Below are 54,089 nucleotides of genomic sequence, written 5' to 3'. Positions count from 1 at the left end.
CCGCGGGAAAGGGCAAGGCCGGCGCACGCATCCGGTCGAGGCGCGTCGCCAGCTGTGAGGCGATTGTAAGGCGACTGCCCGTCCCACGCAGAGCCGACGCGACGATGCCAATTGGTCTGGCGGCGCGTTTCAGTTTCGAAACGTTCGCGCTTTCTGACGGGGTGCGATGGCTACCCGCGGCCCGGCATGTGCCCGCGAGGCCTTGCGGCGTGAAGCATGGTGCGCTCCTTGCATGGTTGTATGGGCCGTGAGCGCGATCGCGGGTGTTGTCGACCCGGCAATCGCTTCAGTGGGTCGGATGTATCGGAGACGGGGACAAGAGAATGAAAAAAGACCGAAACGCAACGCAGCGTGTTGCAAACATGAATCGCCGACCTGCCCGGGTATTCGCTTCGCCATTGATTGCGGCGACGTGAGCGAGCGGCTTTCCGTTCCATCCGAGCAATCGGGTTCGTTCTGAACGACGACGTGCAGCCGTGACGCACGAGGCCGACCCGTGCCGGTCGGCCGTCGGGGATGCACCACGAACGCGGCGGATGGCCCCTGGCCTGGATCCCGGAATCGTCATGCCATGGCGCAACGCATGGCGCCGCGCGGCGAATGCGTTTGCATGCCGCGCATCGTGTCGGCGTGACGAGCCAGCGGCACAGGACCGGGCCGGGACAGCCGGTGACGCGCCGATGTGCGCGGCAGCGAGGAACACGTGGAGTCCGGGGAGCGTCCGTCGATCGCGGCATGACGGACGTCGCAACATTGTGCTGTCAGTTGATCCACTACCCCGATGGATCAATTGTTGAAGCGCCCGTCGCCGAGCGGCGACGGGCGTCTTTTTGCGTGCGACGGCTTGCCGTGGCGGCGGCCCGCCCGATCGCACGGCGTTCTGTATCATGTGCTGGCGTGCCTGGCTGCCCGTGCGGGCGCACGGCCTGCCGGCGCGACCGATCACGTTGCCAACATGAACGACAAAGCCTTGCCCGATCCCTCCCTCGCCGACGCCGATCCGGCCGCGCTCGATGCGCTGCAGACCTTCGTCGAGCGTCATCCGCGCCTGCTCGTGCTGACCGGCGCGGGCATCAGCACCGATTCCGGCATTCCCGGTTATCGCGACCGCAACGGCCAATGGATGCGCTCGCCGCCGATCCAGCTCCAGGAATTCCTCGGTTCCGATGCCGCGCGGCGCCGCTACTGGGCGCGCAGCATGATCGGCTGGCCGGTCGTCGGCCGCGCGCGGCCGAACGGGTCGCATGTCGCGCTGGCGCGGCTCGGCGACGCAGGGCGAATCGAGCGCCTCGTCACGCAGAACGTCGACGGCCTGCATCAGCGCGCGGGCAGCGACGACGTGATCGAACTGCACGGCGGCATCAACGGCGTGACCTGCCTCGAATGCGGCGCGCATCACGCGCGGGCGACGATTCAGACCGTGCTCGAAGCCGACAATCCCGAACTGCTGGGCGCGCAGGCCGAGCCCGCCGCGGACGGCGACGCGCATCTGGAATGGGCCGCGCTCGATACGTTCCGCGTTCCGGCGTGCCCCGCGTGCGGCGGCTTGCTGAAGCCTGCGGTGGTGTTCTTCGGCGAGAACGTGCCGCGCGAGCGCGTGGCGCTGGCGTCGCAGGCGCTCGATGCGGCCGACGCGCTGCTCGTCGTCGGCTCGTCGCTGATGGTGTATTCCGGCTACCGCTTCTGCGTGTGGGCGCAGGCGCAGCACAAGCCGGTTGCCGCACTCAATCTCGGCCATACGCGCGCCGACCCGATGCTGACGCTGAAGGTCGAGGCGCACTGCGCGCCCGCGCTCGACGCACTCGTGGCGCGGCTGGGGCTCGGGCGCAACAGCGCCAGCACCAGCGACACGACGGAGCATGCATCGTGACCGGCGCCGCTGCTTCGCCCGATCCGTCCGAGCGGCTGTCCGCGCCGGCGGCCGAACGCAATCGCGGGCCGATCCTCGACGTGCTGCGCCGTGTGCTGCCGGCGAGCGGCAGCGTGCTCGAAATCGCGAGCGGCACCGGGCAGCACGTCGTTCACTTCGCGCAAGCGTTGCCGGGCCTGCACTGGCAGCCGAGTGATCCCGATGCGCAGGCGCGGCGTTCGATCGCCGCGTGGGTCGCGCATGCGGGCCTCGCGAACGTCGCCGGGCCGCTGGCGTTCGACGTGCGCGACGCGCCGTGGCCGGTCGCGGCGCTCGACGCGATCGTCTGCATCAACATGATCCATATCTCGCCGTGGGCCTGTACCGACGCGCTGTTCGCGGGCGCGTCGCGCGTGCTGCGTCCGGGCGGCGTGCTGTTCCTGTACGGTCCGTACCGTCGCGAAGGCCGGCATACGGCGCCGTCGAACGAAGCGTTCGACCGGCAGTTGCGCAGCCGCGACCCGTCGTGGGGCGTGCGCGATCTCGAGACCGTGGTCGCGCTCGGGCTCGACCTCGGCCTCGACTGCAGCGAGGTCGTCGAGATGCCGGCGAACAACCTGAGCGTCGTGTTCCGGCGCCTGCCGCACGCGGAGCAATGACACGCAAGCGGGCAACGCGGCCGGGTTTCCTCTATCCTTTCGCCTGTGCGCGCGGCCCGGCTCGGGTCGCGCCCCGTTTTTTCCGGAGAATTGACTAATGGGCAAACAAGCAATCGGTGTGATCGGGCTCGCGGTGATGGGCCGCAATCTCGCACTCAATATCGAGAGCCGCGGTTACGCGGTGTCGGTGTTCAACCGCAGTCGCGAGAAAACCGACGAACTGATCGCCGAATTCCCCGGCCGCAATCTCGTGCCGACCTATACGCTCGAGGAATTCGTCGCGTCGCTCGAAACGCCGCGCCGGATCCTGATGATGGTGAAGGCCGGGGAAGCGACCGATGCGACGATCGCCTCGCTCAAGCCGCTGCTCGAGAAGGGCGACGTGCTGATCGACGGCGGCAACACGCATTTCACCGACACGATCCGCCGCAACCAGGAACTCGCGCAGTCGGGCCTGCATTTCATCGGCACCGGCGTGTCGGGCGGCGAAGAGGGCGCACTGCGTGGCCCGTCGATCATGCCTGGCGGCCAGCGCGACGCGTACGATCTCGTCGAGCCGATCCTCAAGCAGATCGCCGCGAAGGCGCCGTCGGACGGCGAGCCGTGCGTCGCGTACATGGGTCCGGACGGTGCGGGCCACTACGTGAAGATGGTCCACAACGGCATCGAATACGGCGACATGCAACTGATCGCCGAGAGCTATTCGGTGCTGAAGGACGTCGCGGGCCTGACCAACGACGAACTCGGCGCGGTGTACACCGAATGGAACCAGGGCGAGCTCGACAGCTACCTGATCGAGATCACGTCGAAGATCTTCGGCAAGAAGGACGAAGAAACCGGCAAGCACCTCGTCGACGTGATCCTCGATCGCGCCGCGCAGAAGGGCACCGGCAAGTGGACGAGCCAGAACGCGCTGGATCTCGGCGTGCCGCTGCCGCTGATCACCGAATCGGTGTTCGCCCGCGTGCTGTCGTCGCTGAAGACGGAGCGCGTCGCGGCCAGCAAGATCCTGTCGGGCCCGGCCGCCGCGCCGTTCGACGGCGATCGCGCCGCGTTCGTCGAAGCGGTGCGCCGCGCGCTGTACCTGAGCAAGGTGATCTCGTACGCGCAGGGCTTCGCGCAACTGCGCACGGCGTCGGAAGAATACGGCTGGAACCTCGATCTCGGGACGATCGCGAAGATCTTCCGCGCGGGCTGCATCATCCGCGCGCGCTTCCTGCAGAAGATCACCGACGCGTATGCGAAGGATCCGGCGCTCGCGAACCTGCTGCTCGACCCGTACTTCAAGGACATCGCCGCGAACTACCAGACGGCGCTGCGCGATGTGGTGGTGGCCGCGGTGAAGGCCGGCGTGCCGGTCCCGGCGTTCGCATCGGCGGTCGCGTACTTCGACAGCTACCGTTCCGAGCGGCTGCCGGCGAACCTCGTGCAGGCGCAGCGCGACTTCTTCGGCGCGCACACGTTCGAGCGCACCGACAAGCCGGGCAGCTTCCACGCGAACTGGTCGTAACCGGCTGGGCGAGGTGGCATTGTTGCGAAAATCTATTCTTTGAATAGGGTTTTTCTATCCCGGATGCCGACATTGTTGGCTCCGGGGAAACAGTGTTTTCGTTCTTTCATGGTTTTCCCTAGGTGCTGCCGGGACTAAACTCTGTTCCATCGCTGCAGACATGGTGTGTGCGGCGAAGCAAAAAAATCCCGGAGGTAATCATGAAATCGCTGATCGCAACGTTCGCTGCTGCTGCTGTCCTCGCCGTCCCCGCCGTCTCGTTCGCCCAACAGAACGCGCCCGTCACCCGTGCCCAGGTGAAGGCCGAACTGGTCCAACTGCAACAGGCTGGCTACAAGCTGGGCAGCGACCGGACCAACTACCCGGAAGGCATCCAGGCTGCTGAAGCCCGCGTGAATCCGCAACAGAACGTCGCCGCTGCCGATACGACCGGCTACGGTGCGCAACCGGCCGCCGGCCAGGAATCGGGCGCCCCGGCTGCAGCCAAGACCGGCTGGCAAGTCAAGCGCGTCTCGGACGGCGCACCGGTCTACAAGGGTCGTTAATGGTACGGCCGCGCTGGCGACCGCATCCGACCCCCTGTAGTACGAAGCCCGTCGTTCCGCTATGCGGAACGACGGGCTTTTTCATTGGCGGTGCGCCATGCGCCGGCGTTCAGTGCAGCGGGCGTCGGCCGCGCCCGATATCGCGGAACAGCGCTTCGGCCGGCTCCAGTACCTGCAGCCACGTTTCGTCGTAACCGCTCAGCGTGTCGAGCGCGTCGCGCAGCCGTTCGATCGCGAGGACCGGCAGCTCGACGCTGTGGCGCGTGGCGCCGGTCAGGTGCGTGACGCTCGCCAGCTGAACGAGCGCGTCGGCCGCTTCGGCGACGTCGGTCGCGAACAACAGGTGCCGGTTGAGCAATTCGACCAGACCGCTGGAACCGGCGAAATCGTCGGCGTCGAGCTGCACGGAGAGAAACGTCGCGTTATTCATTGTCATGCTCCTCGTTGTCGTTGGATCGCGCTGCGCATCACCGAGTATAGGCGGCGATCGAAGCGGACAATATGACGGGGCCGATACGGCAGGCGTGGCGGCCGCGCCCGCGAAAACCCCCAAGCGCCCGCCTGGCAGGGCTCGCCGGCGATTGGCGTGCCCAGGCGACGCCGCAAGATTGTTTCCGGCCCGGGCAACTGTCGGGGCCTTGACCGCGACAAATGGTATCTTTGCCGATCGGAGCGACGCGAAAAAGGGGCCGGTGAGCTCATTCGCGCCGACGTTCCGCTGTGGAAACTGACGGCCGCGCGAGCGGTCGGATACTGATTGATCCGGCCGTTGGGCCGGACATCGTGCGTCGCGCGCCGGGGGGCGGTGGGCGGCGCGACGACGCAAATCCGGGAGGACCCTTGAGAGAAACTATTCCCATCCACGACGCGCTCACGCGCTGGCTGCCGCAGGCGGCGCTCGTTGCCGCGGCCATCGCGCTGACGGGCTGCACGATGACGCCGTGGACCGACAGCTGGCAACCCGCGCGCCAGTCGGCACCCACGTCGGCCGCGACGCCGGGCGTGATTGCCGGCTATTACCGCGTGAACCCGGGCGATACGCTGGCGGGCATCGCGAACGCCTACGGGCAGCGCGTGCAGGACGTGGCCAGCTGGAACCACATGGCGCCCACGGACGCCGTGTCGCCGGGCCAGGTCCTGCGGGTCGCGCCGCCGCCGGCAGCGACCTCGTACGGGCAGCCGCCCGCGGCAGCCGCCCAGCCGGGTTCGCTCGCATGGCCGGCCACGGGCGTCGTGGCGACACCGTTTTCGGCCGGCAAGACGCGCGGCCTCGTGATCGCCGCATCCGGGCCCGACCATTCGGTGCGGGCCGCGGCAAACGGGCGGGTGGTGTACGCCGGCTCCGGCGTCAAGGCGTACGGTCCGCTCGTGATCCTGAAGCACGACAACGGGCTCATCACGGCCTACGGGCACAACGGCAAGCTGCTCGTCAACGAAGGCGACGCGGTGCGCCAGGGCCAGCCGGTCGCCGAAATGGGCACTGACGCGAGCGGTCGTTCGACGTTCGAGTTCGAAGTCCGCCAGAACGGCAAGGTCGTCGATCCGATGAACTTCCTGCCGCGCAACGGCGGCTGATCGTTGTCAGCGCCACGTGTGCGCCGGGCGGCGCACACGTTCCCGCTCACTTCATTTTTTCACCTTCATCCTTCCTTAAGCGTCGCGCTGCCAGACTGTCTCGCATGATTGCCGAGCCAGCGAATGCCCAGTGCGAGCGCCGCCGCGCCGAGCGCGATCAGCGAACACTGGATCGCGACGGGCAGGTAGCCGTGCGGACGCGGATCGACGAACGGGTAGGGATACCAGTCCTCCACCGCGCCGCGCACCAGCGTATAGCCGAGATAGACGACCGGAAAGCCGAGCCACGCGAACGCACTGCGGCGCGGAATCGGCGAGCGCGGTTCGACGTACAGCCAGTCGCACAGCATCACGAGCGGCACGATCCGGTGCAGTACCCAGTTGTTGAACGCCGGCGTGACGTGGCGCACCGCATCGAGCCGCGCGAGCAGGAGTTCGTAGACGATCGCGGTGATCAGCACGTACAGCACCGCCGCGCCGCGCATCGATTCGTAGCGCGGCGAGCCGGGGCGCGCGATGCGCCACAGCCCCGCGGCCAGCATCGCGGCCGCGTAGAGGCTGCTCAGTTGCGTGAAGTAGCTGAGGTAGTTGCCGAGATGGAAGGTCGGCAGGCGCCAGTAGTCGGCGACGCTGTGCAGCGTGGTGGACACCGCGAGCAATGCGGCGATCAGCCGATAGGCTGCAACGAAGAACGCTTTGCTCATGATGCCCGCGCGCCGTCGCACCAAAGCTTCATCGTGCCACAGCCGCCCGGGCGCGCGATGCGGATTTTCCATAGGCGGACCGCGTGCGGCGCGCGTCGACGATTCGTCGGATATTTGATCGCGCCGTGCAAAACCGGCCGCCCCTGCGGCTACAATCGTCACAGCCTTGCCGGGCGCGGCCGGTTGCAGCTGGCGCCCCCTCCCCGCATACAACACGAGACGAAGCATGAAAAACATCCTCGCGAAACAGACGCGCTACAGCTCGCCCGCGATCTTCTTCCACTGGGCCATCTTCCTGCTGGTCGCGCTGGCCTACCTGGCCATCGAGATTCGCGGACCGAAGGGTAGCGACAGCCGGGCGTTCTGGATGAACGTGCATCTGATGGCCGGGACGTTCGTCCTCGTGCTGTCGGTGCTGCGCGTGCTGTGGCGGGTCGTCAGCCGCGTGCCGGAAGCGATTCCGCAGGCCACGCTGCTGCGCTGGCTGTCGAAGCTCGCGCATGTCGCGCTCTACGTGTTCATCATCGCGCAGCCGCTGCTCGGCATCATGATGGTCAACATGGGCGGCAAGCCGGTGTCGCTCGACTGGCTCGGCGTGTCGTTCACGCTGTTCGGCCCCGACAAGGCGCTGCGGCCGACGATCAAGGAAGCGCACGAGCTGATCGGCAACGCGTTCTATTTCGTGATCGGCCTGCATGCGCTGGCCGCGCTCTACCATCACTTCATCCGGCGCGACGACGTGCTGCGGCGCATGGCGCCCTGATCGTCCGGCTCCGGACGCGCACGGAAGGCGAGGGCGCATGGTTGTGTTGACAACCATGCGCCCTCGCTTCGTTTACCGTCGCCCGCACTGGCCATCGCGTTGAACATTCTGTAACATCTCGGCTGCTTTTACATTCCGCTTACTCGTCGCCGCACATGCTGCACCGACATCGTCACCTGACTGCCTGGCTTGGCCTGCTCGCGATCTGGATCGCGATCGCGGCGCCGCTGGTGTCGCAGTGGCGTATCGCGCAGGCGGCCGTGCCCGAGGCGATCGTCTGTAGTACCGAGCATGGTGCGCATCGTTCGTCGGATATGGGCGGCATGCACGATCATGCGCTGCATCTCGACGCGTGCGGCTACTGCGGCTTCTTCGCTCATAGCCCGGCCATCGGCGCGCCTGCCGCCACGTCGGTCGCCTTCATTCCCGTCGTTTCCGTTTCCGCCGTCGCGTCGCCTGCCGTCGCGGCGCGCGGCGACCGCTATCCGCGCGCCTATCCGCGCGCACCGCCCGAGCGCGCCTGACGCGTTTCCCGCCGTTCCTATTTTCCGCCGATATCCGTGCGGCCCGTCGCGGCCGCGTGGAGAGCGTCACTCGGGCTTTCGATCATGACCAATTTCCTGTTGCGTGCGCCGCGGGCGCCACGCAATGCCGGTGCGCGGCCTCTGCCGCGCGTACTGAAACTCACCGTTCCTGCGCTGGCTGTCGGCGCGCTGGCCGCTAGCGCTGCCGCAGCCGAAACCACGCCGGCGGCCGGTGCGCCGTCGGGCGATGCGGCGATGCTGTTGCCGCCCGTCGAAGTCGTCGCGTCGCCGCTGTCGACGCCGCTCGTCGTCGTCACCGATCCGAAGGCGCCGCGCCAGCCGCTGCCCGCCAGCGACGGCGCCGATTACCTGAAGACGATTCCCGGCTTCACGTCGATTCGCAGCGGCGGCACGAACGGCGATCCCGTGCTGCGCGGGATGTTCGGTTCGCGGCTGAACATCCTGGCGAACGGAATGCCGACGCTCGGCGCGTGTCCGAACCGGATGGATGCGCCGACCTCGTACATCGCGCCGGAAAGCTATGACAAGGTCACCGTCGTGAAAGGGCCGCAGACCGTGCTGTACGGTTCGGGCGCGTCGGCCGGCACCGTGCTGTTCGAGCGCGTGACGCCGCGTTTCGAGCGCCCCGGCATGCGCTTCGACGGCAGTCTCGTCGGCGGGTCGTTCGGCCGCAACGACCAGAACATCGACCTGACCGCCGGCACGCCTGATGCCTATGGCCGCGTGACCGCGAACCACGCGCATTCGCAGGACTACAAGGACGGCAACGGCAACACCGTGCCGTCGCAGTGGGACAAATGGAACGCCGATGCGGCGCTCGGCTGGACGCCCGACGACCATACGCGACTCGAGCTGACCGCCGGCACCGGCGACGGCTATGCGCGCTACGCGGGCCGCGGGATGGACGGCGCGCATTTCCGCCGCGAGACGTTCGGCCTGTCGTTCGACAAGCGGCATCTCGGCGACGTGCTCGACCGGATCGAGGCGCGCGTGTACTACAACGAAGCCGATCACGTGATGGACAACACTACGTTGCGGCAGCCCGACCCGACGAGCAGCATGCCGATGCGCATGGCCGCGGACGTGCGGCGCCGCACGGTCGGTGCGCGTGCCGCCGCGACGTTCCGCTTCGGCGACGACTTCAAGCTCGTCACGGGCGTCGATGCGCAATCGAACCGGCTCGATTCGCGTGCGTCGATGGGGCAGCAGAACTACCGCGACCAGCCGTGGGATGCGCAGGCGGCCATGTGGAACGCGGGCGTGTTCAGCGAGCTGACGTGGTATGCGAGCGACGTCTCGCGTGTGATCGGCGGCGCGCGCATCGACTATGCGAGCGCACGCGACAAGCGCGCGATGAAGAGCGGGATGATGACGAGCAAGCCGAACCCGACTTTCGACGACGATCGGACGAAGGTGCTGCCGAGCGGCTTCGTGCGCTACGAGCGCGATCTCGCGTCGCTACCCGTCACGTGGTACGCGGGGATCGGCCACGCGGAGCGTTATCCGGACTACTGGGAACTGTTCTCCGCGACGCGCGGGCCGGCCGGTTCGGTCAATGCGTTCTCGGCGGTGCAGCCGGAGAAGACCACCCAGCTCGATATCGGCGCGCAATACAAGAGCGACCGGTTCGATGCATGGGTGTCGGCGTACGCGGGCTACGTCCAGGACTTCATCCTGTTCAACTATGCGGCCGGCATGATGGGCCCGACCACGCAGGCAACCAACGTCAACGCGCAGATCATGGGCGGCGAAGCCGGCGTGTCGTGGCGGCCGGTCGCGCCGCTGCGCGTCGAGATGTCGCTCGCGTATGCGTGGGGGCGCAACGTGGCGAGCGGCGATCCGCTGCCGCAGATGCCGCCGCTCGAAGCGCGCATCGGCCTCGAATACACGCGCGGCGCGTGGTCGGCGGGCGGCCTGTGGCGCATCGTTGCGCCGCAGCATCGCTACGCGCTGAACGAGGGCAACGTGGTCGGCAAGGACTTCGGCCCGAGCGCCGGATTCGGCGTGCTGTCGCTGCATACGCAATACAACGTCAGCAAGACCGTGCAGATCTCGGTCGGCGTCGACAACGTACTGAACAAGGCCTACACCGAGCATCTGAACCTCGCCGGCAACGCGGGTTTCGGCTATCCGGCGAACGCGCCGGTGATGGAGCCGGGGCGTACCGCGTGGGTGCGCGTGAGCGCGAAGCTGTAGCCTGCAGCGCGCGTGTGCATCGCAGCATGCGCGCGCTTGAGCGCCGCACCGCCCGAACGGGCGGCGCGCGTCAACCGATTAGAGAACCGTATCTAGTCGGGGCGCAAACGTTCACGAGTCGTGCTTCACTCCCGCTTCGACACCCGCCGTGCGGCGATGCGGCGTGCGTGTCGATCCGGTGTCATTCGCACCGGCAGCACAATAATCAGGAGAACATGCATGGCCAGATCGATGCGTTCCAGGGTAATGGCAGGGGCAGTGGCATGCGCGATGAGCGTCGCGCCGTTCGCGGGGACGACCGCGCTGATGACGCTCGCGACGACGCACACGGCGATGGCGGCAACCGCGCCCGCCGACAACTATGCGGCGACGCGCTATCCGATCATTCTCGTGCACGGGCTGACCGGCACCGACGAGTACGCGGGCGTACTCGAGTACTGGTACGGCATCCAGGAAAACCTGCAGCAGCATGGCGCGACCGTCTACGTCGCGAATCTGTCGGGCTTCCAGAGCGACGACGGCCCGAACGGGCGCGGCGAACAGCTGCTGGCCTACGTGAAGACGGTGCTCGCCGCGACCGGTGCGACCAAGGTCAATCTCGTCGGTCACAGCCAGGGCGGGCTGACGTCGCGCTATGTCGCGGCCGTCGCGCCCGATCTCGTCGCGTCGGTGACGACGATCGGCACGCCGCATCGCGGCTCCGAGTTCGCCGACTTCGTGCAGGGCGTGCTCGCATACGATCCGACCGGCTTGTCGTCGACGGTGATCGCCGCGTTCGTCAATGTGTTCGGTATCCTGACGAGCAGCAGCCACAACACGAACCAGGACGCCCTCGCCGCACTGAAGACGCTGACGACCGCGCAGGCCGCCACCTACAACCAGAACTATCCGAGCGCGGGCCTCGGCGCCCCCGGAAGCTGCCAGACCGGCGCGCCGACGGAAATCGTCGGCGGCAACACGCATCTGCTGTATTCATGGGCCGGCACGGCGATCCAGCCGACGTTTTCCGCGCTCGGCGTGACGGGCGCGACGGACACGAGCACGATTCCGCTCGTCGATCCGGCGAACGTGCTCGACCTGTCGACACTCGCGCTGCTTGGCACGGGCACGGTGATGATCAACCGCGCCTCGGGCCAGAACGACGGACTCGTGTCGAAGTGCAGCGCGCTGTACGGCAAGGTGCTGAGCACGAGCTACAAGTGGAACCACATCGACGAGATCAACCAGTTGCTCGGTGTGCGCGGCGCCTATGCGGAAGATCCGGTTGCGGTGATCCGCACGCATGCGAACCGCTTGAAGCTTGCGGGCGTGTGATCGATGGCGGCACGTGAAGGACATGCGCCGCTGGCGCGGCGCGCTGCGATCTATGGTGTCGTGGGGCTGGCGGCGATCGCCGGCGTCGCGATCTGGAGCGGCGCCGGACCGCATCGCGGCACGGGCGCCGCGGGTGACGCGCCGGATGCGGCCGCGGTGGGCAGTGTGGCGGCTGCCGCACCGCAGGCCGCCGTGCCGGCGGGCGCGGGCCTGCCGCCGTCGCTGGCCGGCTCCAGCGCACCGCGCTTGCCGCTCGATGCAGGCGGCCATCTGGCGAAGTCGCGTGCGGTACGCGATTTCTTCGACTATTGCCTGACCGCGCGGAGCGACCTGAGCGCGGCCGCGCTCGATGCGTTCGTCGTGCGCGAGATCGCCGCTCAGCTCGACGGCACGGTCGCGCAGGTGGAGGCGCTCGACGTGTGGCACCGCTATCGCGCGTATCTCGATGCGCTCGCGACATTGCGCGATGCGGGTGCGGTCGACAAGTCCGACCTCGCCGCGTTGCAGCTCGCGCTCGATCAGCGCGCGTCGATCGCGTACCGCACGCTCGGCGACTGGAGTCAGCCGTTCTTCGGCGTGGAGCAGTGGCGGCAGCGCTATGACCTCGCACGATTGAAGATCACTCAGGATCGCTCACTGACGGATGCGCAGAAGGCCGAGCGGCTCGCGGCGCTCGAACAACAGATGCCGGCCGACGAACGCGCTGCGCAGCAGCGGGTGGACCGGCAGCGTGCCGCGATCGACCAGATCGCGCAATTGCAGAAGAGCGGCGCGACGCCCGACGCGATGCGCGCGCAACTGACGCAGACGCTCGGCCCCGAGGCCGCCGCGCGCGTCGCGCAGATGCAGCAGGACGATGCGTCGTGGCAGAGCCGTTACGCGGATTATGCGACGCAGCGTGCGCAGATCGAATCGGCCGGCCTGTCGCCGCAGGATCGCGACGCACAGATTGCCGCATTGCGGCAGCGTGTGTTCACGAAGCCCGGCGAAGCCGTGCGCGCGGCATCGCTCGATCGCGGCGCGGGCAGCGCGCATTGACGAAGCGGGCGCCGCCGTGTGCGGCGCGCTTCACGCCGCGCGCGTGATGTTTCGCGGCAGATGTTGCTCGATGGTATCGGCGAGCGTGTCGAACGCGGGGCGGATGCCTTCGTGCGCGACGCAGGCATAGCCGAGCAGCAAACCCTGCCGCGCGGTGTCGAGGTTGCTGTAGTAGCTGGTGAGCGGGCGCACGATCACGCCGGCGTCGAATGCGCTCTGCGTGACCGCGCGGTCGTCGCACGCGTCGGGCAGGCCGAGCACCAGATGCAGGCCGGCCTCGTCGCCCATCACCGGCAGCGCGTCGCCGAAGCGCGCGCGGATCGCGTCGATCATCAGTTGCCGGCGCTCGCCGTACAGCGTGCGCATTCGTCTGACGTGCGAAGTGAGGTGGCCGTCCATGATGAATTCGGCGAGCACGGCCTGCTGCATCAGCTGGCCTTCGCGATACAGCTCCGACAGCCCGGTGCGGAACGTGTCGACCAGATGCTCGGGCACGACCATGTAGCCCATCCGCAACCCGGGGAACAGCATCTTGCCGAGACTGCCGACGTAGATCACGCGGCCGCCGTCGTCGAGCCCCTGCAGCGACGCCAGCGGGCGGCTGCCGTAGCGGAATTCGCTGTCGTAGTCGTCCTCGATGATCCAGCAGCGGTGCTGGCGCGCATATTCGAGCAGCATGCGGCGCCGCGCGAGGCTCATCACCATCCCGAGCGGGTACTGGTGCGACGGCGTGACGAGCACGAGCCGCGGCGGATGCTGCATGTCGCTCGCGCGCGGATCGAGCCCTTCCTGGTCGACCGGCACCGGCGCCAGCGTGAGGCCGGCTGCCTGCAGCACGCTGCGCACGCCCCAGTAGCACGGCTCCTCGACCCACGCGCGATCGCCGATGTCGGACAGCAGCCGCACCGCGAGATCGATCGACTGATGGATACCGGTCGTGATGATCACCTGGTCAGGCGAGCATTTGACCGAGCGCGCGACGCGCAGGTAATCGGCGAGTGCGCGCCGCAGCGGCCGGTAGCCGCCGCCCGGCGCATAGGTCAGCAGCTCCGGATTGGCCTCCTTCCACAGCCGTGCCTGCAGGCGGCTCCACGTGCGGCTCGGGAATTCCGACACGTCCGGCACGCCTGGCATGAACGCCCCCCACTGGCGCCGCGAGACGCCCGCATGCTCGACCAGTTGCCGGCCGCGCATCGACAGGCTGCCCTGCGCGTCGGGCAGCGGCGGTTCGTCGGCCGCCGCCGGCGGCGGCGGGGCGCCCGGTACGCGGATCGCGGCGGCGTCCGGTCGCGTGTCGGCCACGTAGGTGCCGCTGCCGGTGGTCGTCAGCACGTAGCCTTCGGCGGTCAGCTGGTCGTACACGTGCAGCACGGTATTGCGCGCGATCGACAGGTCGCCCGCGAGCGTGCGCGAACTCGGGAGCTTTGTTCCTGGCCCCAATTCCCCCGTCAGAATCGCCTGCTGCATCAGCTGCAGCAGTTGCCGGTACATCGGCTCGGACGAGCTGCGGTCCAGACGGGCGGACAGCCAGTCGGCGACGATCACGGTATCCAAAGTGGTCCTACTAGGAATATTGAAATGGTTCCCTAGTATAGAACCGTGCGCGCCGTATAGTGGCTCGCATCTCAAAATCAATTGGCGCGGAACCAGGGGACAGCACGATGAAGTCCGATGATGTGATCGTCAGCTTTCGCGGCGTGCGGAAGACCTACGACGGCGAGACGCTGGTCGTCAAATCGCTCGACCTCGACATCCAGCGCGGGGAATTCCTGACGCTGCTCGGGCCGTCCGGCTCGGGCAAGACCACCTGCCTGATGATGCTGGCCGGCTTCGAATTCCCGACCGGCGGCGAAATCCGCCTCGACGGCGAGTTGCTGAACAGCGTGCCGCCGCACAAGCGCAACATCGGCATGGTGTTCCAGAACTACGCGCTGTTTCCGCACCTGACGGTCGAGCAGAACGTCGGGTATCCGCTGACGGTGCGCAAGCTGCCCGCCGCCGAGCGCGCGGAGCGCGTCGCGCACGCGCTGAAGATGGTGCAGATGGAGCGCTTCGCGAAACGCTATCCGGCGCAACTGTCGGGCGGCCAGCAGCAGCGCATCGCGCTGGCCCGTGCGCTCGTGTTCGAGCCGAAGCTGGTGCTGATGGACGAGCCGCTCGGCGCGCTCGACAAGCAGTTGCGCGAACACATGCAGTACGAACTGAAGGCGCTGCACGAGAAGCTCGGCGTGACCTTCGTGTACGTGACGCACGATCAGGGCGAGGCGCTGACGATGTCCGATCGCGTCGCCGTGTTCGACAAGGGCATCGTGCAGCAGCTCGACACCGTCGACCGCCTGTACGAATCGCCGTGCAACGAATTCGTCGCGAACTTCATCGGCGACAGCAACCGGCTGCGCGGCACCATCGCACGCGTCGACGGCGAATTCTGCGAATTCCGGCTCGACGACGGCACGAAGCTCGTCGGCCGCCATATCGGCGAAGCCGCCGAGGGCGCATCGGCCGTCGCGTGCATCCGCCCGGAGCGCATGAGTCTCGCCGCGCACGGCGTGAACGGTGCGAACGGTGCGAACGGCGCCGCCGCCAATTGCGTGAGCGGCGAGGCGCGCAGCCTCATCTATTTCGGCGATCACGTGCGCATGCGCTGCGCACTGCCGGGCCAGGACGAATGTTTCGTGAAGGTGCCGCTCGGCACCGGCGCGCTCGACGCGTTCTCGCCCGGCGCCCCGGTCTCGCTTGCGTTCTCGCCCGAACACCTGCGCGTGTTCGCGTGAGCATGGTTTACCCCGGTTTTTCGCAGCACGTCGTCAACAACAAAGCCCACTTCCACCACGAGAGGAGAGGAACCATCATGAAACGAGCAAGCTTTACCGCGCGCCGCACGGCGCTCGCGCTGGCCCTGGTCGCATTCGGCGCATCGGCCACCGCTGCCGAGCTCACGGTCGTCAACTTCGGCGGCGCGAACGGCGACGCACAGAAGGTCGCGTTCAACCAGCCGTTCGAGAAGGCGACCGGCAACAAGGTCACGGCCGTCGAATACAACGGCGAGCAGGCGAAGGTGAAGGCGATGGTCGAGGCGAAGCACGTCAACTGGGACGTGGTGGAAGTCGAATCGGGCGACCTGAACCGCGGCTGCGACGAAGGGCTGTACGAGAAGCTCGACTGGTCGAAGATCGCGAAGAAATCCGACCTGATTCCGGAATCGCCGCAGGTGTGCGGCGTCGGCTTCTTCGTGTGGTCGACGGCGCTGTCGTACAACGCAGACAAGCTGAAGTCGGCGCCCACCGGCTGGGCCGATTTCTGGAACGTGAAGAAATTCCCCGGCAAGCGCGGGATGCGCAAGGGCGCGCGCTACAACCTCGAATTCGCGCTGATGGCCGACGGCGTCGCGACGAAGGACGTCTACAAGGTGCTCGGCACGAAGGCCGGCCAGGATCGCGCGTTCAAGAAACTCGACGAGCTGAAGCCGTACATCCAGTGGTGGGAAGCGGGCGCGCAGCCGCCGCAGTTCCTCGTCGCCGGCGACGTCGTGATGTCGACCGCGTACAACGGCCGCATCGACGCCGCGCAGAAGGAAGGCAAGAACCTGAAGGTCGTGTGGAACGGCAGCATCTACGACCTCGACTACTGGGCGATTCCGAAGGGTTCGCCGAACAAGGCGCTGGCCGAGCAGTACATCGCGTACTCGCTGACGCCGAAGCCGCAGCAGGCGTATGCGCAGCACATCGCGTACGGTCCGGCGAACATCGCGGCGATCAAGGCGCTCGACGCGAAGACGCTCGCGAACCTGCCGAACTCGCCGGCTAACGGCAAGAACGCGGTGCTGGAGGACATCGGCTTCTGGACCGACCACAGCGACGAGCTCGAACAGCGCTTCGCCGCATGGGCAACGAAGTAAGCGGTCAGGCATCCTCACGGGTGTCGTGATGCAACCGGCCGCGCGACGCGTCGATCGCGTCGCGCGGCATTCCGCCGGAACGTGCCCGGCCGGAGAGAACCATTGAACACGATGACGATCGCGTCTTCCTCGCCGTCGACCGCCGCGCTCAAGCGCGAACTGAAGGCTGCCGAGGCCCGCAAGCGCACGATGGCGCTGCTGCTGGTCGCGCCGCTCGCGATTTTCCTGCTGCTGATTTTCGTCGTGCCGATCGGCACGCTGCTCACGCGTGCGGTGCAGAACCCGGAAATCGCGACCGCGTTGCCGAACACGGTCGCCGCGTTGTCGGGCTGGGACCGCAAGACGCCGCCGGCGGACGCCGCGTATGTCGCGCTCGCGGCCGACATGACGAAGGTGGCCGACAGCGAGGCGATGGGCGCGCTCGCGCGGCGCCTGAACACCGAGATTCCCGGCTATCGCTCGCTCGTCGCGAAGACGGCGCGCGCGATGCCGCTGAAGGGCGACAATGACGCGGCGCTGACGCCCGCGCAGACGCGCGCCAAATTCATCGACCTCGATGCGCGCTGGGGCGACGTCGCGTACTGGCAGTCGATCGCGAAGAACGGCAGCCAGGTGTCGCCGTTCTACCTGCTCGCCGCGCTCGATCACAAGCAGGACGGCTTCGGCCACATCGTGCAGGCCGATCCCGACCAGTCGATCTACCTCGCGATCTTCGGCCGCACGTTCGTAATCGGCATCGCCGTCACGCTGTTCGCGCTGCTGCTCGGCTATCCGCTCGCGTACTGGATCTCGACGCTGTCGGAACGGCGCGCGAACCTCGTGATGATCCTCGTGCTGATTCCGTTCTGGACGTCGGTGCTTGTGCGCGTCGCCGCGTGGATCGTGCTGCTGCAGAGCGAGGGGCTCATCAACACGGCGCTGATCGGCAGCGGGCTGATCTCGCATCCGCTGACGCTGCTGTTCAACCGCGTCGGCGTGTACATCTCGATGACGCACATCCTGCTGCCGTTCATGATCCTGCCGCTCTACAGCGTGATGAAGTCGATTCCGCCGACCTACCAGCGCGCGGCCGTGTCGCTCGGCAGCCATCCGTTCGCCGCGTTCTGGCGCGTGTACGTGCCGCAGACCTATCCGGGCGTCGGTGCGGGCGCGCTGCTCGTGTTCATCCTCGCGATCGGCTACTACATCACGCCCGCGCTGCTCGGCGGGCCGAACGACCAGATGGTCAGCTATTACGTCGCGTACTTCACCAACGTGACGATCAACTGGGGCATGGCGTGTGCGCTCGGCGGGCTGCTGCTCGCGGCGACGCTCGTGCTGTATGCGGTATACGGGCGCTTCACGCGCACCAACGTGAGCCTCGGCTGAGCGCCGGGCACAGGGAAACGGGAAGGGGATGCCGACCATGAAACTCGCCAGGCCGCTGTTCGCGCCGCACATGTCGTTCGTCGAGCGCGCGTGGTACGTCGCGTTGCGCGTGCTCGTCGTGCTGACGCTGCTGTACCTGATCCTGCCGGTGCTCGCGATCGTGCCGCTGTCGTTCTCGTCGAGCACGTTCCTCGTGTATCCGATTCCGGGTTTCTCGCTGCGCTGGTACGAGAACCTGATCGCATCCGACGAGTGGCGCATGGCCGCGAAGAACAGCTTCATCGTCGCGCCGTCGGCGACCGTCGTCGCGACCGTGCTCGGCACGCTCGCGGCCATCGGCCTGACGAAAGCCGATTTCCGCGGCAAGGGGCTGCTGATGGCCGTGCTGCTGTCGCCGATGATCGTGCCCGTCGTCGTGGTCGGCGTCGGCATGTACCTGTTCTTCGCGCCGCTCGGGCTCGCGAATACCTACACGGGGCTGATCGCCGCGCATGCGGCGCTCGGCGTGCCGTTCGTCGTGACGACGGTGGCCGCGACGCTGCAGGGCTTCAACCAGAACCTCGTACGGGCAAGCCTGTCGCTCGGCGCGAACCCGGTCACGACGTTCTTCCGCGTGACGCTGCCGGTGATCGCGCCGGGCGTGATGTCGGGTGCTCTGTTCGCATTCGCGACGTCGTTCGACGAAGTGGTCGTCACGCTGTTCCTCGCCGGCGCGGACCAGACGACGCTGCCGCGCCAGATGTTCACGGGCATCCGCGAGAACATCAGCCCGACGATCGCGGCGCTCGCCACGATCCTGATCATTTTCTCGACGAGCCTGCTGCTCGCGCTCGAATGGCTGCGCGGCCGCAATGCGCGGCGTGCGGTGACCTGACCTGACGCGGTGGCGCGACGGCGGTGCACGCGTGTCAAGCGTCGGCGCATTGTCGATGCTTGATGTCGCCGTCGGACGCGGCCGGGCCGGGCGCCGACACGACGAAGCTGGCCGCGAGCCCGGAAGGCCGCCCGGCAATCGCCCGATCGTCGATCGTTGTGCGCATCGACGACGCCGCGCGCAAGGCACGGCATCCCGCAAGCTTTCGTTTCGCTGACTGACGGCGCGGCCGTCTGCACGTTCGGTGCGGCTCTGCAACAATACGGCTCGCGGTGCCGCGCGTTCCGTTCTTGCCGCACGGAGCGCTCGTCGCCGCGCCGCTCAATCCGCGACGCCGCGCGTCGCCCGTCAGCCGAGCCCATCTTGTCCGAATTCGCTTCCCCCGCCGGCGCGCACGAGCCGGCCGTCAACTGGCGCGCGATGTCCGCCGTGCTGCTGGCCGTCGCGCTCGCGACCCTCGACACCGCGATCGCGAACACCGCGCTGCCCGCGATCGCCGCCGACCTGCATGCGTCGCCGGCCGCGTCCGTGTGGATCATCAACGCGTACCAGCTCGCGATGGTCGCGACGCTGCTGCCGTTCGCATCGCTCGGCGACATCGTCGGTCACAAGCGCGTGTATGTCGCCGGGCTGGCGGTGTTCACGCTGGCGTCGCTCGGTTGTTCGCTCGCGTCGACGCTGCCGATGCTGACGGCCGCGCGCATCGTGCAGGGCTTCGGCGCGAGCGCGATCATGAGCGTCAACGTCGCGCTGATTCGCGGCCTGTTTCCCGCGCACCGGCTCGGGCGCGGCGTCGGCTTCAACGCGCTCGTCGTCGGCGTGTCGTTCGCGGTGGGGCCGACGATCGCGTCGCTGATCCTGTCGGTGGCCGCGTGGCCGTGGCTGTTCGCGGTGAACGTGCCGCTCGGCGTGTTCGCGCTTGCAGTCGCGATTCCGTCGCTGCCGCAGACGGCGCGCGGCAAGCATGCGTTCGATCCGGTGGCCGCACTGTTCAACGTGATCACGTTCGCATCGCTGATCTTCGCGCTCGGCGAATTCGCGCAGCGTGGGCCGCTCTCGGTCGTGTTCGCGGCTGCTGCGGTGGCATTCTCGTTCGGCTGGCTGCTGATCCGCCGCCAGGCCGGGCACCCGGCGCCGATGCTGCCGGTCGACCTGTTCCGCCGGCCCGTGTTCACGCTGTCCGCGCTGACCGCCGTCTGCGCGTTCGCCGCGCAGGGGCTCGCGTTCGTGTCGCTGCCGTTCTATTTCGAAACCGTCCTGCATCGCAGTGCTGTTGAAACGGGGTTCCTGATGACGCCGTGGTCGGCGATCGTCGCGCTCGCCGCGCCGATCGCGGGGCGGCTGTCGGATCGTTATCCGCCCGGGCTGCTCGGCGCGATCGGCCTTGCATTGCTGAGCGCGGGCATGGTGTCGCTCGCCGCGCTGCCGGTGTCGCCGGGCGTCGTCGACATCGGCTGGCGGATGATGCTGTGCGGCGCGGGCTTCGGTTTCTTCCAGTCGCCGAACCTGAAGGCGCTGATGTCGAGCGCGCCGCCGGAGCGCAGCGGCGGCGCGAGCGGGATCATCGCGACCGCGCGGCTGATCGGGCAGGCGACGGGCGCGGCGCTCGTTGCGCTATCGTTCGGGATCGCGGGGCGCCACGGACCGACGCTTGCGTTGATGCTCGGTGCGGGTTTCGCGGGCGCGGCGAGCGTCGCGAGCGGGCTGCGGCTGTTCGCGCCGTCGCATCGGGCCGGCGCGCTGGCCGTGTCGGAGCCCGTGAAGGAGCCGGCGACGGAGTAGGGCACGGGATGCTCACTACCGGCGCGCGGCAAGCCATCGCCGCGCGCCGGTCTTCGCGCTTCGCTCAGAACCCGCCCGACTTGATCAGCTGGTTGAGGTTCGCGATGTTCAGGCTGCCGAAGCCGGTCGTCAGATCCCAGCCGGTGCCGGCCTTGTAGCCATACCCCTGATAGCCGTTGTTGCCCGACACGACGTCGTAGCGCACGAGCGACGGATGCGACGGAATGTCCGCATAGAAGTTGCTGGCCGGGAAGCCGAGGCCTGTACCGTTCGCCGCGAGCAGGCGTGCCCAGAAGCCTGTGAAGATCGGTGCGGCGAGACTCGTGCCGCCGATCTGCTGCAACTGGCCGTAGTTGTAGATGTACGCGCCCGTGCTTTGCGCGGCATCGAACGCGACGTCCGGCAACTGGCGATTGCTGCCCGACTGCCATGACGGCGCGGGCAGGATCGTGCTGACGCCGCCGCCCGTCGCCCACAGCTTGCCGTTCGAATCGAGCCCTTCGTTCCACACCGTCTCGTTCGAGAACGCGCCCGCCGACGTCGTATAGAGCGTCGTGCCGCCGATCGCGAGCACGTGCGGCGACGAAGCCGGCCACGATACCGTGTAGTTCGAGCCGTCCGGATAGCCGCGGTTGTTGCACTCGTACACGCCTTCGTCGCCCGACGATACCGAGAACGTCTGGCCCTGCGCGGCGGCCGTCGTGAAGATCTGCTCCTCCGCGTCGAGCGTGCCGTCCGCGTTCGCATCGGTTTCGCACCAGCCGAGCGACACGTTGATCACCTTCGCGGTGTTGTCCGACACCGCGCGGTTGAACGCCTGTGTGAGGCCCGTGTTGCCGGCGGCGTTCAGGTCCGCCATGTAGAACACCAGCTTGCCGACCTGGCCGCCGGCCGAGCCGACGATCGACTGGCTGTCGAGATCCCATTCGCCCTGGCCGTCCTGGTCGTCGGTGTAGCTGCCGCCCGTGCCGTTGGTCTTGACGGTCTGCGTGGAAACCGTGCCGTAGCCGTTGCTCGACGTGAACTGCTTCAGGTCCTGCAGCGTCTGCGACACGCCGCCGATCGTGATGATGCCGACGGTCACGCCGGCTGCGGTCGGTACGCCGGTCGCGTTGTAGAGGCCCGGGAATTCCTTCGGATAGTGGCCTGTGGCCGTGCCGGCCGCGAGCGCCTGCGGTTTCGCCACGTTGCCGATGCGCAGCAGCGGCCGCGCACGCGCGACACTTTGCAGCCCGAGCACCGAGCCGACGACGTCGCCGAGTGCGCGCGGCACCTGCGCGGTCGACGTGTTGGCGAAGCCTGAACGGCCTGCGTACTCGAAGTGCACGAGCGACGTGTTGAAGGCCGTCTTCACCGTGCCGGCCGTGCCGCTGGCGGAGATCAGCAGCCGGTTCGGCGCGACCTCGACGTTCGTGAAGCCGCTCTTGTGCAGATAGTCGACGACCGACCGCACCTGCGCATCGGTCGGCGCGTAGTTCGCGAGGAACTGTTCATGCGTCAGGTACTGGCGGTAATGCGCGCTGCCGGGCCGGTTCACGTCGCGCGCCAGCTGCTTGAGCTGCGCGGCGTTGCGCAGCTTCAGGCTGACGACGACGTTGGTCGTCTCGCCGGCCGCGAGTTCGAGCGACGGCGCCGCACTGCGCGCCATCAACTGCGGGCCGGTCAGAAAGGCTTTCGTATGGGTATCGACCCAATCCGTCGCCGCATGCGCCGCAACGGCGGCGAACACGAGCGGTGCCACGCACGCCAGACGGCGGGGCGACGGAAGGGGAAGGGCAAACCAGGCGTTCCTTTTCATCGGGAGTCCTTTTTAGGAGAGGCGACGTTACTGGAACCCCCGGCCCTTGTGGGGCCGCGAGCGGTGACGAGCGTAGGGCGTCGGTGGCGTTCGGGTAGCTGCCATTTTCCATAGCTGTCAGTTCTGACAATGGGACGCATGAGTGCGCGCGCGGCGTCGTACATGTTGACGATGGCGAGGCCGGCGGGCGGAACCGGTTCGCGGTACGACGGTGCGGCGACGCGCGTCGCTCACACGCACGAGTCGTTCGTTGCAGCGTTGGAATGTGCGCGTTCGTGGAGGTGAGGACCGCGTGGATGCATGACGTTTGCGTGTCAATGGCGGCACGCCGTATCGCACTATGTGGTCATTGGAAGCAACCCGTCAGGAACGGCTTCGTGCAGGCACAAGAACGGGGCAGGCCGACTCCGGACGTTTCCCGAACTGTGGAACAGCGCGTCGGGCAGTCTTGCAGGCTGCTTTCGGATCGCGCGTCACAATCACCGATTAGAAGAAATGCTCGAATCCGGCGCGGGCGCGAGCCGGTGCGACGCACGCACCCGTGGCGCGAGATCGAACGACGTCGTTCGCGAAATCCCGCCTTGACGTGCGGCGATCAGCAGCTATCCTTCAATCCATAACCATCGAGTTATGGATTGTGCCAGACATGCAGAACACCCACGACACGCTTTTCCGGACACTCGCCGATCCCACGCGCCGCGCGCTTTTCGAGCGGCTGTGCGCGGAGGGCGAGCTGACGGTTGCCGCGCTGACCGCCCACGCGGGCGTGTCGCAGCCGGCCGTGTCGAAGCACCTTGGCGTACTGAAGCAGGCCGGGCTCGTGAACGACCGTCACGAAGGCCGGCAGACGCACTACAGCGCGCAGCCGCAGGCGCTGGCCCCGTTGATCGACTGGACGAGCCAGATGGCGGGCTTCTGGCAGAGCCGGTTCGATGCCCTCGAAGATCTGCTCAAAAGGATGGATCAGTAATGAACCAAGCCACTACCGAAACGCGCTCCGTCGTCGTCGACCGGGAACTGCCGCATCCGCCGGAGAAGATCTGGCGCGCGCTCACGCAACCGCACCTGATCGAGGCGTGGCTGATGAAGAGCGACTTCGAGCCCGTCGCGGGCCGTGCGTTCAGCTTCCGCGCGGACTGGGGCTCGGTCGACTGTACGGTCCTCGCGATCGAGCCGCACCGCACGCTGTCCTATACGTGGGCGGCCCACGGCCTCGAAAGCGTCGTGACGTGGACGCTTACGCCGACGCCGGCCGGCACGCACCTGCGCATGGAGCAGGCGGGCTTCCGTACGGATCAGGAACAGGCCTACCGCGGTGCGCAGCACGGCTGGGTGCGGTTCTTCGATTCGCTCGAACAGGTGCTGGCGCACCCCGACGAAGGCACGGAGGCCCGCTCATGAGCGCAGCATCGGACCCGACCCCGTCGGAGCGTATCGATGCGCTGATCGCCGGCATCGTCGACTGGCGCGGCAAGACGTTCGCCGAGCTCCGGCAGACGATTCTCGCGGCGGACGACAGCATCGTCGAGGAATGGAAGTGGATGGGCAGCCCCGTGTGGTCGTGCGACGGGATGATCGCGGTCGCGAACGCGCACAAGGGCAAGGTGAAGCTGACGTTCATGCACGGCGCGAAATTGCCCGATCCCGACCAGCTGTTCAACGACGGCCTCGAAGGCAATGCGCGGCGCGCGATCGATTTCTTCGAAGGCGACAAGCTCGACAAGCGGGCGTTGAAGCACCTCGTGCGCGCGGCGATCGAATACAACCGCACCCATCTGAAGAAGAACGCGCGGGCGGGTTCCTCCGCGGGCGCGAAGGTGCGAAGCAGCAAGGCGGCGTGACGCGCGAGCCGGATGCCGGCCGGTGACATCCCGCGAAAGCGTGGCGCCGCCGTGCGGTCGACGCTACGCCGCAGGCCCACCGAGCGACAGACGAAAAAAAGCCCGACACGAGGTCGGGCATCCAAATCGGCCGCAACCGCCCGCGAGGCGGCTGCGGCACCTGCAACAGCCGCGCGCTTACGCTGCGAGCAGCGAGCGCAGCACGAACGGCAGAATCCCGCCGTGCTTGTAGTAGTCGACTTCGATCGGCGTATCGATGCGCAGCAGCACCGGCACGCGCTGCGTTTCGCCGTTCTTGCGATGGATCACGAGCGTGACGTCCTGCTGCGGCTTGAAGTCGTCGCCAAGGCCTTCGATGTCGTACGTCTCTTCACCGGTGATGCCGAGCGACTGGACGCTGTCCGCGCCCTTGAACTGCAGCGGCAGCACGCCCATGCCGACCAGGTTCGAGCGGTGGATGCGCTCGAAGCTGCGTGCGATCACGGCCTTCACGCCGAGCAGCTGCGTGCCCTTCGCGGCCCAGTCGCGCGACGAGCCCGTGCCGTACTCTTCGCCCGCGAACACGACGGTCGGCGTGCCGGCTGCGACGTACTGCATCGCTGCGTCGTAGATCGACTGCTGTTCGCCGCTCGGCTGGTGGATCGTCAGGCCGCCTTCGACGCGCGTGCCGTCCGCCTTCGGCGGGATCATCAGGTTCTTGATCCGGACGTTCGCGAACGTGCCGCGCATCATCACGTCATGGTTGCCGCGGCGCGAGCCGTAGCTGTTGAAGTCGGCTTTCTGCACGCCGTTTTCCTTCAGCCACTTGCCTGCCGGCGAGTCTTCCTTGATCGAGCCTGCCGGGCTGATGTGGTCGGTCGTGACCGAGTCGCCGAAGATGCCCAGTGCGCGCGCGCCCTTGACCGTCGGGATCGATGCAGCCGGCTCCATCGAGAAGTCGTTGCCGAAGAACGGCGGCTCGGCGATGTACGTCGACTTCGGCCAGTCGTAGACCTCGCCCGATTCGCCCTCGATCTTGCTCCAGAGGTCGCCCTTCTTGGTCAGCTTCGAGTAGTTGTCCTCGAATTTCTTCGGATCGAGCGCGAACTTGAGCAGCGCGTGGATTTCGTCGCTCGTCGGCCAGATGTCGCCGAGGTAGATGTCACGGCCGCCCTTGCCCTTGCCGACCGGCTCGGTCATCAGGTCACGCGTGATGTTGCCGGCGATCGCGTACGCGACGACCAGCGGCGGCGACGCGAGGAAGTTCGCGCGGATGTTCGGGTGGATACGCGCTTCGAAGTTACGGTTGCCGGACAGCACGGCCGCCGCGACAATGTCGTTCTTCGTGATCGCCTCGTTCAGTTCCGGCGTCAGGTCGCCCGCGTTGCCGATACAGGTCGTGCAGCCGTACGCCGCGACTTCGAAGCCGAGCTTCGACAGGTAGGGCAGCAGGCCCGTCTTCGTCAGGTATTCGGTGACGATGCGCGATCCCGGCGCGAGCGAGGTCTTGATCTTCGGGTCGACCGTGAGGCCGGCCTCGACCGCCTTCTTCGCGAGCAGGCCGGCGGCCAGCAGCACGCTCGGGTTCGACGTGTTCGTGCACGACGTGATCGCGGCGATCAGCACGTCGCCGTTCTTCACGTCGACGCCGTTGCTCGTCGTGTATTGCGTGTTCAGGTCGTCCGCCTTCTTCGCGAAGCCGTTTTCGGCAACCGGCTTCGAGAACAGGTCGGTGAACGTCGACTTGACGTGGCCGATCTCGATGCGGTCCTGCGGGCGCTTCGGGCCGGCCAGCGACGGCGCGACCGTCGCGAGGTCGAGCGTCACCGTCTTCGTGTAGTCGATGTCGCCGGCCTTCGGGATGCCGAACAGGTTCTGCGCCTTGAAGTAGTTTTCGAACGCGGCGATTTCGGCCTTCGTGCGGCCCGTGCCTTCGAAGTAGTCGATCGTCTTTTCGTCGACCGGGAAGAAGCCCATCGTCGCGCCGTATTCCGGCGCCATGTTGCCGATCGTCGCGCGGTCCGGCAGCGACAGCGAGCGCGTGCCTTCGCCGAAGAATTCGACGAACTTGCCGACGACCTTCTCCTTGCGCAGCATTTCGGTGATCGTCAGCACCAGGTCGGTGGCCGTCACGCCTTCGCGCAGCTTGCCCTTCAGCTCGACGCCGACGACGTCCGGCGTCAGGAAGTACACCGGCTGGCCGAGCATGCCGGCTTCCGCCTCGATGCCGCCCACGCCCCAGCCGACCACGCCGATGCCGTTGATCATCGTCGTGTGGCTGTCCGTGCCGACGAGGGTGTCCGGGTAGTACACGGTGTCGCCGCCGTCGGTCTTCTTGTGGACGCCGCGCGCGAGGTATTCGAGGTTCACCTGGTGGACGATGCCCACGCCCGGCGGCACGACCTTGAACGTGTCGAACGCCTGCATGCCCCACTTCATGAACTGGTAGCGCTCGTTGTTGCGCTGGAATTCCAGCTTCATGTTCAGGTCGAGCGCGTCCTTCTGGCGGAAGTAGTCGATCTGGACCGAGTGATCGACGACGAGATCGACCGGGACCAGCGGTTCGATCTTCTTCGGGTTCTTGCCCGTGCGTTCGGCGACGCCGCGCATGGCCGCGATGTCGGCGAGCAGCGGTACGCCCGTGAAATCCTGCAGCACGACGCGCGACACGACGAACGGAATCTCGTCGACGCGCTTCGCGGTCGGCTTCCAGTTCGCGAGCTGCTCGATGTGCTCTTCGGTGATCTTCTTGCCGTCGTAGTTGCGCAGCACGGACTCGAGCACGATGCGGATCGACACCGGCAGGCGTTCGATCTTCGTCTTCAGTTCCTTGCCGAGCTGCGGCAGCGAGTAGAACTTGCCTTTGCCGGAACCGCTGTCGAATTCCTTGAGGGTCTTGTGGAGATTGTGGGCCATGGTGATTTTCCTGGGTTTAAGGCTAGGAAACTACGTGTCCTGTAAATGACGGCTATATCACGTACAAGTCGACGTACTCATCGACCGGCATCGCTTCGAGCTTTGCCTGGTCCAGCGACACGTCGAGAATCGCTTGTTGCTGCTTGGCCGGAAAGCGACGGGCGAGGTTGGTCCTGAACTTCTCGACCAGGAGCGGAACGCCTTCGGCGCGCCGCCGCCGATGGCCGAGCGGATACTCGACCGCCACTTCGGCAAGCTCCGATCCGTCCGTGAACGCGATCGTCAGCGCATTCGCGATCGATCGCTTGTCCGGATCGTGGTAATCCTTCGTGAACTGCGGATCCTCGACGCACACGGTTTTCGCGCGCAGCGCGTCGATGCGCGGGTCCGCCGCGGCCGCGTCTTCATAGTCGGCCGCGGTCAGCCGGCCGAACAGCAGCGGCACGGCGACCATGTACTGGATGCAGTGGTCGCGGTCGGCCGGATTGGCGAGCGGGCCCTGCTTGTCGATGATGCGGATCGCTGCCGCGTGCGTGCGGATCGTGATCCGGCTGATGTCGTCGGTCGTGCGGCCCGCCGCGGCGAGCTGCGCGTGCAGCTGCAGCGCGGCCTCGGCGGCCGTCTGCGCATGAAATTCGGCGGGGAATGCGATCTTGAACAGCACGTTTTCCATCACGTACGTGCCGTACGGGCGCTGGAAGCGGAACGGCTTGCCGTCGAACAGCACGTCGTAGAAGCCCCAGGTTTTGGCGGTGAGCGCCGACGGATAACCCATTTCACCCGTTTTCGCGATCAGCGCGAGGCGCACCGCGCGGGACGTGGCATCGCCGGCCGCCCACGATTTGCGCGAACCGGTGTTCGGCGCATGGCGGTACGTACGCAGCGCGTGGCCGTCGACGAATGCGTTGGAGACCGCGTTGATCAGCTCGTCGCGCGTGAGCCCGAGCAGGCGCCCGACGACGGCCGTCGATGCGACCTTCACGAGCAGCACGTGGTCGAGCCCGACCGCGTTGAACGAGTTCTCGAGCGCGAGGCAGCCCTGGATCTCGTGGGCCTGGATCATCGCGACCAGCACGTCGCGCATCGCGAGCGGCTTCCGGCCGGCCGCGCGGGCCGTGCGGGAGAGCCAGTCGGCCGTCGCCAGGATCCCGCCGAGGTTGTCGGACGGATGACCCCATTCGGCGGCGAGCCAGGTGTCGTTGAAGTCCAGCCAGCGGATCATCGCGCCGATGTCGAACGCGGCCTGGACGGGATCCAGCTGGAAGGACGTGCCGGGCACCTTCGCGCCGTTCGGCACGATCGTGCCGGGCACGACGGGGCCGAGCAGCTTGGTGCAGGCAGGGTAGGACAGCGCCTCGAGTCCGCATCCGAGCGTGTCGATCAGGCAATGACGCGCCGTCTCCAGCGCGAGCGCGCTGTCGATGCCGGTGTTCAGCACGTAGTCGACGATGTCGACGAGTACCGAATCCGGCGCGGGGCGGACGTTGGAGACCGGGGCGGACATCGAGGGGCCGGGGGGACGCTTAGTTCGCGGCCGGCTTCAGCTCGTTCGACTGCGTCGGCGCTGCGTTGCCCTGTGCCATTTCCGGCGTCACGCATTCGTCCGCGAGACGCTCGCCGCCGTTCGCGTCGGAGAACAGCATCGCCTTGGTCGGGATCACGACCAGCTTGAAGCCGGCTGCCGGATCGTAGAACGTGTCGGCGCCCGTCGTCGTGGCCTGACGCGGCAGCTTGTAGTTCTTCTTCGCCCAGTGAACCGTGACGACCTGGTCGCGCTTCATGTCGCCGGCGAGGTCGAACGACAGACCTTCCTTACAGGCCCACTTGACCGCGCCGTCCGGTACCGGATCGACCTTGGCGGCTGCGCGCGCCTGCGCCTTCTTGCTGCGCGGGATGATGCGCTTGGCCGGCGCCGGGCGCTTGGCCGTGGCCTTCTTCGCGGTCGTGGTGGCCGTACCCTGGGCAAACGCGCTCGGAGCCGACACCAGCATCGTGGCGGACAAGGCGCCGATGGCGGTAGCGATCAGGAGTTTCTTCATGGAGTCAGAACCTTTCGATAATCAGTTGACAAGGGCCGGCAATCGAAACTGCCGGCCGGTTTGAAACTGCACGCGCCCCGAAAGCGCGCAGCGGCCGCTATTTTCACCTATTTGGCCGCGCATATATCAGGTTTTCGGGCTCCGTTACGTTTTTTGTCGTTTCGCAAACCTCTGTCCGGCTTGCGTCCCGGCGAATGCATGAAACGCGTGTATCGGCCGGCGGCGCGCCCTCAAGGCGCGGCGCCCGCGGCGGCCGGGCCGAACAGCGGCGCGGCCTCGTCCGGTACGGGCTGGCCGGTGGCCCGCGCACGGCGCAGCACCGACCAGTAATAACGGTAACTCGCGCGATCGTGCAGCGTATCACCGTGGCGCGTCGGGCCCCAGTCGGCGGCCTGCGCGGCGAGCAGGATCTCGGCGGCCAGCGTGACTTCGTCGGTGCGCGGCGCGAAGGCGTCGACGATCGGGCGGATCTGCGCGGGATGGATGCTCCACATCCGCGTGAAAGCGAATTCGTCGCGCGCGCGGCGTGCATCGCCGGCGACGACGCCCATGTCGCGCACCTCGGTCGTCACGTTGTGCGACGGCGTCTTGCCGTGCGCATGACAGGCCGCGGCGATTTCCAGCTTCGCGCGGCGCACGAGCGGGTGGTCGAACTGGCCGGGCGAGCGCATCGCGGAATCGGGGATCGCGCCGTGGTGCGCGGAGACGAAATCCATCAGCCCGAAGCTCAGCGTGCCGACCGTTGGCAGTGCGGCGAGAGCGGCCGCCTGCGCGAGCGCGCCGTGCGTCTCGATCAGCACATCGACCGGGATCGGCTGCGCGATGCCGAGCTCGCGGCGCGTGCCTTCGATGAATGCGGTCATTTCGGCCGCGTCGGCGGCGTTCGCGATCTTCGGCAGCGTGATGTAGGCGGGTGCGCGCGACGCACGCAGCACGATGCGCACGTCGTCGCGCCAGTGCGGGTGGGAAAAGTCGTGGATACGGACGCCGACGCGGCCGAAGCGGTTCTCGGCGCTGCCGAGCAGGTCGGCGACGAGCGCCGCGTGGGCGGCTTCCTGGCCGACGGTCGCACCGTCCTCGCAGTCGAGCGTGAGGTCGAACACCGGGCCCAGCTCGGCCTGCAGCGCGAGCGACTTGCGCATCAGCTTCTCGCTGCCCGCGTAGTGATCGCAGCAGGGCAGGATCGCGGGCGGGGACGCCCCGTCGTACAGCACTTGTGCAGGAGTGAGCGCGGCCATCTCGTCTACGTCAGGGGAGCGTGTCAACGTGGAGAAAATCGGATTCGGGCAGGTTCTGGGCCGGTGCGCGGCGGGCGCGGGGCGGCAAAACGTGCGCGGATCGGATCGGCCGGCACGGGCCGGCGGCATGCCGGCCCGTGCCGCAGCCGGGCGCCCCGAAGGCCGCCCGGCACGATGCGTGATGCTTAGTTCTTCAGCAGGTGGGCGACGCCATCGCGCTCTTCGAGCAGCTCGGCCAGCGTGCCGTCCATCTTCTCGCGCGAGAACGCGTCGATTTCCAGGCCTTCGACGCGCTTGTATTCGCCGTTTTCGCAGGTGACCGGCACGCCGTAGATGATGTCTTCGGGAATGCCGTACGAGCCGTCCGACGGGATGCCCATCGTGACCCACTTGCCGTTCGTACCGAGCACCCAGTCACGGACGTGGTCGATCGCCGCGTTGGCTGCCGACGCCGCCGACGACAGGCCGCGCGCTTCGATGATCGCCGCGCCGCGCTTGCCGACGGTCGGGATGAACGTGTCGCGGTTCCACACGTCGTCGTTGATCAGCTTCAGCAGCGATTCGCCTTCGGCGGTCGCGAAGCGGAAATCCGGGTACATCGTCGGCGAGTGGTTGCCCCACACGGCGAGCTTCTCGATCGACGCGACCGGCTTGCCCGACTTCGCGGCGAGCTGCGACAGCGCGCGGTTGTGGTCGAGGCGCAGCATCGCCGTGAAGTTCTTCTTCGGCAGATCCGGCGCCGACTTCATCGCGATGTACGCGTTCGTGTTCGCCGGGTTGCCGACGACCAGCACCTTCACGTCGCGGCTCGCGACTTCGTTCAGCGCAGCACCCTGAACCGTGAAGATTTCGGCGTTTGCCGACAGCAGGTCCTTGCGCTCCATGCCCTTCGAGCGCGGACGTGCGCCGACCAGCAGCGCGACGTCTGCATCCTTGAATGCAACCTTCGGATCGTCGGTGATCACGACGCCGGCGAGCAGCGGGAACGCGCAGTCGTCGAGTTCCATCACGACGCCCTTGACGGCGCCTTGGGCTTGCGGGAGGTCGAGCAGTTGCAGGATGACCGGCTGGTCCTTGCCGAGCAGGTCGCCGTTCGCGATGCGGAACAGCAGGGAGTAAGCGATTTGACCTGCGGCGCCGGTGACGGCAACGCGCTTTGCGGGCTTAGCCATTGAAAATCTCCAGGACGGGTGAAGCGTTGGACGCGAGCGAAAACGCCATTCTATGCGCGTTGTGCGTAGCGTTGCATTGAAGCAGGGCGGAGGACTCGCGATGGCAGACGCGGTGAACCTGGAGACGGCCGTGGCACGTAGCCGGGGACGCGCTGTTGCACCCGCGAACCCTTGCTCGACCGGGAGTGTAGGAGCCGTCAGGCGCAAAGTCAAACGGTATCATATGTCTTATATAAGACAGATGTTTTGCGGAAATTGAGTGGACGAAAAAGTGCGGTTTGTGATGAAATGCGCGCCATGACATCGAACCAGGCGAACACCGCGAATCAGACCGGCGCAGGCGGCCCAGGGCAGCCGGGCGCGGGCGATCCCGCAGCCTCGCCCGCGGCCTCCGCGTCGCCGACGTTCAGCCCGTTATACCAGCAGATCAAGTCATTGATCACGCAAAGTCTCGAATCCGGCGAATGGAAGCCGGGCGAGATCATCCCCAGCGAAGTGGAGCTCGCGGCCCGTTACAAGGTCAGCCAGGGCACCGTGCGCAAGGCGATCGACGAACTGGCCGCCGAAAACCTCGTCGTCCGGCGGCAGGGCAAGGGCACTTTTGTTGCAACGCACAATGAGGATCGCGCGCAGTTCCGTTTCCTGCGTCTCCTGGCCGATGACGGTGCCGAGCACCCGCACGTGAGCCGCCTGCTCGAATGCCGGCGCCTGCGTGCGCCGGCGGAGATCGCGCGGCAGCTCGACCTGAAGCCCGCCGATCCCGTCGTGCAGGTGCGCCGCCTGCTGGAATTCGACAGCGAAGTGACGGTGCTCGACGAGATCTGGCTGCCGGGCGCGATGTTCCGCGGGCTCACGTTCGAGCGGCTGAGCGAGTACAAGGGGCCGCTCTACGCGATGTTCGAGACGGAGTTCGGTACGCGGATGATCCGCGCGACGGAGAAGATCCGCGCGGTGGCGGCGGACCCGGCGGTGGCCGACCTGCTGCACGTGCCGGCGGGGTTCCCGTTGCTGTCGGTCGAGCGCGTGTCCTATACGTACGGGGACCGGCCGGTGGAAGTGCGTCGCGGCTGGTATGTCACAACCGGGTACTACTATCAGAATGACTTGAGCTGACGACGTTCGGCTCAGCCGCGTGCATTCGCGTTTCCCACGCTCGCGAAGCACGTTTCGGGCCGCCTTTGTTCTTGTTCGCGCAATTATCCAGAGCAGACTTTCGCTGCAGCGCGATATAAAAAGGCGCTAAAATCGCGGATTAGTGTGACAACATAGTAGGGGTCTAGCATGACTGACGCAGTAAGAAAGCCGAGGCCGGAATACCGGAACATCGGAATCGGCGACATCACGTTGAAATATCGCATGCCGCTGGCCGCGATATTGTCGATTCTCCATCGTATCAGCGGCGCGCTGCTGTTCCTGTTCCTGCCGTTCCTGCTGTTCCTCTTCGACCAGAGCCTCACCTCCGAGCTCAGCTTCGAAGTCTTCAAGGCTTTCCTCTCCAACATCGTCGTCAAGCTGGTCGTCCTCGCGTTGTCGTGGGCCTTCTTCCACCATTTCTGCGCCGGCATTCGCCACCTGCTGATGGACGTCAACCACGACGCCGTCACGAAGGAAGGCGGCAAGCGGACGGCAGTCGTCGTCTTTGTCGTCTCGATCGCGCTGACGATCGCCATGGCACTCAAACTGTTCGGAGCATTCTAAGAAAATGGCAGCCAACAACCGAATCGGCTCGAAGCGCCTCGTCGTCGGCGCACACTACGGCCTGCGCGACTGGCTCGCGCAGCGCGTCACCGCCACGATCATGGCGGTCTACACGGTCATTCTGCTCGTCCTGTTCTTCGGCGCGCACGATTTTTCGTACGAAGGCTGGGCATCGATCTTCGCCGCGCAATGGATGAAGCTCGCGACCTTCGTGATGCTGCTTTCCCTCTTCTACCACGCATGGGTCGGCGTGCGCGACATCTGGATGGACTACGTGAAGCCCGTCGGTGTGCGCCTGCTGCTGCAATCGCTGACCATCGTCTGGCTGCTCGCATGTGCGGGCTACGCCGCGCAGATTCTCTGGAGAGTGTAAAGAATGGCTGCAATCAAAACTTCCCTCCCGCGCCGCAAGTTCGACGTCGTGATCGTCGGCGCAGGCGGCTCCGGCTTGCGCGCAGCGCTGCAACTGTCGCGCGCGGGCCTGTCGGTCGGCGTGCTGTCGAAGGTGTTCCCGACGCGTTCGCACACGGTGGCCGCGCAGGGCGGTATCGGCGCGTCGCTCGGCAACATGAGCGAAGACAACTGGCACTACCACTTCTACGACACGATCAAGGGCTCCGACTGGCTCGGCGACCAGGATGCGATCGAGTTCATGTGCCGTGAAGCGCCGAACGTCGTGTACGAACTCGAGCACTTCGGCATGCCGTTCGACCGCAACGCGGACGGCACGATCTACCAGCGCCCGTTCGGCGGCCATACCGCGAACTACGGCGAGAAGCCGGTCCAGCGCGCTTGCGCGGCCGCCGACCGTACCGGTCACGCGCTGCTGCACACGCTGTACCAGCAGAACGTCGAAGCGAAGACGCAGTTCTTCGTCGAATGGATGGCGCTCGACCTGATCCGCGACGCGGACGGCGACGTACTCGGCGTGACGGCCCTCGAGATGGAGACGGGCGACGTCTACATCATGGAAGGCAAGACCACGCTGTTCGCGACGGGCGGCGCAGGCCGGATCTTCGCGGCATCGACGAACGCGTTCATCAACACCGGCGACGGCCTCGGCATGGCGGCGCGCTCGGGCATCGCGTTGCAGGACATGGAGTTCTGGCAGTTCCACCCGACCGGCGTGGCCGGCGCGGGCGTGCTGATCACCGAAGGCGTGCGCGGCGAAGGCGGTATCCTGCGCAACGCGAACGGCGAGCGCTTCATGGAGCGCTACGCGCCGACGCTGAAGGATCTGGCGCCGCGTGACTTCGTGTCGCGTTCGATGGACCAGGAAATCAAGGAAGGTCGCGGCGTCGGTCCGAACAAGGATCACGTGCTGCTCGACCTGTCGCACATCGGCGCCGAGACGATCATGAAGCGTCTGCCGTCGATCCGCGAAATCGCGCTGAAGTTCGCGAACGTCGACGCGATCAAGGAACCGATCCCGGTCGTCCCGACGATCCACTACCAGATGGGCGGCATCCCGACCAACATCCACGGTCAGGTCGTCGGCACGTCGCGCGATCACAAGGAACCGGTCAACGGCTTCTACGCAGTGGGCGAATGCTCGTGCGTGTCGGTGCACGGCGCGAATCGTCTGGGCACGAACTCGCTGCTGGACCTCGTGGTGTTCGGCCGTGCGGCCGGCAACCACATCGTCGAGCACGTGAAGAACCAGAAGGAACACAAGCCGCTGCCGGCTGACGCAGGCGAATTCTCGCTGGCGCGCCTGGCGAAGCTCGAGAAGTCGAGCTCGGGCGAGTACACGCAGGACGTCGCGAACGACATCCGCGCGACGATGCAGAAGCATGCAGGCGTGTTCCGCACGTCGGCGCTGCTGAAGGAAGGCGTCGCTCAGATGGCCGACCTGAAGGCGCGCGTGGAAAACATCCACCTGAAGGACAAGTCGAAGGTGTTCAACACCGCGCGCGTCGAAGCGCTCGAGCTGGAGAACCTGATCGAAGTGGCTCGCGCCACGATGGTGTCGGCCGAAGCGCGCAAGGAAAGCCGCGGTGCACACGCACACAGCGACTACGAACACCGCGACGACGACAACTGGCTGCGCCACACGCTGTGGTACAGCGAAGGCGATCGCCTCGACTACAAGCCGGTTCAAATGAAGCCGCTGACGGTCGAATCCGTGCCGCCGAAGCCGCGCACGTTCTAAGCCGAGTCAAAGGGAATCCGAAATGGCAAAACGCATTTTTGAAGTCTACCGCTACGATCCGGACAAGGACGCAGCGCCGCGCATGCAGACGTACGAGCTCGAGATCCAGCATGAACGCATGCTGCTCGACGCGCTGGTCAAGCTGAAGGCACTGGACGAGACGCTGTCGTTCCGCCGCTCGTGCCGTGAAGGCGTGTGCGGTTCGGACGCGATGAACATCAACGGCAAGAACGGTCTCGCGTGCCTGACGAACCTGAACGACCTGCCGCAGAAGATCGTGCTGCGTCCGCTGCCGGGCCTGCCGGTCGTGCGCGACCTGATCGTCGACATGACGCACTTCTTCAACCAGTACCACTCGATCAAGCCGTACCTGATCAACGACGCGCCGCCGCCGGAGAAGGAACGCCTCCAGTCGCCGGAAGAGCGCGACGAGCTCGACGGCGTGTACGAGTGCATTCTGTGCGCGAGCTGCTCGACGTCGTGCCCGAGCTTCTGGTGGAACCCCGACAAGTTCGTCGGCCCGGCCGGCCTGCTGCAGGCTTACCGCTTCATCGCGGACAGCCGCGACACCGCCACCGGCGAGCGTCTCGACAACCTGGAAGACCCGTACCGTCTGTTCCGTTGCCACACGATCATGAACTGCGTCGACGTTTGCCCGAAGGGCCTGAACCCGACGAAGGCGATCGGCAAGATCAAGGAACTGATGGTTCGTCGCGCGGTATAAAGATTGATGAGCGACGATTCGCATCAATCCGACCCGCACCGCCGCGCGCGCCTTCGCTGGCGTGCGCGGCGGGGTCTGCTGGAGAACGACATCGTTTTCGAACGGTTCTTCGGCAGATACGAGCATGACCTCACCGATGCAGACGTAGGCGCGTTGTCGCGCCTGCTCGATCTGAGCGACAACGACCTGATGGACTTGCTCCTCGCGCGCAAGGAACCAGAGGGCGACCTAGACAGCCCGGACATTCACCGGCTGTTGGAGATGCTGCGCAACGTGTAACGCCAAGGTGTAACGCGCTGTGCCCGTTATCGAATCCCGTTTCTTTATTTCGATTGAGGATGTGCCATGACTCCGTCTGATGTTAAAGCCACGCTATCGTTCAGCGACAACTCGCCGAGCGTCGAACTGCCGATCTACAAGGGCACGATGGGCCCGGACGTGATCGACATCCGCAAGCTGTACGGCCAGACCGGCAAGTTCACTTACGACCCGGGCTTCATGTCGACGGCAGCTTGTAATTCGGCGATCACGTACATCGACGGCGACAAGGGCGAACTGCTGTATCGCGGCTACCCGATCGACAACCTCGCGCAAAACGCGGACTTCCTCGAAAGCTGCTACCTGCTGCTGAAGGGCGAACTGCCGAACGCCGCACAGAAGAAGGAATTCGTCGACACCGTCACGAAGCACACGATGGTGCACGAGCAGATGCACTTCTTCTTCCGCGGCTTCCGTCGCGACGCGCACCCGATGGCGATCCTGGTCGCCGCAGTCGGCGCGCTGTCCGCGTTCTACCACGACTCGCTCGACATCAACGACCCGCGTCACCGCGAAGTGTCGGCGATCCGCATGATCGCGAAGCTGCCGACGCTCGTCGCGATGGCGTACAAGTACAGCATCGGCCAGCCGTTCGTGTATCCGAAGAACTCGCTGTCGTACAGCGCGAACTTCATGCACATGATGTTCTCGAACCCGTGCGAAGAGTACAAGGTCAACGACGTGCTCGTCCGCGCGCTCGACCGTATCCTGATCCTGCACGCCGATCACGAGCAGAACGCATCGACGTCGACGGTCCGCCTGGCCGGTTCGTCGGGCGCGAACCCGTTCGCGTGTATCGCGGCCGGTATCGCGTGTCTGTGGGGCCCGGCGCACGGTGGTGCGAACGAAGCCGCGCTGAACATGCTCGAGCAGATCGGTTCGCCGGACAACATCCCCGAATTCATCAAGCAGGTGAAGGACAAGAATTCGGGCGTGAAGCTGATGGGCTTCGGCCACCGCGTGTACAAGAACTACGATCCGCGTGCGAAGCTGATGCGCGAAACGTGCTACGAAGTGCTGAACGAACTGGGCCTGCACGACGACCCGCTGTTCAAGCTCGCGATGCAGCTCGAGAAGATCGCGCTGGAAGATGAATACTTCGTGTCGCGCAAGCTGTATCCGAACGTCGACTTCTACTCGGGTATCGTCCAGCGCGCGCTGGGCATCCCGACGTCGATGTTCACGTGTATCTTCGCGATGGCACGTACGGTCGGCTGGATCGCACAGTGGAACGAAATGATCGCGGATCCGGAACAGAAGATCGGCCGTCCGCGTCAGCTTTTCGTCGGCGATACGCCGCGCGAAGCGAAGCCGATCGACGCACGTTAAGCCGTGTGCGGCGCGAACGGCCGGCAGGCCGCTCGCGTCCGGCAATCGCCACGCCACGACACCCCGACGGGTCAGCCCGTCGGGGTGTTTTCATTTGGGCGGCGACGTTGGCCCGATCCGGTGCGGTGCTCCAGTGACGGCGGCCGTGTGTCGAGCGCGGGCGCATCGTCGTCGGGCGCATGGCAGTGCTGCTTGAAGAACTGCCGGTACGCGCCGGGCGTCGTGCCGCGCGCGGCGAGGAACTGGCGATTGAAGTTCGCGGTATTCGGAATGCCGCAGCGCGCGGCCACCGTCGCGATCGGCCAGTCGGTGCCGACGAGATGGCGGCACGCGTGCGCGAGCCGCAGCCGCTGCACGTAGCGGCCGACGCTTTCGCCGAGATGCCGGACGAACAGCCGTTGCAGTGTGCGTTCGGACAAGTGCGCGACAGCGGCGAGGGCATCGATGCGCAGCGGTTCGTGGAAATGCCGGTCGATCGCGTCGAGCACACGGTCGAGGCGTTCGGCTTCGGGGGCGGCCGGGTCGGCGGGCGACGGCGCGCCGTGGGCCCGGTCGTACGCCTGCGCAGTGGCGAGCGGTTCGCCGCCGGCCTCTGCGAGATCGGCGAGCGTATCGAGCGTGGCCGCGAGCCGCACGCGCGGCGACGGATCGAGCAACCGCGGCAGCCGCGCGCGCATCGTGCGGGCCGTCTCCACGTCGAAGTGCAGGCCCGGCGCCGCACGCCGCAACAGCGAGCGCAGCGGCGCGTATTCGGGACAGCAGTCGGCCAGCCGCCGCACCCAGTCTCCGTCGAACCAGACGACGAGCGCGACCTCGGGCGCGTCGCGATCGATGCGCACGTTCGACGACCACGTATGCGGCAGGTTCGGCGGCACGAGCACGAGATCATCGTCCGCGTAACGCGCGACGTGGTCGCCGATGAAGCGCTGGCCGCGGCTGTTGAGCGTCAGCGTCAGCTCGTACTCGGGGTGGCGATGCCATTCGAACGGAATGCGCGCGAGCTGGCGGTGATAGACGCGGATGGAGCAGCCGGACGCAAACGTCACGTGCTCGTATTGCGGTTTCATCGCGGCCTCCGTTGGGGCAGGCAGCGCGTCGTGGCATGATCGGGAGCGATCGTCACCACGGAGCGATGCCATGTTTTCACATGTTTGCGTGGGCGTCAGCGATACGGCGCGCGCCTACGATTTCTACGCGCCGCTGTTCGCGGAACTCGGGCTGCGCCTGAAATTCCGCGAGCCGGACGGCTGGTCGGGCTGGATGCCGGCAGACGCCGAGCGGCCGCTGTTCTTCTTCGGCAAGCCACTCGACGGCCATCCGCCGGAGCCGGGCAACGGCCACACGATCGCATTCGATGCGCCGACCCGCGCGCACGTCGATCGCTGCCACGCGCTCGCGCTACGGCAGGGCGGCACCTGTGAAGGGCCGCCGGGCCTGCGGCCGCACTATCACCGCGACTACTACGGCGCTTACTTCCGCGATCCGGACGGCAACAAGCTCTGCGTGGTCTGCCATCGTCCAGAGTGACACGCGATTGTCAGGATTGTATTGATCATTGACCGGATAGTGGTGATGGCGACCACGTGCCGGCCGTACGCTGACAGCACATCACGACATGCTTCAGCGAGGAGGAGACGATGCACCTGACGATTGACGATCTGCCCGCCGCGATTCGCGCGGCGAAACGGGCGCTGCGCGCCGACCTGCCCGGTTACACCGCCACGTTCCGCGAAGTGGAGGGCGACATCGCACGGCAGGTCGACGCGATCCGTCGCGCGCACGCGCACGGCCAGGGCGTGATTCCGGTCGTGCCGTTCGCGGATATCGCGAGTGGGCGGGTCGATCCGCACGCGATGGCCGCGATCCGCACGCATGGCGCGGTGGTGATTCGCGGCGTGTTCGATACGCGGCAGGCGCGCGACTGGAACGACGAGATCGGCGCGTATCTGGAGGCGAACCGTTTCACCGAGCGGCTGCATGCACGCGCGGAAGACCGCTATTTCGGCAATCTCGCGTCGGGCAAGCCGCAGATTTACGGCGTCTACTGGTCGAAGCCGCAGGTGGCCGCGCGCCAGTCGCCGGCGCTGACGCAGGCGCGGGTGTTCCTGAACCGTCTGTGGCGGCATGCGGACGGCGCGCGCACCCATTTCGATCCCGATCAGGTGCCCGCGTACGCGGACCGGATTCGCCGCCGGCCGCCCGGTTCGACGTCGCTCGGGCTGTCGCCGCATGTCGACGGCGGCTCCGTCGAGCGCTGGCTCGGCGCGAATTTTCGCCAGGTCTATCGCCACGTGCTGGCCGGCCGCTGGCGCGACTACGATCCGTTCGATGCGGCGTTCCGCCCCGACGTCGAGGAAATTCCGTCGCCGGCCGTGTGTTCGATGTTCCGCACGTTCCAGGGCTGGACCGCGCTGACGCCGCAAGGGCCCGGCGACGGCACGCTGCAGCTGATTCCGGTCGCGAATGCGATGGCCTATGTCGTGCTGCGCGCGCTGCAGGACGACGTCGCCGACGACGACCTGTGCGGCGCGCGTCCCGGCCGCGCGCTGTCGATCCGCCCGGAATGGCACGCACTGCTGCTCGACGCGCTCGTGCCGATCCCGCACATGGAGCCGGGCGACGCGGTGTTCTGGCACGGCGACGTCGTGCATGCGGTCGAGGATGCGCATCGCGGCAGCGGCGACAGCAACGTGATGTACATCGCGGCCGCGCCTGGCTGCGCGAAGAACGATGCGTACCTGCAACGCCAGCGTGCGGCGTTCCTGCGCGGCGACAGCCCGCCCGATTTCCCGGCCGATCATTTCGAGGTCGATTTCGACGGGCGCGCGCAGGCGGGTGAACTCACGGCGCTCGGCCGTGCGCAGATGGGGTTCGAGCCCGACGCGTAAAGCGTGTGAGGCGGGCGAAAACCGCCGTTCGCGAGAGGGCGGGCGGCCGGTCTGCCGAATCCGCTGCGTGACGCGCGCAATTCGACGCAATCGGCTGTCGGCACTGCCGAAATCGACGCGAATTGCGCAATTTGGCTTCCGATAATGGTCCGGACACAACGCCGCCGGCCCGTGCGCCGCACGGGTGCGGCAGACCATGGAGGAGTCGATGCAATTCACGCAAGCGATCGTTCGCCGCCCCGCGCCGTCCTGCGGCGCGGGTCTGACCACCGCCGAACTCGGCGCGCCCGATTACGACAAGACGCTCACGCAGTTCCACGCATACTGCGACGCGCTGCGCGCGCTCGGCGTCGAGCTGACCGAATTGCCGCCGCTGGATGCGTTTCCCGATTCGCACTTCGTCGAGGACGTCGCGGTCGTCACGCCCGAATTCGCGGTGATCACGCGCCCCGGCGCGCCTGCGCGGCGCGGCGAGACCGTTCATATCGAAGCGGCGCTCGCCGCGCATCGCGACCTGCTGCCGATGCAGCAAGGCCGACTCGACGGCGGCGACGTGATGCAGGTCGGCAAGCGCTTCTTCATCGGCCTGACGAGCCGCACCGACGCGGAAGGCATCGCCGCGTTCGAGTCGCTGGTGTCGCGCCACGGCTACTCGGTCGTCGCGGTGCCGGTCGGCGCCGGCCTGCACCTGAAATCGGTCGTCAACGCGCTCGGCGACGACACGCTGCTCGTGACCGACGCACTGGCCGCGCATCCGGCGTTCGCCGACTATCGCCGGATCGCGATCTCGGCCGCCGACGAATACGCGGGCAACACGCTGCGCGTAAACGGCACGCTTATCACGCCGGCCGGTTACCCGCGCGTGCATGACGCGATCGCGTCGCTCGGGTTGCCGCTGCACGTGATCGACACGAGCGAATTCCGCAAGATGGACGGCGGCCTGACCTGCCTGTCGCTGCGGTTCTAGCCGATTGGCGCGCGGCCGCTTCGGCCGGATAATGTGGCCCCGCGCGGAACGGCAGGCGTTGCGCGCACCAGCCACGACCCGACCGGAGCGAACGCGGATGACCGACAAGAAGATGCAGCTCGACAAGATCGATCTCCGGATCCTCGACATCCTGCGTACCGACGGGCGAATGTCCTACCGGAAGCTGTCGGAACTCGTGAACCTCACGCCGCGGCCATGCCAGGCGCGCGTGGAGCGGCTCGAGGCGCTCGGCGTGATCGAAGGGTATCGCGCGGTGATCAAGGCGCCGCGCACGACCAAGCCGATCGTCGTGATCGCGCAGATCGTGCTGGCCGATCACGGGCGTTCGCAGGCGCCGTTCGAAGAGGAAATGCGCGCGAATCCGGCCGTGCTCGACTGCTGGCTCGTCAGCGGCACGTTCGATTTTCTCGTGCGGCTCGCGTGCGAGGATCTCGACGAGTACCGGCGGATCGCGAACGTGTGGCTGGAAAGCCCGCGGTTCCGGATCGAGAAGATCGTGACGACGGCCGAACTGCAGGCGATCAAGCGCAGTGTCGTGTGATGCGACCGGCCCGGCAGGGCCGGTTTCGATGCGAATGACCGGGGCAATCGATTTGCATTCCAAATCAAATCGGCTGGCCGGACCACAATCAGGGTGAACACTATGGATGCCATGCAAGCGGCGGCGGAGACGGCCGCGCCGTCCGGGACGACGCTGAAGCGCCGTCTGCAGGGCCGCCACATCGCGATGATCGCGATCGGCGGTTCGATCGGCACGGGGCTGTTCGTCGCGTCGGGCGCGTCGGTCGCGCAGGCGGGGCCGGGCGGGGCGATCGCCGCGTATCTCGCGATCGGGATCATGGTCTACTTCGTCGTCACGGGGCTCGGCGAGATGGCCGCACTGATGCCGGTATCGGGCTCGTTCGCGATCTACGGCGAGAAGTACGTCGACGAAGGCTTCGGCGTCGCGCTGGGCTGGACCTACTGGTACAGCTGGGCGGTGACGATCGCGATCGAGCTGGTCGCCGCGCAGATCGTGATGCGCTACTGGTTTCCGTCGGTGCCGGGCGTGTGGTGGGGCGCGGGCTTCCTCGTGCTGGTCTTCCTGCTCAATACGCTGTCGGTGCGCGGCTTCGGCGAATCGGAATACTGGTTCTCGCTGATCAAGGTCGTCACCGTGATCGCGTTCATCGCGGCCGGGCTGCTGATCGCGGCCGGCGTGCTGGGCGACGGGCATACCGGCAGCGGGTATGCCGGCACCGGGCATACCGTCGGCTGGCGCAACTTCACGACCGGCGACGCGCCGTTCGTCGGCGGCGTGCACGCGATGATGAGCGTCGCGCTGATCGCGGGCTTCTCGTTCCTCGGCACCGAGCTGGTCGGCATCACGGCCGGCGAATCGGAAAACCCGCGCAAGACGATTCCGCGCGCGGTGAAGCAGATCTTCTGGCGGATCATGCTGTTCTACGTGCTCGCGATCTTCGTGATCGGCCTGCTCGTGCCGTACACCGATCCGAACCTGCTGAAGAGCGACGTGACCGATGTCGGCGTGAGCCCGTTTACGCTGGTGTTCAGCCACGCGGGGTTCCCGCTCGCCGCCGGCGCGATGAATCTGGTGATCCTGACGGCCGTGTTGTCGGCCGGCAATTCCGGCACCTACGCGGCGACGCGGATGCTGTACAACCTCGCGTCGGAAGGGCGCGCGCCGGCGATGTTCGCGACGCTGTCGCCGGGCGGCGTGCCGCGCAACGCGCTGTACGCGACGATGGCCGTCGGCGGGTTGTGCTTCCTCACGTCGCTGACCAACAACCAGCGCATCTATCTGTGGCTGCTGAATACGGTCGGCATCACCGGCTTCATCGCGTGGCTCGGCATTGCGGTCTGCCATTACCGGTTCCGCAAGGGATTCCTGAAGCAGGGCTATCGTCTCGATCAGCTGCCGTATCGCGCGAAATGGTTTCCGTTCGGGCCGTTGTTCGCGATCGCGATCTGCATCGTCATTTCGCTCGGCCAGGATTACCAGGCGTTTTTCGCGGCACGCATCGACTGGATGGAAGTGCTGTCGATCTATGTGTGGATTCCGCTGTTCGTCGCGATCTGGTGGGCGTATCGCCGCGCGCGCAAGAGCCGGCTCGTGCGCTACGAGGAGATGGACATCGGGCCGTGGCTCACGCGCTCGGTCGAGGCCGTCGACGCGGCCGCCGCGCAGCACGGGCAGCCGCATTGATCCTGCGTGAAATCCGCCCGCGCGCGCACTTTCCGCGGTACGTGCCCGGCCGTTACTTGTCCAGCTCCGGATAGTGCCGGAAGATCCCCATGTCGTTGAACGGGATGCGGCGTTCCGACTCGAGGTAGCGCGCGACCGGCGGATGCTGCGCGACGCGATCGTGCAGCGCGACCAGCGCCGCGACCTTGCGCTCCGCGCGCTTCATCGCTTTCGGGAACGCGTAGCGCAGGCCCTCGATCAACTGGAACATCGTCAGGTCCGCATAGGTGAGCGCGCTGCCGGCGATATAGCCGCTCTTGTGGGGATTCTGTTCGAGCAGGCGATCGAAGTAGCCGAGGAATTTCGGCAGCCGGTTCTCGAGGAAATCGGCGGCGCGCTCGGCTGCTTCCGCTTGCTGCTCCTCGTAGTAGAGGCCGCTGCCGATCGGATGGTGGGTGTCGTGGATCTCGGTGACGAAATCGGCGGCGGTCAGCTGGATCTGGTGCACCCACAGCCGGCCGGCTTCGTCGTCAGGCGCGAGCCCGAGCCGCGCGCCGAGAAACAGCAGGATGTTCGCGGTCTGCCCGACGACCACGTCGCCGGCCTTCAGGAACGGCGGCGCGAACGGCACGCATTCGGCCTTCGCGCTGTCCATCATGCGCATCATGGCCGACACGCCCATTCCGCGCCCCGATTCGCGCGCGACGTCGACGTAATCGGCCTCGGCCGCCTCGAGCGCGAGCCGCACGTATTCGCCGCGGCCCTGGATCTCGGGCCAGTAATAGAGTTCGTATTGCATGCAAGTCTCCTGTCCGGTCGATGCGCCGGGATGCACGCATCGCGATGGCGGGGAGGGCGGCCGCGCGCCGCCCGTTGCGAATAGACAGTCTATGAGATCGAGTGCGAAATGCCAGTGGCGCCGCGTGTCATGGGCGGCGTTCGTCGCAGCCATTCGGCCGGTCTCCGGTGAATGACGACCTGCGTCGTGTCGGGGCCACGCATCGTATGCCTGCTGACGGTTCGCATGACTTGATTCGGAAATGATCATTTCCTATAATGCCGCATGGCTACGAAAATTGCAGCGAACGTTGGCAGGCCGCGAGAGTTCGATATGGATGAAGCGCTGGACGGCTTCATCCGCGTCTTTCGCGAGCGTGGCTATCATGCGACTTCTATCGGCGACCTGTCCCGGGAGACGGGGCTCACCGCCGGCAGTCTTTACAAGGCCTTTGCCGACAAGAACGCCATATTCGTTGCCGCGTTGAACCGGTACATCGATCGGCGCGTAAGCGAGCTCAACATGATCCTTGCCGATGAAAAAAACGGACGGGACAAGGTGCGAGCGCTCCTGCGCTTTTACGCGGACGTCTCGCATGGAGACGAGGGTCGAAAGGGTTGTCTGGTCGTCGCCGGCGCCATTGTTCTGAGTACGCTGGATAGCGAGATCGCCGGTATCGTCCACAAATCGATGCAGAGGATCGAGCGTCTCCTTCGCGATTTGATCAAGCAAGGGCAGGCCGATGGATCCGTCGATGCCGCGCTGAACGCGCAAGCCGCGTCGAGCTGTCTGTTTGCCATGGTGCAGGGGCTTCGAGTGGTGGGGAAGCTCGGCCAGAGCCGGAGCGACATGTCGATGCTGGTTGACGAGGCAATGCGGCTGCTCGACTAAGGTTTCTGCGTTACCGGACCGGTGACTCGATGTGAAATAGCACGCGAAACCGCGCGTGCGCGTGGTCCGGTTTCGCCGAATTGGGAAATGAGTATTTCCGAATGGAATGGCTCCCGCTGCCCCGGGGGCCATCATCGAGGACAGTCGATTCTGTAGAGAGGACGAACTTATGTACCAGCATCAATCATCCGCGGAGGCGTCGCACTTCGAGGCCGCGCCCTATTTTCGGGAAGACCCGCGGCTCGCCGGCTTTCGTCATCGGTTCGATACGGTAGACGGGGTGCGCCTTCATTTTGTCGAAGGAGGCCGCGCCGACGGCGAGACCATCGTCCTGCTCGCCGGGTTTCCGGAAAGCTGGTACGCGTGGCGGAGAATCATGCCGCTTCTCGCGGACGAATTCAGAATCGTGGCGCCGGATCTTCCCGGACAAGGCGATTCGGATCGTCCACTCGTCGGTTACGACACGCAGACCGTCGCGGCAACGCTTGCGCGCCTGCTGGAGCGGCAAAATATCGCGCGCTTTTACCTGGCCGCTCACGACGTCGGGGCGTGGGTCGCCTATCCGTTTGCCGCGATGTATCCCGATTCAGTGAAGCGATTGGCGTTGCTCGACGCGGGGATACCCGGCATCACGCTGCCCGCCGCACTGCCGATCGAGCCCGGCAACGCATGGCGCACGTGGCACTTCGCATTTCATGCTGTCGCCGACCTGCCGGAGACGTTGATTGCCGGCAAGGAGCGCGAGTATCTCGATTGGTTCTTGCGTCGCAAGGCGGCCAATCCCGAGTCGTTCTCCGACGCGGATGTCGACGAGTATCTCCGGGTGTTCACCCGGGACGGCGGGTTGCGAGCGGGGCTGGCCTTCTACCGGGCCGTGTCGGAGTCGTCGGCGCAGAACCGCAAGCTGCAGGCGCTGGGGAAGCTGAAGATGCCCGTGCTCGCCGTCAGTGCGGATCAGGGATCCATACCCGACATGGCGGGGCCGCTTGAACATGTCGCGGAACAGGTGACGGCTGCGACGATCGCGTATAGCGGGCATTTCATTCCCGAGGAGCAACCGCAGGCGCTGGCGCGCGAGTTGCGCAATTTCTTCCGTTAGCACGCCGCCGCGAGTCGATAGCGATGCCCTGGGCGGCCTGCGGCGGTCGAGAAATCGCGCCGCGCAAGCCAGCATGGGTGCGGCGCACGGATGCGTCGCACGCGTGGGCGCGTTTGGCCGGGTTGCGCATCGCTCGCGACAACCTGCGCCAAGTGCGTATGCCGACGGCGCGACTTGTCCGCGTCCGGCCGCCGCGCTTGCCGGGTAATGCTTATCCGGGTATCGCCTGTACCACCCAACTCACTGTTTTTATTCACTTTTTTCGTTATCGTGGTACTCCGCGGGCCGATTTTGCGTGGCATAATCGACCACATCCGCAAGGCTTGTAGTCACAACGACCCCGCATACCCATGGCACAGACTCTCTACGACAAACTGTGGAACACCCACGTGGTCCACACCGAGGAAGACGGCACGACCCTGCTCTACATCGACCGTCAGCTGCTGCATGAAGTCACGAGCCCGCAGGCGTTCGAAGGGCTGAAGATCGCGCAGCGTCCGGTGTGGCGCATCAGCGCGAACCTGGCCGTGTCGGACCACAACGTGCCGACGACGGACCGCAGCCACGGCATTGCCGATCCCGTCTCGAAGCTGCAGGTCGACACGCTCGATTCGAATTGCGACGCATTCGGCATCACGCAGTTCAAGATGAACGACGTGCGCCAGGGCATCGTCCACATCATCGGGCCGGAGCAGGGCGCGACGCTGCCGGGCATGACGATCGTGTGCGGCGATTCGCATACGTCGACGCACGGCGCGTTCGGCGCGCTCGCGCACGGCATCGGCACGTCGGAAGTCGAGCACGTGCTCGCGACGCAGACCCTGCTGCAGAAGAAGAGCAAGAACATGTTCGTGAAGGTCGAGGGCGCACTGCCGCGCGGCTGTACCGCGAAGGACATCGTGCTCGCGATCATCGGCAAGATCGGCACCGCGGGCGGTACGGGCTACGCGATCGAATTCGGCGGCTCGACCATTCGCGCGCTGACGATGGAAGGCCGCATGACCGTCTGCAACATGGCGATCGAGGCCGGCGCGCGCGCAGGCATGGTCGCGGTGGACGACACGACGATCGACTACCTGAAGGGCCGTCCGTTCGTGCCGACCGGCGCGGAATGGGATCAGGCCGTCGAATACTGGCGGCAGTTCAAGTCGGACGACGGCGCGCAGTTCGACCGCGTGGTCGAGCTGAACGCGGCCGAGATCGTTCCGCAGGTCACGTGGGGCACGTCGCCGGAAATGGTCACGTCGATCGACGGTCGCGTGCCCGACCCCGAGCGCGAGAAGGATCCGGTCAAGCGCGACGCGATGGAGCGCGCGCTGGCATACATGGCGCTCGAGCCGAACACGCCGATCGAATCGATCAAGGTCGACAAGATCTTCATCGGCTCGTGCACGAACGCACGGATCGAGGACATCCGCGCGGCCGCGTACGTCGTGAAGAAGCTGAACCGTCGCGTCGCGTCGAACGTGCGGCTCGCGATGGTCGTGCCGGGCTCGGGCCTCGTGAAGGCGCAGGCCGAGCGCGAAGGGCTCGACAAGGTGTTCACCGATGCGGGCTTCGAATGGCGCGAGCCGGGCTGCTCGATGTGCCTCGCGATGAACGCCGACCGGCTCGAGCCGGGCGAGCGCTGCGCGTCGACGTCGAACCGCAACTTCGAAGGCCGGCAGGGCGCGGGCGGTCGCACGCACCTCGTGAGCCCCGCGATGGCGGCGGCCGCGGCGATCGAAGGTCACTTCGTCGACATTCGCCAGCTGGGGTAACACGTGACGGCATCGAAGGTCATCGCGCGGCTGGTTGCCGCGCTGGCGCTGGCGGGGCTGGGCTTCGGCCTCGCGGGGTGCAATACCGTCCGAGGCTTCGGGGAAGACGTCAATGCCGCCGGCAGCGCACTGAAGCGCGCCGCGGAGTGACGTTTCCCGCCGAGAATTTGTCGATGTGCGCCGGCTGAATGCCGGCCCTTCAACCGGATAGACGGATCATGGAAAAATTCACTGTACATACCGGCGTCGTGGCGCCGCTCGATCGCGAGAACGTCGACACCGACGCGATCATCCCGAAGCAGTTCCTGAAGTCGATCAAGCGCACGGGCTTCGGTCCGAACGCATTCGACGAGTGGCGCTATCTCGATCACGGCGAGCCGGGCCAGGACAACTCGAAGCGTCCGCTGAACCCGGACTTCGTGCTGAACCAGCCGCGCTACCAGGGCGCATCGGTGCTGCTTGCACGCAAGAACTTCGGCTGCGGCAGCTCGCGCGAGCACGCGCCGTGGGCGCTGCAGCAGTACGGCTTCCGCGCGATCATCGCGCCGAGCTTCGCCGACATCTTCTTCAACAACTGCTACAAGAACGGGCTGCTGCCGATCGTGCTGACCGAGCAGCAGGTCGATCACCTGTTCAACGAGACGGTGGCGTTCAACGGCTTTCAACTGACGATCGACCTCGACGCGCAGGTCGTGCGCGCGGGCGACGGCCGCGAGTATCCGTTCGAGATCGCCGCGTTCCGCAAGTACTGCCTGCTGAACGGCTTCGACGACATCGGCCTCACGCTGCGCCACGCGGACAAGATCCGCCAGTTCGAAGCCGAGCGGCTCGTGAAGCAGCCGTGGCTCAACACCAAGCTGGTCGGCTGATCGCGCGTGGCGGGCGGGCGCGCCGTGCGTGCGCTCGCCGGCCTGCCTCCATAACAATCTACCCAGTCAGGAATTTCGCATGAAGATTGCAGTGCTGCCCGGCGACGGCATCGGTCCGGAAATCGTCAATGAAGCGGTGAAGGTGCTGAACGCACTCGACGAGAAGTTCGAACTCGAACAGGCGCCGGTCGGCGGCGCGGGCTACGAGGCGAGCGGCCATCCGCTGCCCGACGCGACGCTGGCGCTCGCGAAGCAGGCCGACGCGATCCTGTTCGGCGCGGTCGGCGACTGGAAGTACGACTCGCTGGAGCGCGCGCTGCGCCCCGAGCAGGCGATTCTCGGGCTGCGCAAGCACCTCGAGCTGTTCGCGAACTTCCGCCCGGCGATCTGCTATCCGCAGCTCGTCGATGCGTCGCCGTTGAAGCCGGAACTCGTCGCGGGCCTCGACATCCTGATCGTGCGCGAACTGAACGGCGACATCTACTTCGGCCAGCCGCGCGGCGTGCGTGCGGCGCCGGACGGCCCGTTCGCCGGCGAGCGCGAAGGCTTCGACACGATGCGCTATTCGGAGCCGGAAGTGCGCCGCATCGCGCACGTCGCGTTCCAGGCCGCGCAAAAGCGCGCGAAGAAGCTGCTGTCGGTCGACAAGTCGAACGTGCTGGAAACGTCGCAGTTCTGGCGCGACATCATGATCGACGTGTCGAAGGAATACGCGGACGTCGAGCTGTCGCACATGTACGTCGACAACGCGGCGATGCAGCTCGCGAAGGCGCCGAAGCAGTTCGACGTGATCGTCACGGGCAACATGTTCGGCGACATCCTGTCGGATGAAGCGTCGATGCTGACGGGTTCGATCGGCATGCTGCCGTCGGCATCGCTCGACAAGCACAACAAGGGGCTGTACGAGCCGTCGCACGGTTCGGCGCCGGACATCGCGGGCAAGGGCATCGCGAACCCGCTCGCGACGATCCTGTCGGCCGCGATGCTGCTGCGCTACTCGCTGAATCGCGCGGAGCAGGCCGATCGCATCGAGCGGGCGGTGAAAACGGTGCTCGAACAGGGTTATCGCACGGGCGACATCGCGACGCCGGGCTGCAAGCAGGTCGGCACGGCGGCGATGGGCGACGCGGTGGTCGCGGCGCTGTAAGCGGACGGAAATGAAGTCCGGTAATTAAGATGAAAAGGGCGCGAACGGGCCGGAAAAATCGGCCGGTTCGCGCACCGTTGGCCGTTGTGCGGGCCAGCGGCTTTGTGTAGACTCGAACGATGGCGCTGATTTCCCTGATCTCCCCGGTCCTGAAACTCCACGGCAACACTGCCCGTGCGGGTGCGCGCGCCATCGTCATCACGAAAACCATTACCACGAAAACGATCATTAAACGCTGATCGCCGTCGTGCCCGCCTGTTTCCCCGCGCGGTCACGCGGGGACGGAAATGGCGGGGAAGCTCCATTCAAGCAAAGGGTTAGTCATGAACGTAGGTCTCGTAGGTTGGCGCGGCATGGTCGGCAGCGTCCTGATGCAGCGCATGCAGGAAGAGGGCGATTTCGACCTGATCGAACCGGTGTTCTTCAGCACCAGCAACACGGGCGGCAAGGCGCCGTCGTTCGCGAAAAACGAGACCACGCTCAAGGACGCGACCAACGTCGACGAGCTGAAGAAGTGCGACGTGATCATCACGTGCCAGGGCGGCGACTACACGAACGACGTGTTCCCGAAGCTGCGCGCGGCCGGCTGGAACGGCTACTGGATCGACGCGGCATCGTCGCTGCGGATGCAGGACGACGCGGTCATCATCCTCGATCCGGTCAACCTCGACGTGATCAAGGATGCGCTGGTCAAGGGCACGAAGAACTTCATCGGCGGCAACTGCACGGTCAGCCTGATGCTGATGGCGCTCGGCGGCCTGTTCCGCGAGAACCTCGTCGACTGGATCACGGCGATGACCTACCAGGCCGCATCGGGCGCGGGCGCGCAGAACATGCGCGAGCTGCTGTCGCAGATGGGCACGCTGAACGGCGCGGTGCAGGAACAGCTCGCCGATCCGGCGTCCGCGATCCTCGACATCGACCGTCGCGTGCTGGCCGCGATGAACAGCGACGCGATGCCGACGAGCCACTTCGGCGTGCCGCTGGCCGGTTCGCTGATTCCGTGGATCGACAAGGATCTCGGCAACGGGATGTCGAAGGAAGAGTGGAAGGGCGGCGCGGAAACCAACAAGATCCTCGGCAAGCCGGCGATGGGCGAGCCGGGTTCGATCCCGGTCGATGGCCTGTGCGTGCGGATCGGCGCGATGCGCTGCCACTCGCAGGCGCTGACGATCAAGCTGAAGAAGGACGTGCCGCTCGACGAAATCAACGGCATCCTCGCATCGGCGAACGACTGGGTGAAGGTCGTGCCGAACGAGCGTGAAGCGTCGATGCGCGACCTGTCGCCGGCGAAGATCACCGGCACGCTGTCGGTGCCGGTCGGCCGCCTGCGCAAGCTCGCGATGGGCGGCGAATACCTGTCGGCGTTCACGGTCGGCGACCAGCTGCTGTGGGGCGCGGCCGAGCCGCTGCGCCGCATGCTGCGCATCCTGCTCGACAAGTAAGCACGCTGGCGGTCCGGCCCGCGGGCCGCGCTGCACGATACGACGCGCCGCGTCGGCCTTGGGATTCAGGGTCGGCGCGGCGCATTTTTCATGGGCGGTCGTTCAGCGCAGGTTCAGCAGCGTCTGGTCGACGGCCTGCTGAGTCTTGATCGTCTGCGCATTCGCCTGGTAATTGCGCTGCGCGGTGATCAGGTTCACGAGCTCGGTCGTCAGGTTGACGTTCGAGTTTTCGAGCGCGCTACCCTGCAGCGTGCCGTGGTTCGTGCTGCCCGGAGCTGAGACCTGCGGCACGCCCGACGCGGCCGTTTCCGCATACTGGTTGCCGCCGATGTTCACGAGCCCGTTCGGGTTGTTGAAGTTCGCGAGCGCGATCAGGCCGAGCACCGCGCTCTGGCCGTTCGAATAGTTGCCGGTGAGCTTGCCGTCGGTGCCGATCGAGAACGTCGTCAGCGTGCCGCTCGCGAAGCCGTCCTGCGCGAGATTGCTCACACCGTCCTTGCCGCCGTACTGCGTCGTGCCGCCGAGGTCGAGCGTCAGGTTCTGCGGATTGGCGCCGCCCGTCGTGCTCGGGATCGAGAACGCGAACTGGCCGAGGCTCGGCGTCGGCTGGCCGGTCGCGGCCGACGTCGTCGAGCTGAGCCGGCCCGACGCATCGAACGTGACGGTGCCGAGATTCGTCGGCGTCTGGCCCTGCACGCCCGCGTAGGCCTGCCACGTGCCGGCCGCGCCCTTCGCGAAGTACATCGTGACCTGTTGCGAGCCGCCGAGCGTGTCGTAGACCTGGATCGACGAGTTGTAGTTGTACGTCGTGTTGTCGGTCGCGTTGAACGGCGTCTTGGCCGGCACCTTGTCCTGCGCGTTCAGGTTGAACTGGCCGGTGATCCTGCTCGTCGCGCGCGGTGCGATGTTGCTGGTCGGCGCCTGCAGCGGCACGGTCTGCGCGGTGTTGATCACGCCGCCGGCGCCTGCCGCATAGCCCATCAGGTTGCGGCCTTGCGCGTCGACGATCGCGCCGTTCTTGTCGCGGTGGAACGTGCCGTCGCGCGAGTACGTGGTCACGCCGTTGCTCGACATCTGGAAAAAACCGTTGCCGTTGATTGCAACGTCGAGCGACGACTTCGTCGAATTGATCGTCCCCTGGCCGAAATTCTGCTGCACCGACGCGAGCCGCGTGCCGATGCCGATCTGCGTGTTGACCGACGTCGCGACCGAATTCGCGTACATGTCGGCGAAGTTCGCGCGTCCCTGCTTGAAGCCGACCGTGTTTGCGTTCGCGATGTTGTTGCCGATGACGTCGAGATTGCTCGACGCCCCGGCCAACCCGCTCAAACCCTGCTGATAGCCCATGTTCGTCCCCGTAACGAGCTCGTGAGTGAATGCAGTCGTGCGACTGCGCGATGACCCTCCGGTACTTCACGGCATCAGTCCGACCGCGTGCTGCTGTCTTTCCGGCATGGGCGGGCGCGAGGTCGAAATGTGCCGATTCCTGTTTGAAGGCGATCGTATCGACGGCGGTTATCAGGTCTGTGTAATTTTGTGTAATGCAATTGAATTGATGCAGAAACGATCGCTTTTGTATGAGTAATGGATCGTGCGGAAGGGGTGAAAGCCTTACGGGGCGGGGCTTTGGCGGTGTGAATTCTCATTTCTCCGATAAGAGGGGGAAATTGCCTTCTTAACGACGAATTGGAATCGATCGGGATGGGATTGATCGCCGGTCGAGATTTGTTTTGATTGTGCGGCTGGTCATTCATTAACGGCGGGCGGGATGGATTGTTGAGGAAACGCTTGCGATTCTGTTGCTCGGGTCCTTCGGAGGATGTCCGCTGAGCGCCACAAGGCCGTGTCATTCGAGTGGGGCGCGAGTCTGCCGTGAGACGGCTTTCGACTGCGGCAAGCAGGTTCATTTTTACGGGTTGGATACATGGACTGCGACACGCGCACCCGCTCGACATGAGCGCCCGCCCGCGCCCGGCGGCACCTGCCGGCGACGAATTCGGCCGGAACCCGATCGCGTGAAGTAAACTACGCGGTTACGACGCACAGACCCGCCGAAAGCGTCGCGTTTCGCGCGACGCTTTTGCATTTCTGCAGCCATTTTATTGACGCTTCCAACCGCGAATCCGAGCCGCGCCCGCGCGCGGCGATAGAGCCAACGATGTCCCGAATTTCCTTGTTTCCGCGTCAGTCCCGCCTGTCGCGCGCCGTGCGTGGC

General features: G+C 66.3%; 51 protein-coding genes. 39 read left to right on the top strand and 12 right to left on the bottom strand.

Annotated elements, in window-relative coordinates; translation table 11 throughout:
- Window positions 1-955 precede the first annotated feature (955 nt).
- The 4 genes from H3O04_RS08735 to H3O04_RS08720 all read left to right on the top strand — a co-directional run bounded on the left by H3O04_RS08735 (window position 956) and on the right by H3O04_RS08720 (window position 4,563).
- Window positions 956-1,870 (top strand): NAD-dependent protein deacetylase, encoded by a 915-nt coding sequence (locus H3O04_RS08735; RefSeq protein ID WP_034175291.1) that lies wholly within the window; start codon window positions 956-958, stop codon window positions 1,868-1,870.
- Window positions 1,867-2,508, top strand: coding sequence for a DUF938 domain-containing protein (locus tag H3O04_RS08730; RefSeq protein ID WP_006479383.1), 642 nt, complete (start codon window positions 1,867-1,869; stop codon window positions 2,506-2,508). Before H3O04_RS08735 ends, H3O04_RS08730 begins: the two co-directional genes overlap by 4 nt.
- Before the next feature lie 97 nt (window positions 2,509-2,605).
- On the top strand, window positions 2,606-4,018 hold the full coding sequence (gene gndA / locus H3O04_RS08725) for an NADP-dependent phosphogluconate dehydrogenase (RefSeq protein WP_006479382.1): 1,413 nt from the start codon (window positions 2,606-2,608) through the stop codon (window positions 4,016-4,018).
- Window positions 4,019-4,218: 200 nt separating this feature from the next.
- Window positions 4,219-4,563, top strand: coding sequence for a DUF4148 domain-containing protein (locus tag H3O04_RS08720; protein WP_011548125.1), 345 nt, complete (start codon window positions 4,219-4,221; stop codon window positions 4,561-4,563).
- 109 nt (window positions 4,564-4,672) lie between these two features.
- Here H3O04_RS08720 and H3O04_RS08715 read toward each other — a convergent pair whose 3' ends face one another.
- Window positions 4,673-4,993, bottom strand: coding sequence for a hypothetical protein (locus tag H3O04_RS08715; RefSeq protein WP_011694691.1), 321 nt, complete (start codon window positions 4,991-4,993; stop codon window positions 4,673-4,675).
- A 410-nt stretch (window positions 4,994-5,403) separates the two neighbouring features.
- On the opposite strand from H3O04_RS08715, the gene H3O04_RS08710 reads away from it, so the two are divergent.
- Window positions 5,404-6,138, top strand: coding sequence for a peptidoglycan DD-metalloendopeptidase family protein (locus H3O04_RS08710; protein WP_023474446.1), 735 nt, complete (start codon window positions 5,404-5,406; stop codon window positions 6,136-6,138).
- Window positions 6,139-6,203: 65 nt separating this feature from the next.
- Here H3O04_RS08710 and H3O04_RS08705 read toward each other — a convergent pair whose 3' ends face one another.
- Window positions 6,204-6,842, bottom strand: coding sequence for a Pr6Pr family membrane protein (locus H3O04_RS08705; RefSeq protein WP_034175290.1), 639 nt, complete (start codon window positions 6,840-6,842; stop codon window positions 6,204-6,206).
- Between the two features lie 226 nt (window positions 6,843-7,068).
- Here H3O04_RS08705 and H3O04_RS08700 point away from each other — a divergent pair, with 226 nt between their 5' ends.
- The 5 genes from H3O04_RS08700 (at window position 7,069) to H3O04_RS08680 (ending at window position 12,698) form a co-directional block, all read left to right on the top strand.
- A complete protein-coding gene (locus tag H3O04_RS08700; RefSeq protein ID WP_006479377.1) occupies window positions 7,069-7,605 on the top strand; it encodes a cytochrome b in 537 nt (178 codons plus the stop codon).
- Between the two features lie 155 nt (window positions 7,606-7,760).
- The gene (locus H3O04_RS08695) at window positions 7,761-8,129 is read left to right on the top strand and encodes a DUF2946 domain-containing protein (RefSeq protein WP_023474448.1); all 369 of its coding nucleotides are present in this window, start codon (window positions 7,761-7,763) and stop codon (window positions 8,127-8,129) included.
- Window positions 8,130-8,213: 84 nt separating this feature from the next.
- Entirely contained in the window at window positions 8,214-10,346 is a 2,133-nt protein-coding gene (locus H3O04_RS08690) for a TonB-dependent copper receptor (RefSeq protein WP_034174871.1), read from the top strand.
- A 219-nt stretch (window positions 10,347-10,565) separates the two neighbouring features.
- A complete protein-coding gene (locus H3O04_RS08685; RefSeq protein WP_202587505.1) occupies window positions 10,566-11,660 on the top strand; it encodes a triacylglycerol lipase in 1,095 nt (364 codons plus the stop codon).
- 3 nt (window positions 11,661-11,663) lie between these two features.
- Window positions 11,664-12,698 (top strand): lipase secretion chaperone, encoded by a 1,035-nt coding sequence (locus H3O04_RS08680; protein ID WP_202587504.1) that lies wholly within the window; start codon window positions 11,664-11,666, stop codon window positions 12,696-12,698.
- Window positions 12,699-12,728: 30 nt separating this feature from the next.
- On the opposite strand, the gene pdxR is transcribed toward H3O04_RS08680, so the two are convergent.
- Window positions 12,729-14,252: a MocR-like pyridoxine biosynthesis transcription factor PdxR gene (gene pdxR / locus H3O04_RS08675; RefSeq protein WP_023474453.1), complete on the bottom strand. Its 1,524-nt coding sequence runs from the start codon at window positions 14,250-14,252 to the stop codon at window positions 12,729-12,731.
- A 107-nt stretch (window positions 14,253-14,359) separates the two neighbouring features.
- On the opposite strand from pdxR, the gene H3O04_RS08670 reads away from it, so the two are divergent.
- The 5 genes from H3O04_RS08670 to H3O04_RS08650 all read left to right on the top strand — a co-directional run bounded on the left by H3O04_RS08670 (window position 14,360) and on the right by H3O04_RS08650 (window position 20,620).
- Window positions 14,360-15,472, top strand: coding sequence for an ABC transporter ATP-binding protein (locus H3O04_RS08670; RefSeq protein WP_006479371.1), 1,113 nt, complete (start codon window positions 14,360-14,362; stop codon window positions 15,470-15,472).
- Window positions 15,473-15,549: 77 nt separating this feature from the next.
- Window positions 15,550-16,596 carry an ABC transporter substrate-binding protein gene (locus H3O04_RS08665; protein WP_011548116.1) on the top strand — a complete coding sequence of 349 codons (1,047 nt, stop codon included), beginning with the start codon at window positions 15,550-15,552 and terminating at the stop codon, window positions 16,594-16,596.
- A gap of 111 nt (window positions 16,597-16,707) precedes the next feature.
- Window positions 16,708-17,964, top strand: a complete 1,257-nt coding sequence (locus tag H3O04_RS08660; protein WP_202587506.1) for an ABC transporter permease — start codon at window positions 16,708-16,710, stop codon at window positions 17,962-17,964.
- A 37-nt stretch (window positions 17,965-18,001) separates the two neighbouring features.
- Complete coding sequence (locus H3O04_RS08655) at window positions 18,002-18,838, top strand: ABC transporter permease (RefSeq protein ID WP_006479368.1); 837 nt, start codon at window positions 18,002-18,004, stop codon at window positions 18,836-18,838.
- Between the two features lie 363 nt (window positions 18,839-19,201).
- Complete coding sequence (locus H3O04_RS08650) at window positions 19,202-20,620, top strand: MFS transporter (RefSeq protein ID WP_202587503.1); 1,419 nt, start codon at window positions 19,202-19,204, stop codon at window positions 20,618-20,620.
- Between the two features lie 64 nt (window positions 20,621-20,684).
- Here H3O04_RS08650 and H3O04_RS08645 read toward each other — a convergent pair whose 3' ends face one another.
- Window positions 20,685-22,418, bottom strand: a complete 1,734-nt coding sequence (locus tag H3O04_RS08645) for a S53 family peptidase (protein WP_006479366.1) — start codon at window positions 22,416-22,418, stop codon at window positions 20,685-20,687.
- Window positions 22,419-23,064: 646 nt separating this feature from the next.
- Here H3O04_RS08645 and H3O04_RS08640 point away from each other — a divergent pair.
- Genes H3O04_RS08640 through H3O04_RS08630 form a run of 3 tightly spaced genes read left to right on the top strand, consistent with a single transcriptional unit; the run spans window position 23,065 to window position 24,259 of the window.
- Window positions 23,065-23,388 carry an ArsR/SmtB family transcription factor gene (locus H3O04_RS08640; protein WP_023474459.1) on the top strand — a complete coding sequence of 108 codons (324 nt, stop codon included), beginning with the start codon at window positions 23,065-23,067 and terminating at the stop codon, window positions 23,386-23,388.
- Window positions 23,388-23,819, top strand: coding sequence for an SRPBCC family protein (locus H3O04_RS08635; protein WP_006479364.1), 432 nt, complete (start codon window positions 23,388-23,390; stop codon window positions 23,817-23,819). The genes H3O04_RS08640 and H3O04_RS08635 overlap by 1 nt, the downstream gene beginning before the upstream one ends.
- Entirely contained in the window at window positions 23,816-24,259 is a 444-nt protein-coding gene (locus H3O04_RS08630; RefSeq protein WP_006479363.1) for a DUF1801 domain-containing protein, read from the top strand. Before H3O04_RS08635 ends, H3O04_RS08630 begins: the two co-directional genes overlap by 4 nt.
- Window positions 24,260-24,436: 177 nt before the next feature.
- On the opposite strand, the gene acnA is transcribed toward H3O04_RS08630, so the two are convergent.
- From acnA to H3O04_RS08605, 5 genes are all read right to left on the bottom strand, one after another.
- A complete protein-coding gene (gene acnA, locus H3O04_RS08625; RefSeq protein ID WP_023474460.1) occupies window positions 24,437-27,154 on the bottom strand; it encodes an aconitate hydratase AcnA in 2,718 nt (905 codons plus the stop codon).
- A gap of 52 nt (window positions 27,155-27,206) precedes the next feature.
- Window positions 27,207-28,658 carry a bifunctional 2-methylcitrate dehydratase/aconitate hydratase gene (locus H3O04_RS08620; protein WP_202587502.1) on the bottom strand — a complete coding sequence of 484 codons (1,452 nt, stop codon included), beginning with the start codon at window positions 28,656-28,658 and terminating at the stop codon, window positions 27,207-27,209.
- A 19-nt stretch (window positions 28,659-28,677) separates the two neighbouring features.
- Window positions 28,678-29,193 (bottom strand): hypothetical protein, encoded by a 516-nt coding sequence (locus H3O04_RS08615; protein ID WP_006479359.1) that lies wholly within the window; start codon window positions 29,191-29,193, stop codon window positions 28,678-28,680.
- Between the two features lie 230 nt (window positions 29,194-29,423).
- Window positions 29,424-30,431 carry an HpcH/HpaI aldolase/citrate lyase family protein gene (locus H3O04_RS08610; protein WP_006479358.1) on the bottom strand — a complete coding sequence of 336 codons (1,008 nt, stop codon included), beginning with the start codon at window positions 30,429-30,431 and terminating at the stop codon, window positions 29,424-29,426.
- Window positions 30,432-30,616: 185 nt separating this feature from the next.
- Window positions 30,617-31,603, bottom strand: coding sequence for a malate dehydrogenase (locus H3O04_RS08605; RefSeq protein WP_006479357.1), 987 nt, complete (start codon window positions 31,601-31,603; stop codon window positions 30,617-30,619).
- 288 nt (window positions 31,604-31,891) lie between these two features.
- On the opposite strand from H3O04_RS08605, the gene H3O04_RS08600 reads away from it, so the two are divergent.
- The 7 genes from H3O04_RS08600 (at window position 31,892) to gltA (ending at window position 37,824) form a co-directional block, all read left to right on the top strand.
- The gene (locus H3O04_RS08600) at window positions 31,892-32,716 is read left to right on the top strand and encodes a GntR family transcriptional regulator (RefSeq protein WP_006479356.1); all 825 of its coding nucleotides are present in this window, start codon (window positions 31,892-31,894) and stop codon (window positions 32,714-32,716) included.
- Between the two features lie 168 nt (window positions 32,717-32,884).
- A complete protein-coding gene (sdhC, locus tag H3O04_RS08595) occupies window positions 32,885-33,301 on the top strand; it encodes a succinate dehydrogenase, cytochrome b556 subunit (protein WP_006479355.1) in 417 nt (138 codons plus the stop codon).
- A 4-nt stretch (window positions 33,302-33,305) separates the two neighbouring features.
- Window positions 33,306-33,674, top strand: coding sequence for a succinate dehydrogenase, hydrophobic membrane anchor protein (sdhD, locus tag H3O04_RS08590; RefSeq protein WP_006487767.1), 369 nt, complete (start codon window positions 33,306-33,308; stop codon window positions 33,672-33,674).
- 3 nt (window positions 33,675-33,677) lie between these two features.
- A complete protein-coding gene (sdhA, locus tag H3O04_RS08585) occupies window positions 33,678-35,453 on the top strand; it encodes a succinate dehydrogenase flavoprotein subunit (protein ID WP_006479353.1) in 1,776 nt (591 codons plus the stop codon).
- A gap of 22 nt (window positions 35,454-35,475) precedes the next feature.
- Window positions 35,476-36,177, top strand: a complete 702-nt coding sequence (locus H3O04_RS08580; RefSeq protein ID WP_006479352.1) for a succinate dehydrogenase iron-sulfur subunit — start codon at window positions 35,476-35,478, stop codon at window positions 36,175-36,177.
- A gap of 6 nt (window positions 36,178-36,183) precedes the next feature.
- A complete protein-coding gene (locus H3O04_RS08575; protein WP_011548107.1) occupies window positions 36,184-36,456 on the top strand; it encodes an FAD assembly factor SdhE in 273 nt (90 codons plus the stop codon).
- A gap of 66 nt (window positions 36,457-36,522) precedes the next feature.
- On the top strand, window positions 36,523-37,824 hold the full coding sequence (gene gltA / locus H3O04_RS08570) for a citrate synthase (protein WP_006479350.1): 1,302 nt from the start codon (window positions 36,523-36,525) through the stop codon (window positions 37,822-37,824).
- 71 nt (window positions 37,825-37,895) lie between these two features.
- On the opposite strand, the gene H3O04_RS08565 is transcribed toward gltA, so the two are convergent.
- Complete coding sequence (locus tag H3O04_RS08565) at window positions 37,896-38,891, bottom strand: helix-turn-helix domain-containing protein (protein ID WP_202587501.1); 996 nt, start codon at window positions 38,889-38,891, stop codon at window positions 37,896-37,898.
- 70 nt (window positions 38,892-38,961) lie between these two features.
- Between H3O04_RS08565 and H3O04_RS08560 the strand changes: the two genes are divergently transcribed.
- The 5 genes from H3O04_RS08560 (at window position 38,962) to H3O04_RS08540 (ending at window position 43,906) form a co-directional block, all read left to right on the top strand.
- Window positions 38,962-39,351, top strand: a complete 390-nt coding sequence (locus H3O04_RS08560; RefSeq protein ID WP_006479349.1) for a VOC family protein — start codon at window positions 38,962-38,964, stop codon at window positions 39,349-39,351.
- A 110-nt stretch (window positions 39,352-39,461) separates the two neighbouring features.
- Window positions 39,462-40,712 carry a DUF1479 domain-containing protein gene (locus H3O04_RS08555; protein WP_006479347.1) on the top strand — a complete coding sequence of 417 codons (1,251 nt, stop codon included), beginning with the start codon at window positions 39,462-39,464 and terminating at the stop codon, window positions 40,710-40,712.
- A 208-nt stretch (window positions 40,713-40,920) separates the two neighbouring features.
- Window positions 40,921-41,679 (top strand): dimethylarginine dimethylaminohydrolase family protein, encoded by a 759-nt coding sequence (locus H3O04_RS08550; protein ID WP_023474468.1) that lies wholly within the window; start codon window positions 40,921-40,923, stop codon window positions 41,677-41,679.
- A gap of 97 nt (window positions 41,680-41,776) precedes the next feature.
- Window positions 41,777-42,241, top strand: coding sequence for an Lrp/AsnC family transcriptional regulator (locus H3O04_RS08545; protein WP_023474469.1), 465 nt, complete (start codon window positions 41,777-41,779; stop codon window positions 42,239-42,241).
- 102 nt (window positions 42,242-42,343) lie between these two features.
- On the top strand, window positions 42,344-43,906 hold the full coding sequence (locus H3O04_RS08540) for an amino acid permease (RefSeq protein WP_043886333.1): 1,563 nt from the start codon (window positions 42,344-42,346) through the stop codon (window positions 43,904-43,906).
- Window positions 43,907-43,958: 52 nt separating this feature from the next.
- Here the strand turns inward: H3O04_RS08540 and H3O04_RS08535 are convergent, their stop codons facing one another.
- Window positions 43,959-44,684 carry a glutathione S-transferase gene (locus tag H3O04_RS08535; protein WP_011548101.1) on the bottom strand — a complete coding sequence of 242 codons (726 nt, stop codon included), beginning with the start codon at window positions 44,682-44,684 and terminating at the stop codon, window positions 43,959-43,961.
- A gap of 264 nt (window positions 44,685-44,948) precedes the next feature.
- Here H3O04_RS08535 and H3O04_RS08530 point away from each other — a divergent pair, with 264 nt between their 5' ends.
- From H3O04_RS08530 to asd, 8 genes are all read left to right on the top strand, one after another.
- Window positions 44,949-45,554, top strand: coding sequence for a TetR/AcrR family transcriptional regulator (locus tag H3O04_RS08530; RefSeq protein WP_006479342.1), 606 nt, complete (start codon window positions 44,949-44,951; stop codon window positions 45,552-45,554).
- Between the two features lie 169 nt (window positions 45,555-45,723).
- On the top strand, window positions 45,724-46,653 hold the full coding sequence (locus H3O04_RS08525) for an alpha/beta fold hydrolase (RefSeq protein WP_006479341.1): 930 nt from the start codon (window positions 45,724-45,726) through the stop codon (window positions 46,651-46,653).
- Window positions 46,654-47,003: 350 nt separating this feature from the next.
- Complete coding sequence (leuC, locus tag H3O04_RS08520; RefSeq protein WP_202587500.1) at window positions 47,004-48,413, top strand: 3-isopropylmalate dehydratase large subunit; 1,410 nt, start codon at window positions 47,004-47,006, stop codon at window positions 48,411-48,413.
- 3 nt (window positions 48,414-48,416) lie between these two features.
- A complete protein-coding gene (locus H3O04_RS08515; RefSeq protein ID WP_011548098.1) occupies window positions 48,417-48,563 on the top strand; it encodes an entericidin A/B family lipoprotein in 147 nt (48 codons plus the stop codon).
- Between the two features lie 68 nt (window positions 48,564-48,631).
- Window positions 48,632-49,282 carry a 3-isopropylmalate dehydratase small subunit gene (gene leuD / locus H3O04_RS08510; RefSeq protein WP_011548097.1) on the top strand — a complete coding sequence of 217 codons (651 nt, stop codon included), beginning with the start codon at window positions 48,632-48,634 and terminating at the stop codon, window positions 49,280-49,282.
- Window positions 49,283-49,361: 79 nt separating this feature from the next.
- Window positions 49,362-50,429 carry a 3-isopropylmalate dehydrogenase gene (gene leuB / locus H3O04_RS08505; protein WP_011548096.1) on the top strand — a complete coding sequence of 356 codons (1,068 nt, stop codon included), beginning with the start codon at window positions 49,362-49,364 and terminating at the stop codon, window positions 50,427-50,429.
- Window positions 50,430-50,548: 119 nt separating this feature from the next.
- Entirely contained in the window at window positions 50,549-50,668 is a 120-nt protein-coding gene (locus tag H3O04_RS08500) for a hypothetical protein (protein WP_006756675.1), read from the top strand.
- An 84-nt stretch (window positions 50,669-50,752) separates the two neighbouring features.
- Window positions 50,753-51,874 carry an aspartate-semialdehyde dehydrogenase gene (gene asd / locus H3O04_RS08495; protein ID WP_012338485.1) on the top strand — a complete coding sequence of 374 codons (1,122 nt, stop codon included), beginning with the start codon at window positions 50,753-50,755 and terminating at the stop codon, window positions 51,872-51,874.
- 102 nt (window positions 51,875-51,976) lie between these two features.
- Here asd and flgE read toward each other — a convergent pair whose 3' ends face one another.
- The gene (gene flgE, locus H3O04_RS08490; protein ID WP_023474476.1) at window positions 51,977-53,221 is read right to left on the bottom strand and encodes a flagellar hook protein FlgE; all 1,245 of its coding nucleotides are present in this window, start codon (window positions 53,219-53,221) and stop codon (window positions 51,977-51,979) included.
- Between the two features lie 25 nt (window positions 53,222-53,246).
- Between flgE and H3O04_RS08485 the strand changes: the two genes are divergently transcribed.
- Window positions 53,247-53,459, top strand: a complete 213-nt coding sequence (locus H3O04_RS08485; protein ID WP_124476667.1) for a hypothetical protein — start codon at window positions 53,247-53,249, stop codon at window positions 53,457-53,459.
- The last annotated feature ends 630 nt before the right edge of the window (window positions 53,460-54,089 follow it).

Source organism: Burkholderia sp. KCJ3K979 (assembly GCF_016759955.1).
GTDB lineage: Bacteria > Pseudomonadota > Gammaproteobacteria > Burkholderiales > Burkholderiaceae > Burkholderia > Burkholderia orbicola.
This window is presented reverse-complemented; position numbering and strand designations above follow the sequence as displayed.

Coding starts and splice junctions, on each gene's coding strand:
- H3O04_RS08735 (WP_034175291.1), top strand. CDS start 956: ATGAACGACAAAGCCTTGCCCGATCCCTCCCTCGCCGACGCCGATCCG.
- gndA (WP_006479382.1), top strand. CDS start 2,606: ATGGGCAAACAAGCAATCGGTGTGATCGGGCTCGCGGTGATGGGCCGC.
- H3O04_RS08720 (WP_011548125.1), top strand. CDS start 4,219: ATGAAATCGCTGATCGCAACGTTCGCTGCTGCTGCTGTCCTCGCCGTC.
- H3O04_RS08715 (WP_011694691.1), bottom strand. CDS start 4,993: ATGAATAACGCGACGTTTCTCTCCGTGCAGCTCGACGCCGACGATTTC.
- H3O04_RS08705 (WP_034175290.1), bottom strand. CDS start 6,842: ATGAGCAAAGCGTTCTTCGTTGCAGCCTATCGGCTGATCGCCGCATTG.
- H3O04_RS08700 (WP_006479377.1), top strand. CDS start 7,069: ATGAAAAACATCCTCGCGAAACAGACGCGCTACAGCTCGCCCGCGATC.
- H3O04_RS08695 (WP_023474448.1), top strand. CDS start 7,761: ATGCTGCACCGACATCGTCACCTGACTGCCTGGCTTGGCCTGCTCGCG.
- H3O04_RS08690 (WP_034174871.1), top strand. CDS start 8,214: ATGACCAATTTCCTGTTGCGTGCGCCGCGGGCGCCACGCAATGCCGGT.
- H3O04_RS08685 (WP_202587505.1), top strand. CDS start 10,566: ATGGCCAGATCGATGCGTTCCAGGGTAATGGCAGGGGCAGTGGCATGC.
- H3O04_RS08680 (WP_202587504.1), top strand. CDS start 11,664: ATGGCGGCACGTGAAGGACATGCGCCGCTGGCGCGGCGCGCTGCGATC.
- H3O04_RS08670 (WP_006479371.1), top strand. CDS start 14,360: ATGAAGTCCGATGATGTGATCGTCAGCTTTCGCGGCGTGCGGAAGACC.
- H3O04_RS08665 (WP_011548116.1), top strand. CDS start 15,550: ATGAAACGAGCAAGCTTTACCGCGCGCCGCACGGCGCTCGCGCTGGCC.
- H3O04_RS08660 (WP_202587506.1), top strand. CDS start 16,708: ATGACGATCGCGTCTTCCTCGCCGTCGACCGCCGCGCTCAAGCGCGAA.
- H3O04_RS08655 (WP_006479368.1), top strand. CDS start 18,002: ATGAAACTCGCCAGGCCGCTGTTCGCGCCGCACATGTCGTTCGTCGAG.
- H3O04_RS08645 (WP_006479366.1), bottom strand. CDS start 22,418: ATGAAAAGGAACGCCTGGTTTGCCCTTCCCCTTCCGTCGCCCCGCCGT.
- H3O04_RS08640 (WP_023474459.1), top strand. CDS start 23,065: ATGCAGAACACCCACGACACGCTTTTCCGGACACTCGCCGATCCCACG.
- H3O04_RS08635 (WP_006479364.1), top strand. CDS start 23,388: ATGAACCAAGCCACTACCGAAACGCGCTCCGTCGTCGTCGACCGGGAA.
- H3O04_RS08630 (WP_006479363.1), top strand. CDS start 23,816: ATGAGCGCAGCATCGGACCCGACCCCGTCGGAGCGTATCGATGCGCTG.
- acnA (WP_023474460.1), bottom strand. CDS start 27,154: ATGGCCCACAATCTCCACAAGACCCTCAAGGAATTCGACAGCGGTTCC.
- H3O04_RS08620 (WP_202587502.1), bottom strand. CDS start 28,658: ATGTCCGCCCCGGTCTCCAACGTCCGCCCCGCGCCGGATTCGGTACTC.
- H3O04_RS08615 (WP_006479359.1), bottom strand. CDS start 29,193: ATGAAGAAACTCCTGATCGCTACCGCCATCGGCGCCTTGTCCGCCACG.
- H3O04_RS08610 (WP_006479358.1), bottom strand. CDS start 30,431: ATGGCCGCGCTCACTCCTGCACAAGTGCTGTACGACGGGGCGTCCCCG.
- H3O04_RS08605 (WP_006479357.1), bottom strand. CDS start 31,603: ATGGCTAAGCCCGCAAAGCGCGTTGCCGTCACCGGCGCCGCAGGTCAA.
- H3O04_RS08600 (WP_006479356.1), top strand. CDS start 31,892: ATGCGCGCCATGACATCGAACCAGGCGAACACCGCGAATCAGACCGGC.
- sdhC (WP_006479355.1), top strand. CDS start 32,885: ATGACTGACGCAGTAAGAAAGCCGAGGCCGGAATACCGGAACATCGGA.
- sdhD (WP_006487767.1), top strand. CDS start 33,306: ATGGCAGCCAACAACCGAATCGGCTCGAAGCGCCTCGTCGTCGGCGCA.
- sdhA (WP_006479353.1), top strand. CDS start 33,678: ATGGCTGCAATCAAAACTTCCCTCCCGCGCCGCAAGTTCGACGTCGTG.
- H3O04_RS08580 (WP_006479352.1), top strand. CDS start 35,476: ATGGCAAAACGCATTTTTGAAGTCTACCGCTACGATCCGGACAAGGAC.
- H3O04_RS08575 (WP_011548107.1), top strand. CDS start 36,184: ATGAGCGACGATTCGCATCAATCCGACCCGCACCGCCGCGCGCGCCTT.
- gltA (WP_006479350.1), top strand. CDS start 36,523: ATGACTCCGTCTGATGTTAAAGCCACGCTATCGTTCAGCGACAACTCG.
- H3O04_RS08565 (WP_202587501.1), bottom strand. CDS start 38,891: ATGAAACCGCAATACGAGCACGTGACGTTTGCGTCCGGCTGCTCCATC.
- H3O04_RS08560 (WP_006479349.1), top strand. CDS start 38,962: ATGTTTTCACATGTTTGCGTGGGCGTCAGCGATACGGCGCGCGCCTAC.
- H3O04_RS08555 (WP_006479347.1), top strand. CDS start 39,462: ATGCACCTGACGATTGACGATCTGCCCGCCGCGATTCGCGCGGCGAAA.
- H3O04_RS08550 (WP_023474468.1), top strand. CDS start 40,921: ATGCAATTCACGCAAGCGATCGTTCGCCGCCCCGCGCCGTCCTGCGGC.
- H3O04_RS08545 (WP_023474469.1), top strand. CDS start 41,777: ATGACCGACAAGAAGATGCAGCTCGACAAGATCGATCTCCGGATCCTC.
- H3O04_RS08540 (WP_043886333.1), top strand. CDS start 42,344: ATGGATGCCATGCAAGCGGCGGCGGAGACGGCCGCGCCGTCCGGGACG.
- H3O04_RS08535 (WP_011548101.1), bottom strand. CDS start 44,684: ATGCAATACGAACTCTATTACTGGCCCGAGATCCAGGGCCGCGGCGAA.
- H3O04_RS08530 (WP_006479342.1), top strand. CDS start 44,949: ATGGCTACGAAAATTGCAGCGAACGTTGGCAGGCCGCGAGAGTTCGAT.
- H3O04_RS08525 (WP_006479341.1), top strand. CDS start 45,724: ATGTACCAGCATCAATCATCCGCGGAGGCGTCGCACTTCGAGGCCGCG.
- leuC (WP_202587500.1), top strand. CDS start 47,004: ATGGCACAGACTCTCTACGACAAACTGTGGAACACCCACGTGGTCCAC.
- leuD (WP_011548097.1), top strand. CDS start 48,632: ATGGAAAAATTCACTGTACATACCGGCGTCGTGGCGCCGCTCGATCGC.
- leuB (WP_011548096.1), top strand. CDS start 49,362: ATGAAGATTGCAGTGCTGCCCGGCGACGGCATCGGTCCGGAAATCGTC.
- H3O04_RS08500 (WP_006756675.1), top strand. CDS start 50,549: ATGGCGCTGATTTCCCTGATCTCCCCGGTCCTGAAACTCCACGGCAAC.
- asd (WP_012338485.1), top strand. CDS start 50,753: ATGAACGTAGGTCTCGTAGGTTGGCGCGGCATGGTCGGCAGCGTCCTG.
- flgE (WP_023474476.1), bottom strand. CDS start 53,221: ATGGGCTATCAGCAGGGTTTGAGCGGGTTGGCCGGGGCGTCGAGCAAT.